This window comes from Halorientalis sp. LT38, from assembly GCF_037031225.1.
GTDB classification, from domain to species: Archaea; Halobacteriota; Halobacteria; order Halobacteriales; family Haloarculaceae; genus Halorientalis; species Halorientalis halophila.
Genome location: NZ_JAYEZN010000001.1, coordinates 437,107 through 493,903, shown reverse-complemented (window position 1 = coordinate 493,903; position 56,797 = coordinate 437,107). Strand labels below are relative to the sequence as shown.

General features: G+C 66.5%; 52 protein-coding genes and 1 tRNA gene (2 of these 53 running past the window's edge). 33 read left to right on the top strand and 20 right to left on the bottom strand.

The features are described 5' to 3' along the window. Positions 1-660, bottom strand: the 5' portion of a protein-coding gene (locus U5918_RS02635) for a mechanosensitive ion channel family protein (RefSeq protein WP_335999269.1). 288 nt of this gene lie to the left of the window's left edge; only the first 660 of its 948 coding nucleotides appear in the window; its start codon is at positions 658-660; its stop codon lies beyond the left edge, outside the window. A gap of 223 nt (positions 661-883) precedes the next feature. On the opposite strand from U5918_RS02635, the gene U5918_RS02630 reads away from it, so the two are divergent. Then, complete coding sequence (locus U5918_RS02630; protein ID WP_335999267.1) at positions 884-1,423, top strand: DoxX family protein; 540 nt, start codon at positions 884-886, stop codon at positions 1,421-1,423. 15 nt (positions 1,424-1,438) lie between these two features. Then, positions 1,439-1,738: a hypothetical protein gene (locus U5918_RS02625; protein WP_335999265.1), complete on the top strand. Its 300-nt coding sequence runs from the start codon at positions 1,439-1,441 to the stop codon at positions 1,736-1,738. Positions 1,739-1,840: 102 nt separating this feature from the next. Here U5918_RS02625 and U5918_RS02620 read toward each other — a convergent pair whose 3' ends face one another. Further along, entirely contained in the window at positions 1,841-2,407 is a 567-nt protein-coding gene (locus U5918_RS02620) for a thioredoxin family protein (protein ID WP_335999263.1), read from the bottom strand. Positions 2,408-2,499: 92 nt separating this feature from the next. On the opposite strand from U5918_RS02620, the gene U5918_RS02615 reads away from it, so the two are divergent. Both U5918_RS02615 and U5918_RS02610 read left to right on the top strand, forming a co-directional pair. Further along, positions 2,500-3,213, top strand: a complete 714-nt coding sequence (locus U5918_RS02615) for a YqjF family protein (protein WP_335999262.1) — start codon at positions 2,500-2,502, stop codon at positions 3,211-3,213. A gap of 67 nt (positions 3,214-3,280) precedes the next feature. Beyond that, on the top strand, positions 3,281-4,939 hold the full coding sequence (locus U5918_RS02610) for an acyl-CoA synthetase (RefSeq protein WP_335999260.1): 1,659 nt from the start codon (positions 3,281-3,283) through the stop codon (positions 4,937-4,939). Here the strand turns inward: U5918_RS02610 and U5918_RS02605 are convergent. Next, positions 4,936-5,244: a hypothetical protein gene (locus U5918_RS02605; RefSeq protein WP_335999258.1), complete on the bottom strand. Its 309-nt coding sequence runs from the start codon at positions 5,242-5,244 to the stop codon at positions 4,936-4,938. The genes U5918_RS02610 and U5918_RS02605 overlap by 4 nt on opposite strands. Positions 5,245-5,385: 141 nt before the next feature. Between U5918_RS02605 and U5918_RS02600 the strand changes: the two genes are divergently transcribed. The 9 genes from U5918_RS02600 to U5918_RS02560 all read left to right on the top strand — a co-directional run bounded on the left by U5918_RS02600 (position 5,386) and on the right by U5918_RS02560 (position 15,238). Further along, a complete protein-coding gene (locus U5918_RS02600; RefSeq protein WP_335999256.1) occupies positions 5,386-5,874 on the top strand; it encodes an Lrp/AsnC family transcriptional regulator in 489 nt (162 codons plus the stop codon). Then, the gene (locus U5918_RS02595) at positions 5,871-7,016 is read left to right on the top strand and encodes a pyridoxal phosphate-dependent aminotransferase (RefSeq protein WP_335999254.1); all 1,146 of its coding nucleotides are present in this window, start codon (positions 5,871-5,873) and stop codon (positions 7,014-7,016) included. The genes U5918_RS02600 and U5918_RS02595 overlap by 4 nt, the downstream gene beginning before the upstream one ends. Before the next feature lie 215 nt (positions 7,017-7,231). Then, positions 7,232-9,778: a type II/IV secretion system ATPase subunit gene (locus U5918_RS02590; RefSeq protein WP_335999252.1), complete on the top strand. Its 2,547-nt coding sequence runs from the start codon at positions 7,232-7,234 to the stop codon at positions 9,776-9,778. 1 nt (position 9,779) lies between these two features. Beyond that, positions 9,780-11,813, top strand: a complete 2,034-nt coding sequence (locus U5918_RS02585; protein ID WP_335999250.1) for a type II secretion system F family protein — start codon at positions 9,780-9,782, stop codon at positions 11,811-11,813. A 55-nt stretch (positions 11,814-11,868) separates the two neighbouring features. Then, positions 11,869-12,390, top strand: coding sequence for a DUF7287 family protein (locus U5918_RS02580; protein ID WP_335999249.1), 522 nt, complete (start codon positions 11,869-11,871; stop codon positions 12,388-12,390). Positions 12,391-12,408: 18 nt separating this feature from the next. Further along, positions 12,409-13,038, top strand: a complete 630-nt coding sequence (locus U5918_RS02575) for a DUF7288 family protein (protein ID WP_335999248.1) — start codon at positions 12,409-12,411, stop codon at positions 13,036-13,038. Continuing rightward, a complete protein-coding gene (locus U5918_RS02570; protein WP_335999247.1) occupies positions 13,032-14,003 on the top strand; it encodes a DUF7261 family protein in 972 nt (323 codons plus the stop codon). The genes U5918_RS02575 and U5918_RS02570 overlap by 7 nt, the downstream gene beginning before the upstream one ends. 3 nt (positions 14,004-14,006) lie before the next feature. Beyond that, a complete protein-coding gene (locus tag U5918_RS02565; protein ID WP_335999245.1) occupies positions 14,007-14,471 on the top strand; it encodes a DUF7266 family protein in 465 nt (154 codons plus the stop codon). Positions 14,472-14,473: 2 nt separating this feature from the next. Then, on the top strand, positions 14,474-15,238 hold the full coding sequence (locus U5918_RS02560) for a DUF7289 family protein (protein WP_335999244.1): 765 nt from the start codon (positions 14,474-14,476) through the stop codon (positions 15,236-15,238). Between the two features lie 264 nt (positions 15,239-15,502). Here the strand turns inward: U5918_RS02560 and U5918_RS02555 are convergent, their stop codons facing one another. Both U5918_RS02555 and U5918_RS02550 read right to left on the bottom strand, forming a co-directional pair. After that, on the bottom strand, positions 15,503-19,393 hold the full coding sequence (locus tag U5918_RS02555) for a DUF7289 family protein (protein ID WP_335999243.1): 3,891 nt from the start codon (positions 19,391-19,393) through the stop codon (positions 15,503-15,505). A gap of 454 nt (positions 19,394-19,847) precedes the next feature. Continuing rightward, a tRNA-Glu gene (locus tag U5918_RS02550) sits at positions 19,848-19,922 on the bottom strand. A gap of 514 nt (positions 19,923-20,436) precedes the next feature. On the opposite strand from U5918_RS02550, the gene U5918_RS02545 reads away from it, so the two are divergent. Beyond that, entirely contained in the window at positions 20,437-21,078 is a 642-nt protein-coding gene (locus U5918_RS02545) for a DUF6230 family protein (protein ID WP_335999242.1), read from the top strand. Positions 21,079-21,126: 48 nt separating this feature from the next. Here U5918_RS02545 and U5918_RS02540 read toward each other — a convergent pair whose 3' ends face one another. Continuing rightward, the gene (locus U5918_RS02540) at positions 21,127-22,347 is read right to left on the bottom strand and encodes a helix-turn-helix transcriptional regulator (protein ID WP_335999241.1); all 1,221 of its coding nucleotides are present in this window, start codon (positions 22,345-22,347) and stop codon (positions 21,127-21,129) included. A gap of 138 nt (positions 22,348-22,485) precedes the next feature. Then, positions 22,486-23,229, bottom strand: a complete 744-nt coding sequence (thyX, locus tag U5918_RS02535; RefSeq protein WP_335999239.1) for an FAD-dependent thymidylate synthase — start codon at positions 23,227-23,229, stop codon at positions 22,486-22,488. A gap of 85 nt (positions 23,230-23,314) precedes the next feature. Between thyX and U5918_RS02530 the strand changes: the two genes are divergently transcribed. Continuing rightward, complete coding sequence (locus tag U5918_RS02530) at positions 23,315-23,653, top strand: cupin domain-containing protein (RefSeq protein ID WP_335999238.1); 339 nt, start codon at positions 23,315-23,317, stop codon at positions 23,651-23,653. Here the strand turns inward: U5918_RS02530 and U5918_RS02525 are convergent. After that, entirely contained in the window at positions 23,650-24,318 is a 669-nt protein-coding gene (locus U5918_RS02525) for an RAD55 family ATPase (RefSeq protein ID WP_335999236.1), read from the bottom strand. The two genes, U5918_RS02530 and U5918_RS02525, sit on opposite strands and share 4 nt — an antisense overlap. Positions 24,319-24,323: 5 nt before the next feature. Further along, complete coding sequence (locus tag U5918_RS02520) at positions 24,324-24,908, bottom strand: HalX domain-containing protein (RefSeq protein WP_335999235.1); 585 nt, start codon at positions 24,906-24,908, stop codon at positions 24,324-24,326. A gap of 161 nt (positions 24,909-25,069) precedes the next feature. Here U5918_RS02520 and U5918_RS02515 point away from each other — a divergent pair, with 161 nt between their 5' ends. Beyond that, on the top strand, positions 25,070-25,648 hold the full coding sequence (locus U5918_RS02515) for an MBL fold metallo-hydrolase (RefSeq protein ID WP_335999233.1): 579 nt from the start codon (positions 25,070-25,072) through the stop codon (positions 25,646-25,648). Between the two features lie 18 nt (positions 25,649-25,666). On the opposite strand, the gene U5918_RS02510 is transcribed toward U5918_RS02515, so the two are convergent. The 3 genes from U5918_RS02510 to U5918_RS02500 are packed head-to-tail and all read right to left on the bottom strand — an operon-like array spanning position 25,667 to position 27,023. Next, positions 25,667-26,467, bottom strand: coding sequence for an ATPase (locus U5918_RS02510; protein WP_335999232.1), 801 nt, complete (start codon positions 26,465-26,467; stop codon positions 25,667-25,669). Next, the gene (locus tag U5918_RS02505; RefSeq protein ID WP_335999231.1) at positions 26,464-26,772 is read right to left on the bottom strand and encodes a DUF5827 family protein; all 309 of its coding nucleotides are present in this window, start codon (positions 26,770-26,772) and stop codon (positions 26,464-26,466) included. Before U5918_RS02505 ends, U5918_RS02510 begins: the two co-directional genes overlap by 4 nt. 56 nt (positions 26,773-26,828) lie before the next feature. Continuing rightward, positions 26,829-27,023: a hypothetical protein gene (locus U5918_RS02500; protein ID WP_335999229.1), complete on the bottom strand. Its 195-nt coding sequence runs from the start codon at positions 27,021-27,023 to the stop codon at positions 26,829-26,831. Between the two features lie 97 nt (positions 27,024-27,120). Between U5918_RS02500 and U5918_RS02495 the strand changes: the two genes are divergently transcribed. Continuing rightward, complete coding sequence (locus U5918_RS02495) at positions 27,121-27,489, top strand: DCC1-like thiol-disulfide oxidoreductase family protein (protein ID WP_335999228.1); 369 nt, start codon at positions 27,121-27,123, stop codon at positions 27,487-27,489. Positions 27,490-27,507: 18 nt separating this feature from the next. On the opposite strand, the gene U5918_RS02490 is transcribed toward U5918_RS02495, so the two are convergent. Both U5918_RS02490 and U5918_RS02485 read right to left on the bottom strand, forming a co-directional pair. Further along, entirely contained in the window at positions 27,508-28,980 is a 1,473-nt protein-coding gene (locus U5918_RS02490) for a lipase maturation factor family protein (RefSeq protein ID WP_335999227.1), read from the bottom strand. Positions 28,981-29,053: 73 nt separating this feature from the next. Continuing rightward, positions 29,054-32,095 (bottom strand): FAD-binding and (Fe-S)-binding domain-containing protein, encoded by a 3,042-nt coding sequence (locus tag U5918_RS02485; protein ID WP_335999226.1) that lies wholly within the window; start codon positions 32,093-32,095, stop codon positions 29,054-29,056. 364 nt (positions 32,096-32,459) lie between these two features. Between U5918_RS02485 and U5918_RS02480 the strand changes: the two genes are divergently transcribed. Then, on the top strand, positions 32,460-34,223 hold the full coding sequence (locus U5918_RS02480) for an L-lactate permease (RefSeq protein WP_335999225.1): 1,764 nt from the start codon (positions 32,460-32,462) through the stop codon (positions 34,221-34,223). Between the two features lie 147 nt (positions 34,224-34,370). Here the strand turns inward: U5918_RS02480 and sod are convergent, their stop codons facing one another. From sod to U5918_RS02465, 3 genes are all read right to left on the bottom strand, one after another. Further along, positions 34,371-34,976 (bottom strand): superoxide dismutase, encoded by a 606-nt coding sequence (gene sod / locus U5918_RS02475; RefSeq protein WP_335999224.1) that lies wholly within the window; start codon positions 34,974-34,976, stop codon positions 34,371-34,373. Positions 34,977-35,131: 155 nt separating this feature from the next. Continuing rightward, positions 35,132-36,556 carry a cryptochrome/photolyase family protein gene (locus U5918_RS02470; RefSeq protein WP_335999223.1) on the bottom strand — a complete coding sequence of 475 codons (1,425 nt, stop codon included), beginning with the start codon at positions 36,554-36,556 and terminating at the stop codon, positions 35,132-35,134. 65 nt (positions 36,557-36,621) lie between these two features. After that, a complete protein-coding gene (locus U5918_RS02465; protein ID WP_335999222.1) occupies positions 36,622-37,230 on the bottom strand; it encodes a hypothetical protein in 609 nt (202 codons plus the stop codon). 182 nt (positions 37,231-37,412) lie between these two features. On the opposite strand from U5918_RS02465, the gene U5918_RS02460 reads away from it, so the two are divergent. The 8 genes from U5918_RS02460 to U5918_RS02425 all read left to right on the top strand — a co-directional run bounded on the left by U5918_RS02460 (position 37,413) and on the right by U5918_RS02425 (position 46,020). Further along, on the top strand, positions 37,413-38,177 hold the full coding sequence (locus U5918_RS02460; protein ID WP_335999221.1) for an SDR family NAD(P)-dependent oxidoreductase: 765 nt from the start codon (positions 37,413-37,415) through the stop codon (positions 38,175-38,177). Positions 38,178-38,307: 130 nt separating this feature from the next. Further along, positions 38,308-39,102: an enoyl-CoA hydratase-related protein gene (locus U5918_RS02455; RefSeq protein WP_335999220.1), complete on the top strand. Its 795-nt coding sequence runs from the start codon at positions 38,308-38,310 to the stop codon at positions 39,100-39,102. Between the two features lie 226 nt (positions 39,103-39,328). After that, positions 39,329-40,723, top strand: a complete 1,395-nt coding sequence (locus U5918_RS02450; RefSeq protein WP_335999219.1) for an ABC transporter substrate-binding protein — start codon at positions 39,329-39,331, stop codon at positions 40,721-40,723. Positions 40,724-40,746: 23 nt separating this feature from the next. Beyond that, positions 40,747-41,610: a branched-chain amino acid ABC transporter permease gene (locus tag U5918_RS02445; protein ID WP_335999218.1), complete on the top strand. Its 864-nt coding sequence runs from the start codon at positions 40,747-40,749 to the stop codon at positions 41,608-41,610. 64 nt (positions 41,611-41,674) lie between these two features. Continuing rightward, complete coding sequence (locus U5918_RS02440; RefSeq protein WP_335999217.1) at positions 41,675-42,793, top strand: branched-chain amino acid ABC transporter permease; 1,119 nt, start codon at positions 41,675-41,677, stop codon at positions 42,791-42,793. Further along, the gene (locus U5918_RS02435) at positions 42,783-43,589 is read left to right on the top strand and encodes an ABC transporter ATP-binding protein (RefSeq protein WP_335999216.1); all 807 of its coding nucleotides are present in this window, start codon (positions 42,783-42,785) and stop codon (positions 43,587-43,589) included. Before U5918_RS02440 ends, U5918_RS02435 begins: the two co-directional genes overlap by 11 nt. Then, complete coding sequence (locus U5918_RS02430) at positions 43,586-44,329, top strand: ABC transporter ATP-binding protein (RefSeq protein ID WP_335999215.1); 744 nt, start codon at positions 43,586-43,588, stop codon at positions 44,327-44,329. The genes U5918_RS02435 and U5918_RS02430 overlap by 4 nt, the downstream gene beginning before the upstream one ends. Before the next feature lie 131 nt (positions 44,330-44,460). Continuing rightward, complete coding sequence (locus U5918_RS02425) at positions 44,461-46,020, top strand: long-chain-fatty-acid--CoA ligase (protein WP_335999214.1); 1,560 nt, start codon at positions 44,461-44,463, stop codon at positions 46,018-46,020. A 23-nt stretch (positions 46,021-46,043) separates the two neighbouring features. Here the strand turns inward: U5918_RS02425 and U5918_RS02420 are convergent, their stop codons facing one another. Together U5918_RS02420 and U5918_RS02415 are read right to left on the bottom strand one after the other, a co-directional pair. After that, entirely contained in the window at positions 46,044-46,322 is a 279-nt protein-coding gene (locus tag U5918_RS02420) for a DUF7553 family protein (protein WP_335999213.1), read from the bottom strand. After that, complete coding sequence (locus U5918_RS02415) at positions 46,319-46,468, bottom strand: DUF7560 family zinc ribbon protein (protein WP_335999212.1); 150 nt, start codon at positions 46,466-46,468, stop codon at positions 46,319-46,321. The genes U5918_RS02420 and U5918_RS02415 overlap by 4 nt, the downstream gene beginning before the upstream one ends. Positions 46,469-46,673: 205 nt before the next feature. Here U5918_RS02415 and U5918_RS02410 point away from each other — a divergent pair, with 205 nt between their 5' ends. Beyond that, positions 46,674-47,972 carry a P-loop NTPase gene (locus tag U5918_RS02410; RefSeq protein WP_335999210.1) on the top strand — a complete coding sequence of 433 codons (1,299 nt, stop codon included), beginning with the start codon at positions 46,674-46,676 and terminating at the stop codon, positions 47,970-47,972. A gap of 19 nt (positions 47,973-47,991) precedes the next feature. Here the strand turns inward: U5918_RS02410 and U5918_RS02405 are convergent, their stop codons facing one another. Continuing rightward, the gene (locus U5918_RS02405) at positions 47,992-48,627 is read right to left on the bottom strand and encodes a helix-turn-helix domain-containing protein (protein WP_335999208.1); all 636 of its coding nucleotides are present in this window, start codon (positions 48,625-48,627) and stop codon (positions 47,992-47,994) included. Positions 48,628-49,258: 631 nt separating this feature from the next. On the opposite strand from U5918_RS02405, the gene U5918_RS02400 reads away from it, so the two are divergent. The 6 genes from U5918_RS02400 to U5918_RS02375 all read left to right on the top strand — a co-directional run. Next, positions 49,259-52,423, top strand: a complete 3,165-nt coding sequence (locus U5918_RS02400; RefSeq protein WP_335999207.1) for a molybdopterin-containing oxidoreductase family protein — start codon at positions 49,259-49,261, stop codon at positions 52,421-52,423. A gap of 97 nt (positions 52,424-52,520) precedes the next feature. Beyond that, on the top strand, positions 52,521-53,693 hold the full coding sequence (locus U5918_RS02395; protein ID WP_335999205.1) for a 4Fe-4S dicluster domain-containing protein: 1,173 nt from the start codon (positions 52,521-52,523) through the stop codon (positions 53,691-53,693). 10 nt (positions 53,694-53,703) lie between these two features. Then, positions 53,704-54,429, top strand: coding sequence for a TorD/DmsD family molecular chaperone (locus tag U5918_RS02390; protein ID WP_335999203.1), 726 nt, complete (start codon positions 53,704-53,706; stop codon positions 54,427-54,429). Beyond that, complete coding sequence (locus U5918_RS02385) at positions 54,426-55,520, top strand: ethylbenzene dehydrogenase-related protein (RefSeq protein WP_335999201.1); 1,095 nt, start codon at positions 54,426-54,428, stop codon at positions 55,518-55,520. The genes U5918_RS02390 and U5918_RS02385 overlap by 4 nt, the downstream gene beginning before the upstream one ends. Then, positions 55,517-56,503: a HEAT repeat domain-containing protein gene (locus U5918_RS02380; RefSeq protein WP_335999199.1), complete on the top strand. Its 987-nt coding sequence runs from the start codon at positions 55,517-55,519 to the stop codon at positions 56,501-56,503. Before U5918_RS02385 ends, U5918_RS02380 begins: the two co-directional genes overlap by 4 nt. 15 nt (positions 56,504-56,518) lie before the next feature. Next, positions 56,519-56,797: the 5' portion of a hypothetical protein gene (locus U5918_RS02375; protein ID WP_335999197.1), read on the top strand. It continues 273 nt past the right edge of the window; the window shows 279 of its 552 coding nt (coding positions 1-279); it begins with the start codon at positions 56,519-56,521; its stop codon lies off the right edge, out of view.

The following is a 56,797-nucleotide window of genomic DNA, read 5'->3' as shown; positions in this document are numbered from 1 at the left end:
GAATTCGAGGTCCGTCTCGTAGGCGACCTGGATGGTCAGTTCGTTCCAGACGTAGGGGAACTCCTCCCGGGTGAAGTTCTTGACGTGCGAGGACAGCACCACGCTGTTGGGCATGGTGATGATCCGGCCGGAGGGCTGATTCGAGGAGACCAGTTCGCCGTTGATCTCCCACAGCGTCGTCACGAGGAAGGAGACCTCGACCACGTCGCCTTTCGACCCCTCGATGGCGACCCGGTCGCCGACCTGGTAGGGCCGTTTGAGCATGATGTACATCCAGCCCAGCAGCGAAAAGAGGGGCTGCTGGAGCGCGAAGGTGACCGCGAACCCGACGATCCCCAGCGAGAAGAGCAGGCCGACCCACTGCTCGGTGACGACGCCGAGGACCGCCACCACCGTCCCGACGCCGAAGGCCAGCCTGAGCACGCCGCGCACGTCGTGGTGGCGGCGCTTGCTCGCCCCGACGGTCGCGACCCAGCCAGCGAAAAGCAGGTAGAACCCGAGGCCCGCCAGCGCGACCGCCAGTGCCGACAGGACCTTCACTGCGACGAGCGCCACTGCGAGCCCCTCGACGCTCCCCAGCCCCAGTTCCCCGACCACGCCGGCGGCCACGCCGCAACCCACGGCGGCGACCAGCGAGAGCAGCCCCAGCGATCGTTTCACTCCCGGGACTGGTCGGGGCGGCGACTAAACGCTTTGGTCGGCGGCCGCGGGAACCGCCCTCGCGTCCTCGCTGGACTCGGCGGTTCCCCGAACGGGTTCGGGAAAGGAACGGCTATCGCGAGGAGGCTACAGTCACGTCTCGAGGAGTTCCCAGGACCTGAAAACGTGCGTGGCAGTTGATGTGCCGATACGACCGAGATACACGTGTAGAGGTGCAAAAACAATGGCAACAACCGTCGACACCCGGAACGCACTCGGCGACGCCGTGTCGCTCGACCTCTCGGGGTCGTGGGCCGGCTACTGGGTCGCACTGTTGCGACTCGTGACCGGCTGGTGGTTCTTCCACGCGGGGATCACCAAGTACGCGAACCTCTGGACTGGCGCCGACCCGTTCACGGCGACGGGCTGGCTGACCGGCGCGACACAGGGCACCGTCATCGCCCCCGTCACCGTCTGGTTCGGGAACAACGCCCCGTGGTTCGTGAACTTCATGATCCCCTTCGGCGAGACCATGATCGGCCTGGCGCTCATGCTGGGCCTGCTGGTCAGGTTCGCGGCCTTCTGGGGCGCCGTCCTGATGGCGTTCTTCTACCTGGGGAACGCCGGCTTCGCCCACGGGTTCGTCAACGGCGACCTCATGGGCCTGCTCCTGTTCGGGACGGTGCTGGTCCTCGGCGCTGGCCGGATCGCCGGCCTGGACCGGTACGTCGAACAGTGGGAGCTGGTCCAGAACCACCCGCGGCTGAAGTACCTGCTCGGCTAACGGAGGCGAGAGACCATGACAGACACACCCACCACGTCCGCGATGGACAGAGCGGCGATGTACGTCGGTGCGGCGCTGATCGCGCTCGGCACGGTCGTGCTCGGGCTGGTCGAGACGTTCGTCGGCCACCCGAGCCCGGTCGCGGTGACGACCGAGGCCGGCGAACTGATCGCGGCGCCGACCGTCCCGCCGAAGCTACGCGCGACGCTGGTCGTCCTCGGACTGCTGGTCTGGGGGCTCTACGGCGTCTACCGGCTCGTCGCAGTCCCGGGGGACGGGCCCGCCGTGACCGGTACCGCCCCGGCGACCGAATGACGGCGGCACCGACCGGGTGTGACGCTCGCGTCACACCCGCGACCGATCGAATTCGTTGCGGCCGCGCTTCGTCTCACGTCCAGTACACCGACTGCGTCGGTCTCACTCGTCCGTCCACTTGATCGAACAGCCCCGGGAGGGTCTGAACTCGTCGTCGATCAACTCGCCGGCCAGCAGCCGGTCGATGATGTCGCGCATCTCCCGCTTTTTCGCCTTCTCGTCGGGGTTCAGGGCGTCGTCGATGCGGCCGTGGTAGACGAGGTCGAACTCGCCGCCGTCGTTGGCGAAGAGGAACGGATCGGGGGTGCAGACGGCGCCGTACTCGCGGGCGACCGACTGGTCCTCGTCGCGCAGGTAGGCGTCGTACTTGATCGTCCCGTCCTCGACGAGTTCCTGCATTCGCTCGAAGGAATCGTCGGGGTACTCCGCGGCGTCGTTGGGGTTGATCCCGACGACGCCGACCGTGTCGTACTCGCCGGCGATGTGGTTCAGTTCCTCGAACTTCGCCTGCGCGTAGGGGCAGTGATTGCAGGTGAACACGACCAGCAGCGCGTCCCTGTCGGCGAAATCCGACAGCGAGCGGGTGCCGCCGCTCGCGGCCGGGAGTTCGAAGTCGGGTGCGGGTTCGCCGCGCTGGATGGCGTCGTCTTCGGAATCGAGTGCGACCATGGCGTGCGGTGATTGGACCGTAGACGACAAAAAGGGTCCAGTCGTCGACGAGCGGCGATAAATCGAAATCCCCGGCGTCCCTTCTCTCGAATATGAACGCGCCGTCGTTGCTGCGGATGCGCTGGGAGGACGTGCTCTTCGCCCACTGGGCCGTCGAACCGTCCGTGGTCGAGGCGCAACTCCCCGCCGGCCTGTCGGCGGACACGTACGACGGCGACGCCTATCTCGGCGTCGTCGGCTTCCGAATGGCGTCGATCCGGCCCCGCGGCGTTCCGTTCGGCAGAACCTTCCCCGAGTTGAACCTCCGGACCTACGTCGAGGGGCCGGACGGGCCCGGGATCTACTTCTTCAACCTCGACGCCGACGATCGGCTGGGCGTCGCCCTGGCCCGGCGCCTGTTCAGGTTGCCCTACTACCGCGCGCAGCAGTCGCTCACGGAGACCGACGACGGGTTCCGGCTCCGGAGCGCGCGGATTCACTCGGGAGCCCCGCCGGCCGGCTTCGACGGGACCTACCGACCGATCGGGCCTGCGTCGGAACCGGAACCCGCATCGCTCGAGGGCTTCCTCGCGGAGCGCTACCGGTTCTACGTTGCCACCGACGCGGGTCGCGTCTACGTCGGCCCCGTCTCACACCCGCCGTGGCCGTTGCAGACGGCTGAACTGGAAATCAGGGAGAACGACCTGTTCGCGGTCAACGGGTTCGACGACCCGGCAGGCGACCCCCTGGTCCACTACAGTCCCGGCGTCGACGTGAAGGCCACTGCCATCCGACCCGTCGACGCGATCATCCCGGGGTCCGGGTAGCGCGGCGACGACGGCCGCCTTTGCAGCAACCGAAAGGGGAAACCGGCACCGCGGTGACGGTTCGGACATGCCCTGGACGGTGATGCCGGACTACGACACTCACAAGGCCGCCCGCGCGGCGTTCGCGTGGGACCTGCCCGAGTCGTTCAACCCGGCCCTCGACTTCCTGCGGAAACACGCGGACACCGACCGCACGGCGCTCGAGTATCTCCCGCGCGACGGCCCGCGCGAGTCGTATTCGTACCGCGACCTGGACGAGCGCTCGGATCGGCTGGCTGCGGGGCTGGCGGACCTGGGGGTCGGCCCCGCCGACCGCGTGGGGGTCGTCGTCCCACAGAAGCCTCAGAACCCGATCACGCACCTGGCGAACTGGAAACTCGGGGCGCTGTCGGTCCCCCTCTCGATCCTCTACGGGCCCGACGCGCTGCAGTACAGATTGAACGACGCCGACGCGACAGCGGTCGTCGTCGATCCCGCAGTCCGCGACGAAGTCGACGAGGCCGCCGCGGACTGTCCCGGCCTGGAACACGTGATCGAGATCGAGACGGAAGCCCCCGCGGGCGACGCACTCGGGTTCGCCGACGTGCTGGCCGACCCTGGAACGTCGGTCGACTCCTACGACGCCACGCCGGACACGGAGAGCGCGATCCTCTACACGAGCGGCTCGACCGGGCCGCCGAAGGGGGTGCTCCACTCCCACGCGCTCTGGCTGGGTCGCGCGGCCGCCTCGTACAACTACTTCGACCGCGGGCTGGGGCCGGACGCGACGGTCTGGACCCCCTCGGACTGGGCCTGGGGTTCGGCGCTCGGCGGGACCCTGTTCGCCACCTGGCACCACGGCGGGACGATGGTCGCCCACCCGCGAGAGAAGTTCGACCCCGAGGCCGCCTTCGAACTGCTGGAGCGGTTCGACGTGACCCAGTCGTTCATGCCGCCGACGGCGCTGCGGCTCCTGATGGACGTCGAGGAACCGGCCGAGCGATACGACCTCTCCCTCGAGACCATCGCGGCGGCGGGCGAGCCGCTGACGCCAGAGATCCTCGAGTGGGCCGACGGTGAACTCGACGGCGTGCCGGTCAACGAGTACTACGGCCAGACCGAACTCAACCTCGTCGTCGCCAACTCCTCCGGCTGGTTCGAGACGAAGCCGGGGAGCATGGGCAAGCCGCTCCCGGGCTACGACGTGGCGATCCTCGACCCCGAGGCCGCCGCGGCCGACGAGGTCGAACGCCTCGACCGGGGCGAGACCGGCGAGATCGCGGTTCGGCCCCACGATCGGTCCGTCTTCTTCGACGAGTACCTGGGGCTGCCGGAGAAGACGGCCGGAAAGCAGGTGGGCGAGTGGTTCCTGACGGGCGATCTGGCCGAGCGCGACGCCGAGGGGTACATCTGGTTCAAATCGCGCAAGGACGACGTGATCATCACGGCGGGTTACCGCGTCGGGCCGATGGAGGTCGAGGAGGCGATCCTCGAACACGACGACGTGGCCCAGGCGGGCGTCGTCGGCGTCCCCGACGACACGCGGGGCGAGATCATCAAGGCGTTCGTCGAGCCGGGCGCCGGGGTCGAGGAGTCGGATCGACTGCGCGGGGAGATCCGCGACCTGGTCCGCGATCGGCTGGCCGAATACGAGTATCCCCGTGAGATCGAGTTCGTCGCGGAACTGCCACAGACGACGACCGGGAAGATCCGGCGGACGGACCTTCGCGATCGCGAGACGGATTAACGCTGCTGGGCGACCGCGCGGTCGAACTCGCGGGCCGCGCCCAGCACGTCGCTGTCGGCGTTGACGGTGTAGTAGACCTCCTCGCCCTCCGGGTCGTGGCGCTCCAGCAGTCCCAGCTCGACGACGCCGTCCACGTCGTCCATGAGGTGGAGGGTCTTGAGCGCGATCCCCGTCTCCGCGGCCAGTTCCGAGCGGGTGTAGGACGTCCCCGGATCGAGGTCGAGCAGCGTGTCGATGATGGTCGCGACCGATTCGTGTTCGGCGACGAACTCCCAGCCGGCCCCCGCTTGCGAGTCGCTCTCCATTGGACGGGTGTGTCTAGATTCGATCTCGACTTAAAGCTAGCAACGGCTTTCCACGGCGAGTTGAGGGCGGTGCCGCCCGTCGAGCCCCGAGCCGACCCGCCGTATAGCAAGTCTTTAGTCCGCCCTCGAACGGTGATAGGTATGAGCAGTCGCGCCGAGATACTGGCCTTGCTCCGGGAGAACGCGCGCTACTCCGCGGCGGACATGGCGCGCCAGACCGACCTCGACCCCGAGGAGGTCGAGCGAGTCATCGCGGAGCTAGAGGACGACGGCGTCGTCGCGGGGTACCAGGCCGTGCTGGACTACGGCGAACTCGACGAGGAACGCGTCCGCGCGCTGGTCGAACTCAACGTCACCCTGGACCGCGAGACCAGTTACGCCGACATCGCGGAGCGGCTGGCGAAGTTCCCGGAAGTCGAGGGCCTGCGGCTGGTGAGCGGCGACTACGACTTCGACATGGAGGTCGAGGGCGACTCCATGAGCGAGGTCTCGCGGTTCATCAGCGAGAAGGTCGCGCCCGTCCCCGAGATCACCCAGACGGTGACCCACTACGTCATGGAGTCCTACAAGGAACGGGGCATCGTCTTCGGCGACGGCGACGACGACGACCGCCTCTCGATCTCACCGTGACCATGGAGGTCTCAGACCGCGTCGACGGCGTGCCGCCCTCGGGCATCCGGCGGTTTTTCGAACTCGCCGAGGAGATGGACGACATCATCTCGCTGGGCGTCGGCGAACCGGACTTCTCGGCCCCCTGGAGCGCGCGCGACGCCGCCATCGCCTCGCTGGAACGAGGCGAGACCTCCTACACCGCGAACCGCGGGAAGAAGGAACTCCGGGAGGCCATCGCCCGTCACCAGCACGACGCCTACGGCCTGGACTACGACCCCGACGAGGAGATCATCGTCACTACCGGCGCGAGCGAGGGGATCGACCTGGCCCTGCGCGCGCTGGTCGACCCCGGTGACACCGTCGCGGTCGCCCAGCCGAGCTACGTCTCGTACGTCCCCGGCGTGCTCTTCGCCGGCGGGGAGCCGCTGCCGGTGCCGACCCGGGCCGAGGACGAGTTCAAACTCACCCGCGAGGTCCTGGAAGACGCCGGTGCGGACGAGGCGGACGCGCTGATATACTGTTACCCCAACAATCCGACCGGGGCGACGATGACCGGCGAGGAACTCGCGGACGTGGCGGCGTTCTGTCGCGAGAACGACCTGCTCGTGCTGGCCGACGAGATCTACGCGGCGCTGACCTACGAGCACGAGCACACCTCGATCGCGACGCTGCCGGAGATGCGCGAGCGCACGGTCGTGTTCAACGGGTTCTCGAAGGCATACGCGATGACGGGACTGCGACTGGGCTACGCGATGGGCCCGGCCGAGGCCATCGCGGGCATGAACCGCGTCCACCAGTACACGATGCTGTCGGCGCCGACGACCGCCCAGCACGCGGCTCTCGACGCCCTCGCGAACTGCGACGACGACGTCGCCGACATGCGCGAGCAGTACGACCGCCGTCGGAACTTCGTCCTCTCCCGGTTCGCCGAGATGGGCATCGACTGCTTCGAGGCCGCGGGCGCGTTCTACGCCTTCCCGAAGTGTCCGACCGGGGACAGCGAGGCGTTCGCCGAGAACCTGCTCCAGGAGGAGCGCGTCGCGGTCGTCCCGGGCGACGTCTTCGGCGCAGGCGGCGAGGGCCACCTCCGGGTGTCGTACGCAACGGGCCTAGAGGACCTGAAGACGGCGATGAACCGCATCGAGTCGTTCATCAGCTAGACGCGCCGCTGGGGTGGGGTTCTCACCGACGTTCGAGTCGAATTCGCCGTCGGGCGCGCCACACCCCGAATCCGGAATCCCGACCGGCCGAACGGAAGAAAGGCGCAGGTAGCCTTACAGGCGCTATCGGGCCAGTTAGGGCGATCCTAACGACGGCTTACGGCTGGTAATGTCGACATAAACTTTTTTCCCTCCTAACAGCACAGTGAGACGCAATGGCAACCGATGACATAGAGGGGGGCGACGCCGACGGCGTCGACGGTGCCGATGAGAGCGCGGATGCGGAGGAGGTACTCGCCCGGGTCGAGCGGGCCTCCGTCGGAGAGTACACCTGGGAGGACTTCCGGCGCGAGTTCCACACCGGCGGGCCGTTCGACCGGACGGAGTTCCTCGGGTTCGATCCCCGGAAGATGGAGGACCGGCTGATCCAGGGCGCGAGCAGCGCCAAGGGGATTCACGAACCGTTCGAGCAGTTCCTCAACCCCGAACGGATACCCGTCGTCAAGGACCACTACAAGTGGGAACACTACAAGCAGGAGTACTACTACACCGACGGGACGCCGCCGACGACGAGCGACGGCGAGAAAAAGGAGTTCGACGCGAGCGACGCGCTCGGCTTCGATCCCGAGGAGATGGCGGGCGTGCTGAGTTTCGGCGAGGGGCTGGCCTCGGAACTGAACGAGGTCGTCGAAGACCGGACCGTCAGCGTCAACGAGGACCTCGACGAGGACCACTTCTTCTCTACGGCCGACGGCAAGACGACGGTCGTCAACCGCTACGACCTCGAGAAATCCGTGCCGCTCTCCAAGAAGAGTCACTTCGAGGAACTCGAACGCTACTGGGTCAACAAACCCTACGCCTGCGTCGTCATCTTCCACTCGAAGAAGGAAAACGAGAAGAAATACTACGTCATCGAGCCCCATCTCAACCCGATCGAGCGGGAACTACAGGACTTCCTCGCCGGCAAGCTCCGGACGGCGATCAAGTACTCGGAGGACGACGTCGTCGTCGAGGGCAGCGAGGAGGACCGCGCGGAGGTCATCCAGCGCGAGTCCCAGCGCCTGCTCGAACGGTACGATCTGCTGGAGAAGGGGGTGTCGGTCCAGCCGGACGTCGGGACGATGGGCAAGTTCAAGCAGATGATGGGCATGGACGTCGAGTTGCCCGACACACCGGAGGGCGATCTCACGGGCATCCCGGCCCGCCCCGAACCGGCCATCCTCGAAGAGGACCCGGACACGCTCAGCGAGTACCAGGTCGAGAAGCTGCTGTACGTCCTGAAACGCAACTTCATCGGGTACGCGCGGATCGACCCAGTCAAACACGACATCAACGTGGAGGACATCTCCTGTGACGGGTACAACTCGCGGGTGTTCGTTTACCACACCGACTACGAGCAGATCATCTCGAACATCGAACACGGCGAGAGCGAACTCGACGACTTCGTGGTCAAGCTCGCCCAGCGGTCGGGGAAGGGCATCTCCAAACGCCAGCCTCAGGTCGACGCCACGTTGCCGGACGGCTCCCGTGCCCAGCTCACCCTGGGCCGGGAAGTCTCAGATCACGGGACCAACTACACCATCCGTCAGTTCAAGGACGTCCCCTTCACCCCGATCGACCTCATCAACTGGAACACCTTCAGCCTCGACGAGATGGCCTTCCTCTGGCTCTGCATCGAGAACAACAAGAGCCTCATCTTCGCGGGCGGTACGGCGTCCGGGAAGACGACCAGCCTGAACGCAGTATCACTCTTCATCCCCTCGAGCGCGAAGATCGTCTCCATCGAGGACACGCGCGAGGTCGAACTCCCCCAGCGGAACTGGGTCGCGAGCGTCACCCGGCCCTCCTTCGGCGAGGACGACACGGGCGACGTGGACGAGTTCGACCTGCTGGAGGCCGCACTGCGTCAGCGTCCCGACTACATCGTGATGGGTGAGATCCGTGGCGAGGAAGGTCGGACCCTCTTCCAGGTCATGTCGACGGGTCACACCACCTACACCACGTTCCACGCCGACTCGGTGGGCGAGGTCATCAAGCGGTTCACGACCGAGCCGATCAACGTCTCGAAGACGCTCTTTACCGCGCTGGACCTGGTCTCGATCCAGACCCAGACCCGGACGGGCGGGCGGAAGGTCCGCCGGAACAAGACGCTGACCGAGATCAACGAGTACTCCGCGGAGAACGACGAGATCAACGTCAGGGACGTCTACCAGTGGCAGGCCGAGACGGACACGTTCATCCAGATGGGCCAGTCCAACACCCTGGAGGAGATCAAGTTCGACCGCGGGTGGGACCAGGAGAAACTCGACGAGGAGCTGTTCAAGCGGAAGGTCGTCCTGGCCTACCTCATCAACAACAACATCAACACCTACCAGCAGGTGGCGGCGACGATCCAGGCCTTCATCAACGATCCGGACACGATCCTGACGCTGATCGCCCACGACGGGCTCGAACAGAGCCTCGAGGACCTCCGCGAGATGGAGTCGGTCAAGATCAACATCGACCCCAAAAAGGAGGAGATGGTCCCGCGGCCGGAGGCGTCGGATCCGATGCTCGAGGACACGAACGAGATCCTCGACAACGCCAAACCCCTGTTCGACCGCTACAAGAGCATGGAGACGCCCCAGATCGTGAAGGCGCTGTCGGGCATCGAACCCGACGAGGACATCGTCCCCGACGAGGACGAGGAGGAGGACGATGCGGAGATCGACTTCGGGCAGTTCGTGACCAAAGCCGGCGCGGAAGCAGAGGAAGGGGACTGACATGAGTCTCGACACGCGCGAGGGGAACACGGTCGGGAGCACCAGCACGCTCGGCGACACGTTCTACCCACTCTACGAGTCCCTGTTCGACGACGAGGGCGACTTCGTCAACGGCGTCGGGAACAAACTCGCCCAGGCGCGGATGCCACAGAACGTCGAGTTGTTCCTCTCCCGGGCGCTGGGCGTCGGCGCCCTCGCCGGCCTGACGCTGTGGATCGTCGGCTCGCTACTGGGCTATCTGATCTTCGCGCTATTCCTCTCGGAAGCGCCGGTGTTGCTCGGCCTCTCCGAGAGCCAGATCCCGCCGATCCTGCTGCAACTCAAGATCCCGTTCCTGGTGTTCGTCACCGGCATCGTCTTCGGCCTGATCGGCTTCGGCATCGGCTTCGGATCGATGGTGTCGATCCCGTACTTCCGGGCGGGCGCGCGCAAACGCGAGATCAACGTCCTCCTATCGGACTCTATCTCCTTCATGTACGCGCTGTCGGTCGGGGGCCTGAACCAACTGGAGATCCTGCAGGCGATGGCCCGGGCCGACGACACCTACGGCGAGGTCTCCAAGGAGTTCCAGTCGATCGTCCTCGAGACCGAGTACTTCGACACGGACTACCGGACGGCGATCCGCAACCAGGCGCTCCAGACGCCCAGCGACGAACTCGCGCAGTTCCTGACGGACATGCTCTCGATCGTCGACTCCGGGGGTGACATGACCGGATTTCTAGAGGACCAGAAGGAGAAACACATGCGGACGGCAAAGCAGGAACAGGAGCAGGTCCTCGAGACGATGGAGCTGTTCGGCGAGATGTACATGACCCTCTCGCTGTTCCCACTGCTGCTCATCATCATCCTCGTCATCATGTCGATGATGGGTGACTCCCAGCAGTTCCTGCTTCTGGGAACCGTTTACGGGCTGATTCCGCTGACGGGGGTCGGCTTCCTGGTGCTGGTCTCGACGGTCACCCAGGACGAGATCGGCGACGGCTACCTCCGGCCGGAGGGTGGCCGGGAAGACGTGGTCGTGCGCGAAGGGCTCGACGTGCTGAACCTCGGCCTCGTCGAGAAGTACACCGGTGACTACGGCGTCTTCGAGAAGATCAAGGGCCGGGAGCGCTCCTACGAGCTGAGCGAGATCGTCCGGAAGCCACACATCTTCTTCCGGGACAACCCGACGGTCGTGCTGGCGCTGACGGTGCCCTTCTCGATCATCGCGCTGGTGCTGGGAGTGCTCTACGGCGTCGCGCCGCTCTCGACCGAGGGGTTCGTCGCCAACCCGGTCGGGAGCACGTTCTTCTGGTTCTACGTCCCGCTGTACATCAACTTCGTCCCGCTGATGATCTTCTACGAGTGGAACGTCCGCGCACGCCGGGGCGTCGTCGGCCACCTCTCGGAGAACCTCCGGAAGCTCTCGAGCGCCAACGACACCGGGATGACGCTGCTCGAATCGATGAGCGTCGTCTCCGAGACCTCCTCGGGGAAACTCGCAGACGAGTTCGAGACGATGTACGCGAAGGTCAACTACGGGACCAACCTCAAGGACGCGCTGCGGGAGTTCAACAACAAGTACCACATCCCACGGCTGGCGCGAACAGTCAAACTTATCAGTAAAGCACAAGAAGCATCGAGTCAGATCGAGGACGTGCTGACGACGGCGGCACAGGCCTCGGAGAATCAGGACGACATCGACCGCGATCGGAAGTCCCGAACTCGGATGCAGGTGGTCATCATCATCATGACCTACCTGACGCTGCTGGGCGTGATGGCGCTGCTGAAGACGCAGTTCCTGGACGTCATGTCCGGCCTGGCGAATCAGGTCGGCAGCGGTGGGGGAAGTTCGGCGGCGGCCGGCGGCGGCCAGTTCGGCTCGAACGTCGACACCGGCCTGCTGTCCGTGCTGTTCTTCCACGCGGTGACGCTGCAGGCGGTCCTGTCGTCGTTCATCGCGGGGTACATCCGCGAAGTCGACCTGATCTCGGGGGTGAAGTTCGCCGTCATACTGCCGACCATCGCGCTGGTCACCTGGATGGCAGTGGGGTAAGCAAGATACGAACGCAGGCGGCCACGAACGCATGAACGTGTGGGGGTAAGAACGCATGAACGGGCGGGGGCAAACGACGCATGACTATCTCGCGGGGGTGAGCATCCTGCTTCTCACCGTGCTCTTCATCTTCGGCTACGTGCCGGGGGTGTTCGGCTCCACGGGGATGGGAGTCGGCGGTGTCGAGCAGTCACAGGCCGATCGCGCGGCCACCTACCTCGTGGACGCCTACGCCGTCGACGGGAGCGAGCAGACGCTCGACTACAACGGCACCGGTGGCATCCACGACGAACTGCGCTCCGACGCGGGGTGGAACCAGTTCCGCGAGCGGACGGGCCTGAACTCCGTGTCGGCCAGCGTCGGCCGCCCGTTCGTGAACGTCGTGCTCGTCAACAGTTCGGAACTGAACGCCACCGGGCCGCCGACGCCCATCGACGACGACGAGGGCCGCCACTCCTACGGATCGGAACCGAACCTGGGCCAGTCGGTCGCGACGTCGACGCGGGTCGTTCGCTTCGACGCGGACGGCGCCCACCACTGTAATCCGACCTGCTGGCTGGTGGTCCGGGTCTGGTGATACTGGAGAGACGAAAGTATGAACGGGGACACGACGGACGGACGGGGCCAGGCGTACACGCTCGAGGGGGTCATCGGTGCCATCCTCGTCGTGAGCGCGCTGCTGTACGGCCTCCAGGTGGTCGACTTCGGCCCCTGGACGAGCGACACGACCCAGCAGTCGGCCGACATGGAGCAACGCGCCGAGGATATGCTCGATCTGGCCGCGCAGAACGGGACGCTCGGTCGCGTCGTCAGGTGCACTTACGGGACCGAGACCGTATTTTCCGGGGCCGAGGTCGACGCGGGGTCGACCACCTTCGAGCGGATGCTGAACCAGACGTTCGACCGGCAGGGCCGCAACTATGACGTCTACTTCACGTATCTGACGCCCGACGGCTCCCGGGAGACCATCTCGATCACGTCGGGCGACAGCGATCCGACCAGCGGCGTCATCGCGCCGACCGATTCGGCGGCGGTGGCGACCCGGACGCTGACCGTCTACGACGACGACCGGACCCGGATCCTCGACCGGACGCAGAGCCCGCCGCGGAAGTGTGGGTCGACCGGCTCGACGGTCGAAGGCGCCGGGTCAGCGTACTTCATGGACGACGTCAACGAGAGTTCGCCGCTGTACAACGTCGTGGAGGTGCGGCTGGTCGTATGGTGACCCCGATCGACGCCGACGACCGCGGGCAGTTGCTCCTGGTCGGCAGCGTCGCCATCGCGCTCGTGATCGTCGGCGTCGTCGTCATGGTCAACGGGATGATGTTCGACGATAGCATCGGGGCGCGCGACAACGACGACGCGCTCGCCGACGCGGAGCGAACGATCGGCATGATCGAGTCGGACCTCAACGCGCTGGCCCGGGAGGTCAGGATGGACACCCGGGACGGTTCCGGCGACTTCGCCCCGGCGCTCCGTCGGAACATTTCGCTTTACAGCCGTCACCACACGAACCTGACCTTCGACAACGGCATCGTCTACACGAACGTCACCTTCGACGGCGCGGAATCGATCAACGGAACGACCATCTGGCAGACTCAGAGCACGAATCAGGGGGCCTGCGACAGGTCCACACCGTACCCCCGGTTCACGCTCGAGACGGGGGGCAGTTGCGAAGCGAACCCGACGATCGTCGAGGACGCGGACGCGGTCACGGATTTCCAGCTCACCGTCGAGAATCCGGGGACAGGTGCCTCTCCGGAGACGAGCATCGTCGTGGACAACGGCGCTGAGACGTGGCGGCTGCGCATGGACACGCAGCCCAACGGGTCCGTCGTCGTCCACGAGGAATCGCCGGGTGGAACCTCGCGCGTCGGCGTGTTCGACCCGAGTTTCGACCTGGAGCTACAGGACAGCGGCCGGCTCACGGTCGGTGGCAGCGAATCGGTCGTCTTCGCCGAGGGCGTCGATCCGCAGTACGACATCGGGTTCGAGAATACGGTCTCCGGCGGTGGCACGGCGCTGACCGGCACGTATACGATCTCGACGGACGGCGATCCGTCGGCGGGCATCGGCTCGCAGCCGGAGACGCTGAACACGGTCGTCAGCCCCGCCATCGAGATCTACTACCAGCGACAGGAGGTCACGTACGACCGAACGATCCTGCTGAACGAGTCGGGGGTGAGGTGAATCATGGGATTCCGAAACGACACCCGCGGCGCGTCGGTGGCGATCACGCACACGCTGACGCTCGGAATCACGGCACTGCTCATCACGGGCCTGCTAGTTGGCGCCGGCGGGATGCTCGAACGACAGCAGCAACGCGTCGCCAGTCAGGGACTCCAGAACGTCGCCGAGAGCGTCACGAACGAACTGAAGAGCGTCGATCGGCTCGCCACGCGAAGCAGGGGCGGCGAAGTCGCCTCGGCCGCGTCGATTCCCAACCACATCGCCGGCCACAGCTACGACGTCGAACTCGTCGATCGGTCGGGTGACCGGGCGGCGCTGTTCGTGAACATGTCGGTGACGGACGTCACCGTTCCCGTCGAGTTCCGGGCAGAGTCAGATATCTGCGAGCGCGAACTCACGAGCGGCCCGCTCCGCGTCGTCTACGACCCGGACGCGGACTGTCTCACCATCGAACCAACCGACCGATAACCATGACAGAACCACGCACGATCTCCGACCGGGCCGTCTCCGACGTCGTCGCCTTCGTGCTGACGTTCGGGATCATCATCTCGGGCGTTACCATCGTCTACATCGGCGGCGTCGGTGCGCTGGGCGACCTGCGGGAGAACGAGCAGGTGAACAGCGGTGAGCGGTCGATGCGCGGGGTCGCCGAGACGATGGAGGACATCCACCGGAAGAACGTCCCGGGCCGGTCTGTCGAGATCGGCGTCGACGGGGGTCAGATCGATCTCGTCGACTCCTCGATGACGTTCACGGTGGAGTTCGCCTCGCGGTCCCCCGAGTCCGATACGATCGACGTCAACGCGCTGGTGTACCAGCCGTCGTCGGGGGATACTCGCCTCGTCTACGAGGGCGGCGCGGTCATCCGGGACGAGCGACAGGGGTTCGTCATGACGCACCCGCCCGTTTTCGACTGTTCCGACGCTGCCGCACTCGTCTCGGTACCGCGACTCGACGGCGACATCAGCGTCTCCACCGGGGGGAACCTCGAACTGTTCGGCGAACGCGATTCGAGCAACACCGGCCTTCACCTCCCGGAAGGGAACCCGTCGAACGTCGAGACGGTGACCGTCGACGTCTCGGACACGGCGGTCCCCGACTCCTGGAGCCGATACTTCGAGCGCGAGGGCTGGACCGACGAGGGCGGCGGTGAGTACTCCTGTGAAGGGGACGGCGGCGGTCTCGAACGCGGGTACGTCCGACGGACGACGATCGAACTCCGGACGCTGCTCTGAGTCGGCGCTCGGTACTCGCGAGGGACTCGATCGAACGCACGGCTGCGTCCGAGTCCGCCTGTCGATGTCCCCTCCGTCTGTCGTCGCGCGACGATCTCGGGCCCGTCGAACGGCGGCCATCAGGAGGGGAAGCAGGTCGGAGCCACTCGCGATCTATACGTCCCCTAGTGACGCAGCGGTGTCGCTGTCCGAAGTGGTCACCGTCCGACGAAAAGCCGGACGGAGTCGAAGCGGGTCCCCGGACTGGTCAGGGGCCGCCCAGGCTCAGCTGAGTTCTATCTGGTTCATGTCGACCGTGATGTAGTCAGGGTCCGTCGAGGTGGTCGAGTCCTCCGGGGTGATGATCTGGATCTCGCCCGACTGGACGTCGTCGGTGCCCGACACGCCGTCCGGGTCCGTCCTGAGTTCGTAGTCGTAGAGCCCCGTCTGGCTGTTGACGTCCGGTCCGAGCGGGGGATTGGCCCCGGTGAGATCCAGTTTCACGAGCGTTCGATTACCGTTCAGGGTCACGTCGCTGGAGGTGTCGATGTGCGTGAACGACGCCCCGCTGTCGCTCTCGCGCATGTACAGCTCCACGTTCCCGGACCGGCTGATCGCCGCGGGGTTCGACACGTCCGCGGTCAGCGACTCGAGGTTCGAGCTGACGATCGTATCGCCCTCGCGGTAGGTCTGGTCGCCGACGATCGCGCGCTCGATCTCGAGCCGTGGGTCCATGACGGTTACGTTGACCCGCGTGGACGCGTTCTCGGTGGCCACCTCGATGGTCATCTGCCCCTCGGCGCTGGACTCGAAGGCGAAGGAGTGGATGTCGTCCGATCCAGAGCCGAGCGTGAGGTCCGACCACTCCTGGTCCGGATCGACGACGTCGCCGATGTCGAGATCGCCCGAAACCCCGACGACGTTCGCGGTCACGTCCTGCGTGCTCTGGTTGTCGCCGACGTTGGTCACGTGCGCTCTGACTTCGGCCAACTCGCCGGGGCGGACGATTTCGTCGTAGTACTCGACGTTCGGCAGGAAGTACGGCCCGGTGGCCTCGCCGACGTAGAGGTTGCGCGTGGCGGTCTCGTTCTCGTCGCTGTCGACGCTGAACTCGATCTCGTGGTTCCCCGAACTGAGGCCGCTCGGAACGTCGACTTCGACCCACTTGCTCTCCCTGCCGTCGAGGGAGACGTCGACGCTGGCCCGCTCGGAGCCGTCGACCGCAAGGTTCACCGCGTCGTCGACCTCGTCACCGCCGCGGTTCCAGACCTCGACCTCGAAGGAGTCGTCGTAAGGGGGATTCACCGTGGCCGGCCCGGTCGTGTCGTTGATCACGACGTCCGATAGGCCCGGGACGCTGGGGGTGTGGTTCTCGGCGACGACTTCGAACAGCACGACTGCGTCGTTGTAGTCCGGGTCGTCGTTCGTGCCCATCGCGTCGTCGGGATCGGCGTTCTCCTGCGAGAGCTCGTAGAACAGTGCGAGCTGGTCGTCCTCGAGTTGCAGGACGCCCTCGTCGGTGATGCGGTCGCCCAGGATCTCCCGGACGTCGCGCTGCTCTGCACCGGCCTGCCCGAACGCGGGGACCGTCTCACCGTCCTCGCGGATGACGAGGTTCGATGGGTTCTCGTCCTGGTTGATGTCGATCCGTGAGTCAGGGTCCGGATCGTCGCACTTCATCCCCTCGAGTTCGCCGTATCCGTCGACCTGGCGGGTGAGGCCCGTCCCGTCGAAGTGATCGCACGTGAACGACTCGGCGAAGACGGAGACGTTCGTGGGGGAGTCCTCGGTCGCCGTCACCGTGATCTCCTTGCTCAGGTAGTCCCCGCCGTCGATCTGATCGCGCCGCGTCTGCGGCGTGTTCAGGTCCTTGTCGCCCCAGACGCGGTGGTAGGTGTCCGGCGCGGTCGCATTGTCGGTGTAGATTGCCATCTCGACCGGGGCGCGGATGATTTCCCCCGGTTCACAGACCTCGTAATATCCGTCCCACCAGTTGCCCCTCGTTTCACAGTGCTCCGCCTCCGCGATCCCGCTCAGTTCGGTTCCCAGGACGGTCAGCCGGGCCGTGATGCTCTGGTTGATCGCGATCGTGGAGTCGCCGCTGTCGAAGTCGCCGTCGAACTCCTCGACCACCAGGATCTGTCCGGACACCGAGGTGTTTTCGCTCTCGATCGTGTACTCGTACGTCCCCGGCGCCGAGCCGGCGAGCGACTTCCTGAACGGTCCGACGTTTGCGGCTTCACCGGGCGTGAGCGTGATCGATTCGGAGCCGATCTCGCTGCCCTCGAACGACACCGTCACCTCTTGGGTCCCGTTCGTGCCGCCCGCGTTCTGGACCGCGCCTGTGATATTGAAGCTGCCATCCTCCTGGACGACCGAGCGGTCGGTCGTGGCCTGCGTCGTCACGAAGAACGGTTCGGCGATCGATCCGACCCTGAACGTCCCGGTCTCCGTGTCACCGTCGGTTTCGACGACGTACTCGTAGAGACCCGGCGCTGCGATGCCGCTGTCGTTGCGGAACGTGATCGTCCGGGTCTCGTGTGGGGTGAGGGTCAGCGGTCGGATGTCGGTGTAGACCGTATCGCCCGGATTCGAGGCGTTCCGGACTTCGATCTCGACTGGACGCGTCCCCTCCGTCGACCCTTCGTTCTCGACGGTCGCGTCGATCTCGTAGGGGGTGTTCTGCGTGACCCGGAACGGTCCGGTAGCGCTCTCGAGTTCGAAGTCCGGGAGGTCGCCGATCGTGATGGTCGTGGTTCGCTCGTGATCGGGTTCGCTGGGGCTCGAGAAGTTCACCTTCAGCGGGATGTCCCCCTCCCGGGTCGTCGGGACGTCGAAGCTGAGGGTTTCCGTGTCACCGTCGTCGAGCCACACGTATGCTTCGTCCTTGAACTCGTCCGCGTAGTAGAACCGCACGGTTTCGCCGGCCGGCGTTCCACCCGTGTTTTCGACGGTCACGCTCAGGTCCCGGTCGTCCCCCAGTTCCGCGTCGGCCGGGGAACTCAGCGATTGGATGCCCAGATCCGCAGGCGAGCCGCTCCCGACGACGAACTCGACCGGCACGTTGTCGTCGGGTGTCTCCACTCTCGTCGTGTAGTTCGCCGCGCCCGCGCTGCCCGAGTTCAAGTCCGCCGCCTCCACGGTGAGCGTCACCGTCTCGCTAGTGCCAGCGACGATACGCTGGCTCGTAGTAGCGAGTTCCACGGGCGCGATTCCCCCGGTCTCGTTGTACAGCGTGATCGGCGCGGTCCCGTTGAAATCACCGACGTTCTCGACGGTCACGTCCATCGTCATGTCGGTCCCCTCGCGGGTCGAGGCGGGCGCGTCGACGTCGGTGATCTGGTACTCGGGATCGCGATGCTCGCCGAGCAGGTACGTGATGTTGATCGGGTCGCCGGCCTCGATCACCGAGCGCTGCTCTACCGTCACCAGTCGGTCGTCGAAGTTCTGCGTGGCGAAATTGTACCACGCGCGTGCGAACTGACTGCCCCGGATGCTGACCGTGACGTTCTCGACGTTGCTGGGCTCGCAGGTCTCCCTAACCGGCCCGACGCCGTTACGCAACTCTTCGGCCGTGCGGTTGACGGACAGCGCCCGGCTGATGTTGTCGCTCTCCCAGGCGGATTCTCGCTCGTCGACCGCCGCCGAGACCTTTCCGTTACCGGACACGAAGCCCTGCATGTCCGAGATCTGGAGCGCCAGTCGTCCGTTCCGGTACTCCACGTCGGGCGAGGAGACCATCCACGTGCTTCCGTCGTCGGTCTGGCGCCAGATCCCCCCTGCCTCGTACCCCACGATCCCCTCCTCGGGATTGTCGTACAGGACCGTCCCCATCGGGACGGGGCCGCTCGAACAGCTCTCGTTCCCGTTCGCGAGGAGCGTCACGGTCGTCGTGTTCACCACCGAGATGTCTCCGCTGGTGTCGTCCGGGAGCGTCAGCGACGCCCGTCCCCCTTCGCCGGTGACCTTCAACTCGTGAAACTGCGACGATACCTCCTGCATCGACTGCTCGGCCACCTGCATTCGACTCTCCTGTTCGGTCTCGTTCAGTGCGGACGCGCCGATAACCGCGACCAGCACCGCCCCCGTGATCGCCATGCCGATCAGCAAAACGACCCCGACGAGGTTCGATATCCCGCGTGGATCCCCCCGAAACTCGACTCCCCTCTCTCTCATATCTGTGTTACTCTACGTTTCAAAAGTATAAATCCACCGTAGAGTTTTCGGGAACGATCCGCCCCGCTGCAGTCGTGCGATTACAAAAGAGATTCTCCCGGACCGGTCGAAGATCACATGTGATAACACGTGTATGAAGCCCCCGCGAACGTGATAATCAGGCAACTGGTTATCGAGGGGTCGAGAGTCGAATCTGGGGCCACTCAGTGACCGACAGAAGTGCTCCGACAGGGATTTGAACCACGCGAAACCGGACCTGCTCGCTACCGCTCGCAGGTTGCGATTTCTCTACTTCAAATCCCGCTGAGTCGCATTTGCTACTCACGAATTGTTCGCAGCAAAATGCTCCGACAGGGATTTGAACCCGATGGCGAGACTCACTCCGTTCGTCTCGCGTGATTCAAATCCCTGACGTGCGCGTTTCGCTCGCGTCACAGTGTGACGCTCGCTGCAATGCTCCGACAGGGATTTGAACCCTGGTCATTGCCGTGAGAGGGCAATATGATTGGCCGGACTACACCATCGGAGCGCCACGCTCCGGGCGTCTGTGACGCCCTCGGCGCGTCTATTCCCTCGTAACCGCGAGATGTGTTTAACAGTTCCGCTTTGGGACCACCGTGGCCCGGCCTACCAATCGACAGACGGCCCGCCGCTTGCCGGATTCCTCCGCCACCGCACACAACGTCATCCGGTCACGTACCACACGGCTGCGGGCTGTCTCCGGTTCGGGGCCTCGACCCGCGACCAATCGCCAGGAACGGGTACGCTGGCGGTAACGGGGTGTAGGCGATCGATGGGTGAGGGCCGACCGTCGGGTCGCTACCCGCCTACTGTTCGGCCGGTTGTCCGCGAAAATACTCTCCCCGGGATCTCTCGTACGGCTACAGGTGGTTGTGACGCGGGACGGTCGACGGCGAGTCGACCGGTAGAGGGATCGTTCGTTCCTGGGGGCGGACCGTCACCGTCGGGACCTGCGGTGCCCGGCGGGACGGTGGCGAGTGCGACGGCGCGTCGCCGGTGAGCCAACCACGAAAGGGAACACCATGTACGACAAAACGTTACTGGCGAAGAGTACCGGCGTTTCGCTCGGTGTGATCGCGGTCATCGGATTGCTCTTTCTGAGTACCGGCACAGCCCTCGCGGTCCCCGTCGCGGGCATCGGCGGCTTCACCATCGAGGCGGACAGGATCGAGGGCGACGACCTCGTGCTCTACCCCGACGTGGTCGAGGAGTCCGGGTCGGACCAGCCCCAGACGGTCATGGAACTGCAGGCCAACCGCATCGAGGGGATGCGACTGGTCAAGCGAATCGACTTCGACGACGTGACGTTCGACCAGATGGACGGCAACATGCGGATCACGATCGAGTCCGGTGGCACCGTCGAGACCGATCAGATCTTCATCCAGTCGCCGGGGCTGAACGCGACCGACAGCACGTTCAACGGCCTCCGAATGAGCGCCAGCGACTCGGAGGACCTTGACGAGACCTTCCTGATCGAGGCCCCCGGCGATCCGATCGAGGGCAAGACCGTCACCATCGACGAGACCGATAACCCCGGCATCGTGATGGACAACGCCGAGATCCACGCGACCTACCTCGCCACGGACCAGATCACGTTGCCGGACCTGGAAGTGCGCGTCCAGTACGACTCCGACGACGACGGCGAGTACGAGTACGAAGGCTAGCGGGATCCGCCCGACGCGTCGACGAACGGCCGCGAGTACGGTGCGGCGTTACTCGTCGTCGAACGGCGACCCGGCCGCGTCCGGCTCGTGGCCTTTCAGGCTGATGATGTTCTCACGACCGACCCGGAGTTTGCTGATGTCCTCGGCCTCGGCCATGTCCGACAGGAGCATACTCACCTTCGACTTCGACCAGCCGGTCTCGTCGACGATGGTCGCCTGTTTCATCCGCCCGCCGTTCTCCTCCAGCAGCGAGATGACGCGGTCTTCGTCGCTCAGCAACTCCTCTTCCGCCACGGCTGCGCCCTCACCCGAGTCGCTCTCCGCGTCGCCGACCGTCCCCGCGCCGGCAGCGACGCCGGACTCGCCGCCCGCTCCGGGGTCGTCGTCCCGCTGACTCGTCGACCCGAACATTCCGGTCCGCCAGGCGATGCCCGCCCCGGCCCCGATGGCGACGATCACGATTCCAAACAGGACGAGCGGCAGCAAGCCAATCCCCTCGGTCGACGCCTGCTGGGGACCGCCGTCCGTCTCGGTCGTCCCCGTTCCGTCCCCGCCCGCTTGCCCGTCCGCGGGGTCGCCGCCGGTCGCAAACGCGGCCGTCAGTCCGCTGGGGAACGACTCCGGGCCGAACCAGATCAGCGAGTCGCGCCCGTCGAGGGTTGCTGTCTGGTCCGGGTCGGTCGAGTCGGACTCGACGACCGACAGCGAGGGCCCGGCGACCACGCTGAGTTCCTGGTCCTCGTTGATGTACGGGCCGCCGCCCTCGAAGATATCGCCCACGACGACCTCGTCGCCGCTGGTCTCGGCGAAGTTCGACCACAGGAACGACATCTCGACGACGCCGTTACCGACGCTGTTCAGTCCCGCCGTCCGGTTGAAGTTCCGGGCCGTCATGTTCCGACCGGTCGCGTCCGCCCCCGCCGCTGTCAGCTCGGACGCCCGCACCTGAAAGTCCGTCCACGCGTCCGTCTCGGTGGTTCGGAACCGGTCCGCGTACTCGCGGAACGACTCGCGTTCCGTGTCGTTCGCCAGCCCCTGAAAGTGTCGCTCGGTCCAGCGTGCGGACCCGTTCTCGTAGACGGTGAAGACGAACCGGGTCCGGTCGAACTCCTGGAGCGTCGCGAACGCCCGATCGCGGTCCGCCTGCGCGACCGACGCGGGATCGTCGGCGGGGTCCCCGGCTGCCACCGATCCGGCGGCGACACCCTGTCCGAGGACCGTCCCGACGAGGAGGACACAGACGAACGCCAGCGAGAGCGGACGAGACATACGGTGGAACAAAGATCCCTCGGACCGCATAAAAACACTGTGTCTGGCCCCGAACTGCGAGGGTCTGACAGGGTACGACCGGCCCGCAGTCGGTCGGTTAGGTCGCGCCTTCCGCCCCTAAACGACCACCGGTCGCTGTCAGGGCGCCAGCCGGTTCTTCCGATTCTTCATGTGCTCCTCGTAGTACTCGAAGGTGATCGGGCACCACTCGGCCGCCAGATCGAGGATCTCCTCGGTCAACTCCCTGATCTCCCACTGGGCGTCCGCGGCGGCCCGCATGTCGGCCACGTGCATCAGCATCCGGACGTTCATCGACATGACCATGTTCACTTCGGTCCCGATGGGCAGGACGAACCGGGCGTCCTCCGGCGGCATCCCCAGGTCGAGGAGTTCCTGGTAGGACTCGACGGCGTCCCCGACGGCCTCCCGGAACACCTCCTCGCGCTTGCGCGCGGTCTCCTCGCCGACCGGACCGGTGTTCTGGTTGCGGCCCACCCAGTCGGGGTCGGTGGCCGAGGGCGGCGTGACGACCATCTCACCGGCCCGGACGTCGGCGGGGTCGACGTCGTCGAAGGAGACGTAGCGCATCGACTGGATATCGAATGATACGTGCCTGTGCCGGGTGATCTGGGCCATACACGAGCGGCTGATCCCCTTCACCGCGAACGTGGCCTGGGGATGTTCGAAGGGCCCGTAATGGCCGTGATCGAGGAGGTGGCCGATCAGGGTCTCCATCTTCTCCTCAGTGGTCTCCCCGTCGACGGTCTCCATGATTTCGGCAAAGGAGAGATCTCCCACGAACTCCTCCATGTAGTCGTTTCGCGCTGCTTTGCAGGCGAGGCGCTCGGGGTCGTCTGTGGCTTCCAGCAGACGGACTTCCATACCCTCACGCCGAAGCGGAGGGTGATAAATTCACCCGCTCGGCCACCGGCGGGGCATTGAAATCGATCGCCCCCGAACGCCCGGTATGGGTTACCAGACGGCTTCGACGGACGACGTGGACTCGGTCATCGACGGCGAGTACGGCGGGATGTGGTTCCTGAAGGAAGCGCTGGACACCGAGGAACTGGGACTGACCGTGATGCAGCTCGAACCGGGTGCGAAGGGCAAGCCACACGATCACAGCGAGGACGGCCAGGAGGAGATCTACTGCGTGGTCGACGGCGAAGTGGTCGTCGAGTTCGACGACGAGACGATCACACTGGGCGAGAACGAGGCGGTCCGGATCGACGCCGGCCAGCGACGGCAGATCAGAAACGAGAGCGACGCCCTGGCGCGATTGGTGCTGGTCGGTGCGCCGATCTAGAGGGCCTGCCACGGGGTGGGCCCGTCGCCCAGTCCCATGACGCGGACTTCGCGGCCGTCGTCGGCCTCGCGGACCTCGATCATCCCGTCGAAGGCCTGTTTGATGACCTGGATGGTCTGATCGTCGTGGGCGCCGGTGTCGATGGTGAACACGCCGACGTAGTCCGCGGCGTCGAGCCGCGAGGAGAGGACGTGACAGAACTTGAACACCGTCTCCCGGTTGGTGTAGGTGAGCATCGTCGACAGGGAGACGAGCGCCATGCGGCCCCGTTCGGCGCCCGCCTTGTGCAGCGATTCGAGGCACTTCGTGATCCCGATCCCGATGCCCGTGAGGTCGCCGGGCGAGGAGACCTTGTGGACGTACAGTCCGGGCGGGGTCTCGCCGTCGGCGAAGCCGCTGCCGGAGCTCTCGGCGCGGCAGTCGACGACGCCGAGTTGCAGGTTCGAGACGCCAGAGACGCGGTCGCGATAGTCTTCCACGACGGTCTCGGCGCTGTCGCCGGTCGAGACGATCAGCGCGCCGTCCCCGTTCCGTGAGCCGTCGGCGAGGATCTGCATCGCGATGTTCTCCTTGCCTGTCATCGCGGGCCCGGCGACGAGGAGGCTGGTCCCCGGACGAACCGCAGACACTGCGTCAGTATCCAGAACGCCTGATAAGTCGTACATTGTTGCTACGGATCCTCACTCCCGCCGATCCGCTGGATCGCGGCGACGAAGTCGGCGTCGTCCTCGACGCCGCCCATCGTCTTGGAGAGTTGCTCCTGAAGATCGGCGATGCGGTTCTGTAACTGTTCGTATTCGTCGCTCGCTGCGAGTTCCGCGCCGCTCTTTGCCGTCTCGAGCGTGGCCTGCTTTTCGACCAGTGCGTAGTATCGCTGGAGCAAGCGGTCGTAGGTCGACCGTTCCAGGAGCGTCTCGACGGTCTCTAAGAGTTCCTCGCTCCTGATCGGTTTGCTGAGATAGGCATCGAACCCCATCTCCAGAATGTCGAAGTCGGGTTCGACGGCGGTCACCATCGCCACCCGACAGTCCAACTCCCGCTCCCGAATCCGTTCCAGCACCTCGTCGCCCGACAGCCCGGGCATCATCCGGTCGAGCAGAACCACGTCTACCGCATCGTCGAGGCGCTCGAGGCCCTCGTCGCCGTCCGCGGCGATCCGCACCTCGTAATCGTCCGCGAGCCAGAGGTTGTACGTCTCGGCGACGTCCGGCTCGTCCTCGACGATGAGTACGACAGGTGCTGCTGAATCAGTCATCTGCGCTCCTGTACGCTTTTACCATTCCTCATACATAGCCCTGTGGGTCGACGGCCGACCCCGATACCGGTCAGGGCCGCCGTTCGCGGCCTTGCACACCGTCCGACCGAGGGCCGGCCGGAAGCGACACGCAAAAGCCGCCGGTCGCTGTAGCCGATGGCATGATCACCAACCTCGCGCGCGGGGTCCGCGCGTTCACGAGCAACGTCTTCCTCGTCGAGGGCGACCGCACCGTTCTGGTCGACGCCGGCAACGAGTTCGACGTCGTCGGTGCCGCCCGCGAGCGCGTCGACGACCTCGACGCCCTGATATTGACCCACACCCACCCCGATCACGTCGGCAACCTGCCGGACGTCGTCACCGAGTTCGACGTCGATGTCTGGGGCTTCGACCCCGACCAGCAGGGCGTCGACCACGCCATCGCCGACGAAGAGACGGTCAGACTGGGCGACCACGAGTACACGGCCGTCCACACGCCCGGCCACAAGGAGGACCACCTCTGCTTCTACTCGCGATCCGCGAGCACGCTGTTCGCCGGCGATCTGGTCTTCGCGAACGGCGGCTTCGGCCGGACGGATCTCGCGGAGGGGAATCGCGAGGTGCTGATCGACAGCATCGACCGGCTCCTGTCGGTCATCGACGAGGACCTCGGCGTCATGCACACGGGACACGGCCCCAGCGTCGACGCGAACCCCTACCAGGACGTCGAACTCGCGGGGCAGGCCGCCCGGATGGGATAGGTTGGAGCGAACCGCTCCTCACGCCACTGCCGCGAGCAGTTCGTCGTAGGCCTGATCGTACGCCCTCGCGACCGCAGCGGGATCCTTCCGATCTTCGCTCGAGAGTGCCGGTAGCGACACGGACGCGATGGGGTCGAGCAGGTCGACGACCGCCGGAACCCGCTGTTCGAGCTGGCCTTCCTCGTGGCCACCGCTGGCGACGGCGCAGGCCTTGGCGTATCGTTGGCCATCGTAGACCCGCACCCGAGTCGGTTCCACGACGGCCACGGCGTCTGGCTCGAACTCGCGGAGCGGGAGGGCCACGTCACTGTACGACTCGACAACCGCAGGCTCCCGCTCGGCGATCCGACGGCCGATGCCGTCCAGGGCGACGAGATGCAGGTTCGCCATGACCTCGTTCAGTTCGGCGAGCGACGAGACCCGGACGGCTTCTTCGACCGGGAGGTGCTCGCGGACCTCCGGGGGAAGCTCGACGGTGTCGTTGACGACGTAGGTCTCGGCGACGCGATCGACGACGAACTCGCGGTCGGTCTTGCCGAGCAGCCCCGCGCCGGGGCCCGGTGACGGACGCCAGAGCCGGTGGATCGGGTTCACGTCCTCGGGGTCGAGCGGTTCCGGTGCGGCTCCCACCAGTCGGCGCGCGTCTTTGCCGAACAGGCGGCCCTGCTCGACGGCGTGGCGGTGGTCGTCGTGGTCGAACCAGCGGTCGTTGCCGGCGCGCGGCTTGAACCCGACGGCGTCGAGGCGGTCGAGGAGGCCGACGGTGAAGGTGGTCTTGCCGGCGTCGACGCGGTCCGACCCCGCGACGAGCAGCGTCATTCGTCGGCCGTGGATCCGGACTCGTCGCCGCCAGCGTCGCCGGTCGCGAGGCCGTAGTGGCCGGGTTCGGCGTCGTCGGCGGGTTCGGCGAAGACGAACGACTCGGCGTTGTCGAGCACCCACGGGATCGTCCAGTCGAGCAGGATGTTCTCGGTGGTCGGGTCGAGGTCCTGCCCCGGGTCGAGCCCCTGGAAGAGGCGGGCGATCTCGTAGACTGTGTACATTTCGTCGGGGTCGAGCACTTCCTCGGGATCGCGGAACGTGAGCGGCCGCAGATCTTCGAATTCGGATTTCGGCACGGGCATGGCTCCCGGTTGCTCCCGCGCAGGCAAAACCCTCCCGTCTCGATCCGGGGCCGCGCTCAGGTGTCGAGTTCGCTCCGGATACCCCAGCCGAGACCGAGCAGGCCGCAAAGCACCAGCACCAGGCCGAGGAGCCAGACGGTCGTCCCGCGCGCGAACAGGGCGGTCAGCCACAGTCCCGCGACGAGGGCCAGACCGCCGGCGACGACGGCCCGGACGAACCGCTCGATGGTGACGGGCGCGAACCGCTCCATGACCGAATCTCCACTCCGGTCCCAGATGTGCGTGACGGTCGCCGCCCCCGCCAGTCGAGGGCGGTAACGTTAGTGGCTGGAGGGCCAAATGAGAAATATGGCCGACGCGACGCTCGTCTACGACGACGACTGCGGGTTCTGCACCGACAGTGCGGAGTTCGTCGCCGCGCGGTCGGACCTCGAAATCGTGGGCTTCTCCGAACTGGACGACGACCTCCGCGAGCGCCTCCCCGCCGACTACGAGGAGTGCTCGCACCTCGTCACCGACGACCGGGTCTACTCCTGTGGGGCGTCCATCGAGCAGGCGCTCGTCCGCTCGGACGTGGGCCGACCGGCCCGCCCCGTCGTCGAGCGACTCGACGGGGTCGGCCCGTACGAGTCCGCCCGGGAGTGGGGGTACCGCCGGATCGCGAACAACCGGCCGCTCGTCAGTCGGGCCGTCTCCGCGGTCCGGCGGGTCGTCTGAACCGCCGTTCCCGGCGGCTCACCGCATCCGCCGGCGACCGATGCCGCCTCGTAGATCCGACCGCGAGACGGGCTGGACGTAGGTCCCGACGAGTTCCCTGGTCCACCAGTCGCCGGTCTCGGCGCGCTCCCCCGGTGTCGTGAACTCGTACCGGAATCGCCGCACTCTGATCCGTTCCGGGGGCGCATCCGGGAACGGGTTGCACCGAATCAGCGAGAGCGTGCCCGGATCGTTTTCGAGGAGTCCCGCCAGGAAGGCCGTGAACCACCGCTGGCGCGGGCCGGGGCGCGGTCGCATCGCCGCGAACCACAGCTGCCAGTCCAGCCTGAGGTGATAGGGCGCCCACTGGGGCGGGCGCTCGTCGGTCCGGACCGGCTGGCCGTAGAACTCGTAGGGCTGCCAGTCGTCTTCGGTGGGGTCGCTGGCTCGTGTGCCTTCAACGATCAATTGGTAGCGGTTCTTCGTGATCGAGCCGAAGGCGCCGTAGGTGTTGACCAGGTGGAGCGGGTCGAAGGACGTGTTCATCACCTGTGAGGTGGAAAGCACGTTCACGACCGGCCGGACGCTCATGGCGAGGACGAGCAGGGTGAGCCCGGCCGCCGCGACCGAGAGCGGCAGCGGCGTCGGCGCGGGCGCGGATTCGGGAAGCGGGAGCAGTCTCGTCAGCACCCCGTCGCTGAACGTCGCGACCCCCTGGACGATCGTCAGGGCGTTCAGCCAGGAGAAGTTCCCGGTCAGCATGAGCCAGAGCTGGAAGCCGATGGTGGCGACGCCGCCGACCGCGGCGTAGGGCTGGGGTGCGAAGTAGAGGAAGGGGACCGCGAGTTCGACGACGTGGTTCCCGAGCACTTCGACCCGGTGGAACCGGTCGGGGAGGTGGTGGGCGAACCGACTCAGCGGGTTGGGCATCGGCTGGGTCTCGTAGTGATGATCGAGACAGGTCAGGTCGCGCCAGCAGTCGTCGCCGCGGATCTTGATGAGCCCCGCGCCGAACATGTTGCGAAAGAGGACCCACTTGACGAGCCAGATCACGAGCACCGGCGGTCCCGTCGATCCCGCGCCGAGGAAGATCGCGAGAAAGCCGGTCTCGAGCAGCATCGACTCCCAGCCGAAGCCGTAGAATATCCGGCCGGCGTTGACGAACGACTGGTAGAGCGCCCACATCGCCGCCCAGAGGCCCACCGAGGCGACGATCGGCCAGGGCTCGGGAAGGAGGTAGGGGACGCCGAACAGGGCCAACAGTGCGAGGCCGACGCCGGCCCACGCCGCGACGCCGATCACCCGATCCGAGGGAACGACGTAGAACATGCTCGGCCGCTCCCGGAACGTGGCGTGTTCGACGTACTCCTCGATCGGGAGCAGGCCGTCCTCGCCCGCCAGCGGCCGGAACTGGCGGGCCGCGACGAGGAAGGCAGCGAGGTAGATAATGGCGAGGCCCCGCTGGAGCAGGAACCGGACGTACCAGTAGTCCTGGGCGCCCAGGAGTTCCATAGGAAAGCTTCGATCCGGGGAGGCTCAAAGGTTTGACGCCCCGCGGCGGGGCGTCAGTGGCGAAAAAGCGCCCTCAGGCCAGCGCGTCGCGGACCTTCTCGACGGGGTGGGGCGGGTGCTCGCCCTCGAAGTCCTCGTCCGAGAGCTGCGAGCGGCAGGACGCACCGGGCGCGACGACGGTGTCGCCGTCGCTCGACTCGATCTGGTCGTAGAGGATCTCGCCGATGGCCTTCGAGAGCTCGTAGTGTTCGGCCTCGTAGCCGAAGGAGCCGGCCATGCCACAGCACGAGGAATCGAGGTGGTCGACCTCGTAGCCGGCCTCGCGGAGCGCGGCCGCGGCGTGGAAGTCGCGGTTCAGCGCCTTCTGGTTACAGTGGCCGTGGTAGACGAGGTGGTCGCTCGCTCCGTCGAAGGTCATCCGGTCGTAGACGGCGAAGGTGTGCAGGTACTCGGAGACGCCGTAGGCCGAGACCGCCAGGTCCTCGACGCGGTCGTCGTCGAGCAGGTCCAGGTACTCGTCCTGGAACATGACGGCGTCCGAGGGCTCGATGAACAGGACGGACCAGCCGTCCTCGACCATCGGCCCGAGCGCCTCCAGGTTGGTCCGCGCCCGGTCGTGGGCCTCGTCGAGCAGGCCCATCGAGAAGGCCGCGCGACCGCTCGGTGCGATCTCGTCGCTGTCGAGCACCTGGACGTGGACGTCCGCGGCCTCCAGCACCTCGATGGCGGCCTTCCCGGGTTCGGTGTAGCTGTAGTTGGTGAACGTGTCCGGGAAGAGCAGCACGGTGTCCTCGGCCTCGTCCATGGGCACCTGTGCGCCGCCCCGTGCGGCGAACCAGTCTTCGAGCGTCTCACCGCTGAACTTCGGCAGGTCGCGCTCGGGCGCGATGCCCATGACCTTCTCGGCGACCAGACCCGAGCCGGGGAGGTTCTGCGCGGCGTTCGAGAGGGGTGCGAGCTTGCTCCCGATGGCCGACACGGTGTCGATGTTGCCGAACAGCCGCGAGCGGATGCTCGTGCCCTTCTCCTGGTGGTAGTCGTGTTTGACCTCGGCTTTGAGCTTCGCCAGGTCGACGCCGGTCGGGCAGTCGGACTTACAGCCCTTGCAGCCGACACAGAGGTCGAGCACCTCCGACTGGAAGCGGTCGCTGTATATCTCTTCCTCGGGGAGTTCGCCGCTGATCGCGGCTCGCAACATGTTCGCGCGGCCGCGGGTGGCCTGGATCTCCTCGCGGGAGGCCCGGAAGGTGGGACACATCACGTCGGAGCCGGTCTCGCGACAGGTGCCACAGCCGTTACAGAGTTCGACGAGGTGGGAGAACCCGCCCTCGTCGTCGAAGTCGAGTTTCGTCTGCGGTTCCAGCGACTGGTACTGCGCGCCGTAGCGGAGGTTCTCGCGCATGTCCGCACCGACGCCCCGGTCGCTGTCCGGGCCGGGGTCCGAGGGACTTTTCCGGTAGACGACGTTGCCCGGGTGCATGTACCAGTCGGGGTCGAAGGCGGTCTTGACCTCCTTGAAGGCCGTCCAGAGGTCCTCTCCGTACATCTTCGGGTTGAACTCCGTCCGGGCCATCCCGTCGCCGTGTTCGCCGGAGAAGGCGCCGTGGTGGTCGAGGACGAGGTCCGTCACGTCCTCGGTGATGGAGTGCATCTTCTCGATGTCGTTCTCGGTCTTCAGGTTGAGGATGGGCCGGATGTGGAGCGTCCCGCTCCCGGCGTGGGCGAAGTAGGCCGCGGAGGTGTCGTGGTCCTCAAGCACCTCCTCGAACTCGACGACGTACTCGGCCAGTTCCTCCGGCGGGACGGTCGCGTCCTCGATGAACGGGTAGGGCTTGGGGTCGCCCTGCAGGCTCATCAGCAGCGGGATCGCCGCCTTCCGGAGCTTCCAGATGTCGGCCTGGTCCTCGTCCGTGTAGGCCTCGATGACGTCGAAGGCGTCCCCGTTGTCGACGAAGTAGTCGTTGGTCTCGGCGATGGCGCCTTCGAAGTCGTCGACGAGTTCGGAGTCGAACTCGAGCATGAGCGCCGCCGCCGTCCCCTCGGGGATCGGTTCGACGTACTCGCTGTAGCCGTCGGACTCGGCGGCGAGGCGGAACACCTCGTCGTCCATCAACTCGACGGCGCTGACCTCGAATTCGAGCGCCTCGGGGACGGCCGACATCGCGTCGACGAGGTCCTCGAAGCAGTAGAGGGCGAGGGCGGTCTCCTCGGGAACGGTGACGAGGCCGACCTTGGCCTCGACGATGACGCCGAGGGTCCCTTCGCTGCCGACGTAGAGTTTCGCGAGGTTGATGACCTCCTGGCCGTCCTCGTTCTCGTAGATCAGCCGGTCGAGGTTGTACCCGGAGACGCGGCGCTTGAGTTCGGGATAGCGGGAGTCGATCTCCTCCTGGTTGTCCTCGACGGCCGCCCGCACGGTACGATAGATCTCGGCTTCGCGGTCGTCGCGGGAGACGATCTGTTCGTACTCCTCGCTGTCGAGAACGATCTCGCGTGCGTGGAGCATCGATCCGTCGGGCAGGACCGCCTTGACCTCCTCGGTGTAGGCGTCGGTGATGCCGTACCGGACGGAGTGGGCGCCGGTCGAGTTGTTCCCGATCCCGCCGCCGACCGTCGCGCGCCCGGAGGAGGCCGGGTCTGGCGCGAACTTCAGGCCGTGTTCGGTGAGTTCGTCTTCGAGGTCGTCCTGGACGATGCCGGGCTGGATGCGCGCCCACTGCTCGTCGGGGTCCACCTCGAGCAGTCCGTCCATGTGCCGGGACATGTCGAGGACGACACAGCCCGGTCCGACCGTCTGGCCGGCGAGCGAGGACCCGGCACCGCGGGGAAGGATCGGGACCTCGTGCTCGACTGCCGTCTGGACCGCGGCACGGACGTCGGCGATGTCGCGCGGGTAGACGACGCCGGCGGGACGGGCCTGATAGATGCTCCCGTCGGTCGCGTACAGAACCTGTGCGTACTCGTCGAAGCGAACGTCGCCAGACAGGGCCTCGTCGAGCGCTTCGGCCAGCTCGACGTACTCGTCCTCGGCCACGTCTGGCTCCCTGGCGAGGTCCGACGGATCCCCCGGCGGATCGGCCGGGCGTTCTATCGGATTCTGGTGATTCGTACCCATAGGCTCGGGTCGGAGCCGACCGCCAATAAACGCTATTGTCTGCAAAGATCAGTTTTTCAAGATCAATAATCTGAACTGTCGCGTCGCCTCCGGCTGAGACCGAACCGCATCGCTCAGCCCGGCCGCACCGGGCAACCGTGTAAGAAAATAAATAGTATGGCTGGTGACAAACCTTCGCCGTGATTTCGACAGCCGCCGATGGGGCCGCATTCCCGCCGAAACCGTCGGTTCGTTGAATCGTATATAATATGATCACCATACTTTATATTCGATAGGTTTCATGGGTTTGGTGGGCTATGGGACTGTCACACCTACACACGGGTTTCGGGACGGACGAACCGCCGAGACGACGAGGTGGTAGCGCATGGTAACCACCGTAGAGACGCTGATCGCGGCACTTCCGCTGGTGATCGCCGGCGTGTTGCTGGTCGGGTTCCTCTGGCCGGCGACGCGAGCGATGCCGATCGCCTGGATATCAGCGTTGATCGTCGGCTTCTTCGTCTGGAACATGCCGCCGGACTGGCTGGCGGCGGCGTCGATCGTCGGCGCCATGACTGCGATCGAGATCCTCTGGATCGTCTTCGGCGCGCTCTTGCTCCTGTACACGCTGATGGAGGCGGGCGCGTTCGAACGCATCAACCGGGGGTTCGCGACGGTGAGCGACGACCGCCGCGTCCAGATCGTCCTGATCGGCTTCTTCCTCGCGACGTTCATCGAGGGTGCGGCCGGGTTCGGGACGCCCGCGGCCGTCGTCGCACCGCTGATGCTCGGCCTCGGCTTCCCGGCCCTGGCCGCGGTCGTGGCCGCCATCATCGGGCACATCATCGCCGTCACCTACGGCGCGGTCGGGACGCCGATCGTCGTCGGGATCCGGGACCCGCTCTCCTCCGCGGGCTTCGGCGAGGCCATCGGGGCCGGCGGCTACACGGTGACCGAGTACTCCAACCAGGTCGCGGCGTGGGCGGCGACCTACCACTCCCTGGTCGGCTTCGTGATGCCGCTGTTCGCCGTCGGGATGGTCGTCTACTTCTTCGGCGGTGAGGACCGCTCGCTGAAACCGGCCTGGGAAGTCGCGCCCCTCTGTCTGTTCGCGGGGATCGCCTTCGCAGTGCCCTACTGGCTCTCGGCCTGGTTCATCACCGCCGAGTTCCCGAGTCTCATCGGTTCGATGGTCGGCGGCGCGATCACCGTCACCGCCCTCCGCATGGGCTACCTGGTCCCGGATTCGGAGTGGGACTTCCCGCCACGCGAGGAGTGGCCCGACCACTGGGTCGGGACCATCGAACCCGGGCAGCGCGGCGTCTCCGGCAACTCGGCCGTCACCGACGGCGGCAGGAGCGCCCGATCCGAGATGTCGCTGCTGAAAGCGTGGTCGCCGTACGTCCTGCTCGTCGTACTGCTGGTCGTCACGCGCGCGATCCCGCAGATCAGTAGCGCGATCTCGAACCCGGCCTTCGGCGTGGATCTGGGCAACGTGACCCTGGGCATCGTCGTCGGCTGGCAGGAGATCCTCGGCACGTCGCTCGGCAACACCATCGGCTGGGTGAGTGTGCCCGGCTTCTGGCTGATGATCAGCGCCATCCTCGCCATCCCCATCTTCGGGATGTCCGGGAATCAGGTCAAGGCCGCTTGGGCCGAGACCTTCCGGAAGATCGTCGCGCCCTTTATCGCACTGGTCTTCGTCATCGCGATGGTGCAGGTCATGCTCAACTCCGGGCTCTCACCCGGCGCACCCGAGGCGGGGAGCATGATCGTCGTGCTCGCGACGGCCACGGCCGACCTGCTCGGCCCGGCCTACCCGTTCGTCGCGTCGCTCATCGGCGCGCTCGGTGCCGCGATGGCTGGCTCGAACACCGTCTCGAACATCACCTTCAGCGGCTTCCAGTTCGAGGCCGCTCAGCAACTGGGCCTCCCGACCCAGATCATCGTCGGCGCACAGGCCGTCGGTGGCGCCATCGGGAACCTCGTGGCCGTCCACAACGTCGTCGCCGCCGTGGCGACGGTCGGCCTCGTCGGCCAGGAGGGCCGGGTGATGCGGCTGAACCTCATCCCGTTGGCCTACTACGCGTTCATGGTCGGCATCCTGACCATGCTGTTCAGCTACGTTCTCTTCCCGGGTCTGTTCTGACCTCGCACTCGGGAACCGCTTTTTCGGGCTCGATCCGATACAGTGGCGACGCACGGCGTGGTCGTCGCCGTCCCTCCTTTACACGGCAGCGCGGCCGCTCGGGGGCGCGACGGTCGGTGAAAAAACGAGTCGGTTTCGACTACGGCGCTACTGCGAGATGGCCTTCTCGTACTGCTGTGCGACGTTGTCCCAGTCGACGACGTCGAAGAAGCCGTCGATGAAGCTGCCGCGGTCGGGACCGTAGTCGTAGTAGTAGGAGTGCTCCCAGACGTCCAGCGCCAGGATCGGATGGCTCCCCCAGAGCGCACCCTGGTCGTGCTTGTCGACGACGAGGTTGCGCAACTGGTCGGCGACCGGGTCGTAGACCAGCAGGGCCCAGCCACCGGCGGCGCCGGCAGCGGCCTCGAACTCGCCCTTCCAGCCCTCGTAGGAGCCGAAGTCTTCTTCGATTCGGTCGGCGAGGTCGCCGGACGGCTCGCCGCCGCCGTTTTCGTCCATGTTCTCCCAGAACAGCGTGTGGAGATAGTGGCCACAGCCGTTGTGGGTGACGTTGCGGATGGCACCGCCGGAGCTGCCGAAGTCACCGCTCTCGCGGTTCTCGGCGAGGGTCTCCTCGGCGCTCTCGAGGCCGTTCACGTAGCCCTGGTGGTGGGTGTCGTGATGCCATTCGAGCACCTGCTCGCTGATCGAGGGCTCGAGCGCGTCGTAGTCGTACGGTAGCGGTGGCAGTTCGGGGTTAGATCTCTCGGGCATAGTAATCTCCTCCAGTTCGGTAGTCGGCTGGGCTCCTGTTAAAGGTTTAGAAGGCGGTGGGTATCGTGCAAGAACCCGAGTTTTCGTAACCGTTTGTGGCTAGGTGGCGCCGTCCTCGTCGCACAGAGTTGCGCAGCGGCTGACGCCCCGAGTGGCTAGGCGTCGCCGCGCGCTCGCTCGAACATCTCGATGGCCCGTTCGCGTCGCTCGCCGTGGTCGACGATGGGGTCGGGGTACGCCGGGGCCGCTCGCTCGCGCTCGGCGGGCGAGAGGTCCGGCCAGTCGTGGATCACGGCTGGGTCGACGTCCCGGAGTTCGGGGACGTAATGCTGGATGTACTCGGCCTCTGGATCGTAGCGTTCCCCCTGCGTCGTCGGGTTGAAGATCCGGAAGTACGGCTGGGCGTCGGTCCCCGTGGAGGCCGCCCACTGCCAGCCGCCGTTGTCGTTTCCCGTGTCGTGGTCGACCAGTTTCTCCCGGAACCAGGCGTACCCCTCGCGCCAGTCGAGCAGGAGGTCCTTCGTCAGGAAGGCGGCGACGAGCATCCGGACGCGATTGTGCATGTACGCCTCTTCCCGGAGCTGGCGCATCCCGGCGTCGACGATGGGATACCCCGTCTCGCCGTCCTTCCAGGCCTGCAGGGCCTCCGGATCGTCACGCCACTCGATCGGTCGCTCGTAGGATTTGTAGTTCTCGGTCACCGCCCCGGGATTGTAGAACAGCACCTGCGTGTAGAACTCCCGCCAGGCCAGTTGATCCTGGAACTCCCGGACCGATTCGGCCTCCGGGCTCCCGTCCTGGACGGCGAACTTCGCCGCCTCTGTCTCCTCGTAGACCTCCCGGATCCCGATGGTGCCCCACTTGAGGTGGGCAGAGAGCCGGGACGTACACTCGTCGGCGGGGTAGTCCCGACGCTCGCCGTAGCGGTAGACGTCCTCGTCGCAGAACTCCGTGAGGCGGTCCCGCGCGGCTTCCGGACTCGCTGGCGGCACGTCGGCCTCCGGCGGGTCGAACCCCAGATCCGCCAGCGACGGGAGCGGTTCGTCGTCGCGGAATTCGACCAGTTCCGCTGCCTGCGGGGCCTCGTAGGGCTCGGACTTCGGCCGATCGTGCCACTTCTTCGAGAAGTAGGTGAACACCTTGTAGGGGTCCCCGTCGTTGGTCGTGATCGACCCGGGTTCGTGGAACACGGCGTCGTGAACGGACTGCCGGGCGACGCCGTCGTCGGCGAGGGCCCGCCGGACTGCGGCGTCCCGTTCGGCCGACAGCCCGGAGTAGTCGGCGTTCCAGATCACGCCGTCGGCGTCGAACTCGTCGGCCAGGGCCGGAATCACCTCCCGGGGATCACCGTGGCGGACGAGCAGGTCGCTCCCGCGCTCGCGGTACCACGTCCTGAGAGAGGACAGGGCGTCGAGCATGAACGCGACCCGCGGCGGTCCGGCGTGGGTCAGCACGTCGGGATCGAAGACGAACACCGGGCGAACGCCGCCGGTCTCGTCCTCGGCAGCGGCCGCGGCGGCGGCGCGGAGCCCGCGATTGTCGGCCCCGCGCAGGTCCCGCCGGTGCCAGTGGATGCGCATAGGTCCGCAAGGACGGCCGGCCTCGAAAAGGCCCCGCCAAACCAGTGAGGCAACGGCGTGCGTGGTTACTCGGTGGCCGTGTCGGTGGACGTCTCTGTCTGGACTTCGTCATCCGCCGTCCCGGTGGGTTCGGTCGTCGCGGTCCCGTCGGGCTCCGCCGTGGGTGCGGGGGTCTGTCCGTCGGTCTGCTCGGCCCGGCTCTGCAGGGACTCGAACTCGCTTTCGGCTCGGATCGACCCGACTTCCTCGAGTTCGAGCGTGTCGAGCACGGCGTCGGCGTCGCCCGAGACGAGGAGCACCCCGAACGCGGGCAGGGAGTCCTCGACGGTGACGTCCTCGCCTTCGATCTTCGATTCGAAGGAGTCGATGACCTGGCCGTACTGCTCGGCCGCCAGGTCCTGGAGTTCGCTCTGTGCTTCCGCCCGACTCAGTTCCCCGCTCTGGATCTGTGACTGGAGCTGGCGCTGTTGCTGCTGGAGCTGAAGTTGTGCCTCCTGGCCGAGTTGCACCTGCAGCGTCACGGTGTTGCTGCCGGACGTCGAGCCGTCGTCCGTCGTGTCCTCGCCGTCCGTCGGCGTCCCGTCCGACTCGAGGGCGTTACAGCCGGCGACCGAGAGGGCCGCTGCCGCGCCGGCGAGCTGGATGAACCGTCGGCGGTTCGTGTTCGAGGGCATCGCGTCGTACGTCCCCTATCACGTGAATAAGCGTTGTTCTTCGAGTATGTGCTCGAATCGTGATACGAGTCGGTTTCGGACGACTGGGCCGCGGCGCTTTGCCGAGACGGGCTTCGAGGGCCGTCCACGCCGCGGGATTCGTGACGCAAACGCTTATTCGGCCGGTGTGGCAACGCCAGGGTATGCAGGACGAATTCGACCTCTCTGGGCGCGTCGCGGTCGTCACTGGCGGGAGCCGCGGCATCGGACGGGCGATCGCCGAGGGCCTGGCCGGGGCCGGTGCGGCGGTGGTCCCGGCCTCTCGGACGGCTGCTGACGTCGAAGCCGTCGCCGAGACCATCAGGGAGGCCGGCGGCGAAGCGCATCCGGCGACGGTCGACGTGACCGACACCGACAGCGTGTCGGCGCTGATCGACGAGGCCGTCGAGGCCTTCGGCGGCGTCGACGTGGTCGTCAACAACGCGGGCGTCAACTCCGAGGCCGCGCTTGGACGGCCCGAGGACGTGGCGGTCGAGGAGGGCTTCGACTTCACGGTGGACGTGAACCTCCGGGGCGCCTTCGCGTGCGCGCAGGCGAGCGCGCCACATCTCTCCGATGGCGGGAGTCTGATCAACGTCGCCAGCGTCGGCGGGCTGGTGGGCCTGCCGCGACAGCACCCCTACGTCGCCTCGAAGCACGGGCTGGTCGGGCTGACCAAGAGCATGGCCATCGACTGGGCTCCCGACGTCCGGGTGAACGCCATCGCACCCGGCTACGTCGCGACCGACCTCACCGAGGAAGCCATGGAGAACGAGGGACTCCGCCAGTCGCTACTGGACCGGACCCCGCTCTCCCGGTTCGCCGAACCCGAGGAGATCGCCGGCCCGGCCGTGTTCCTCGCCAGCGACGCCGCCTCCTACGTCACCGGGTCGGTGCTCTCCGTCGACGGCGGCTGGACGAGCCGTTGACGAGAACCGCTCGCTGCGCCCCGGTTCGGCCCCGCTCGCGAATTACATTGTAAATCTCAACGGCCATTCGAAAAGCAGTGGTAGCGGATGGGGAATATTTTTGAACGGGTGGCCCGACGTGTGTCGTAGCATGGCGGACGAATCAGTCCTTCTATCGGTCGACGACGGCATCGCCACGATAACCCTCAACGAACCGGACTCCCGGAACGCGCTGACGAGTCCCATCAAGGACGGGATCGTCGACGCGCTCGACGAGATCGAGGGCGACGAGTCGGTCCGCTGCGTCGTCCTCGAGGGGGCGGGCGGTGCGTTCTGCGCCGGCGGTGACATCAACTCGATGCTCGAGGGGCTCCAGGGCGAGGTCGCGCCCCACGAGAAAGTGCAGAGTATCAACCGGACCTCGACGGCGCTGCAACGCGTCCACGAGTTCGAACTGCCGGTGATCGCGAAGATCGACGGCGCCGCCTTCGGCGCCGGCGCGAACCTGGCGATCGCCTGCGACGTCCAGATCGCGAGCGAGCGGAGTCGGATCAGCTTCGGGTTCCGCCAGGTCGGTCTCGCGGTCGACACCGGGACCTCCTACTTCCTCCCCCGGATCGTCGGCCAGAACAAGGCCCAGGAACTCGTCCTGACCGGTGAGATGCTCGACGCCGAGGACGCCCACGACGAGGGCCTGTTCACGCAGGTCTACCCCGACGACGAGTTCGAGGAGCGGGCCACCGAGTACGTCGACCGGATCGCCACCGGCCCGACCGTCGCGCTGAAGACCTCGAAACGGCTCATCCGCCAGGGGCTCAACAGCGACCTCGACCAGGCGATGGCCAACGAGGCCGCCGGGCAGGCGCAGGTGTTCGAGACCCACGACCACGAGGAGGGCGCGACGGCGTTCATGGAGAGCCGCGAACCGGAGTTCGAGGGACGGTAACACCTACCACAATCCAGCCGGCGGTAGTGGTGGCCGGTTCGGGTCGAGGGTGGTCTGTCGCGCGACGCGCGCTGGCCCGATAGTTTCGGGCCGACCCCCCCAATTTTGGGGGTACTTCAAGTGCCGTTGATACGTCGCTTTTTAAACCCTATCCCGCCCGATAATCGATTTCGATAGAACGCCATGAACATTTATTAACCTCGGTTACAACGTGCAGACAGACACCATGGTTAACGATGGTAACAGGGACTGGTCGTCTAGTAGCAACGGAAATAAGAACGGGAAGTCGGAAAACGTTGGAAATAAACGGCGGTTCGGCCGTCGTCCATTTATCAAGGCAGCGGGGATCGGTGCGGCCGCGACGGGCCTGGCCGGCTGTCTCGGCGGTGGCGGTGAGGAGGCGGCGGTTCCGCTCGCGGACCGCGACGAGATCAGGATCGGCGTCCTCGCACCGCACCCCTCGGAGGACCCGATCGGCGGCTCGATCGCGAACGGAGCGAAACTGGCGGCCAAGCAGATCAACGACGACGGCGGTCTCGACGGGACCGAACTCAACGTCATGGTCAAAGACACGGCCGAGGACCCCCAGACCGGCCGCGAACGCTACGGGGAGTTCATCAGGGAGGAAGACGTCGACCTGACCACGGGCGTGTTCACGAGCGAGGTCCTGCTAGCCATCCTCGAGGACATCGCGGAGGCACAGACGCCGCACATGACCGCCGGGGCGGCGACCCCCGACGCCAGTGCGCAGGTCAACGAGAACTACGAGCAGTACAAGTACCACTTCCGGACCGGCCCGATCAACGCCCACCACCTGGGCGTGAACCTGGTCGACTTCATGGACGCGAAGGCCAGCGACCTGGGCTGGGAAACGGTCGCCGTGCTGGTCGAGGACTTCACCTGGACCGAGCCGGTCTCGGCGGTCCTGAACGAGCGGCTCGAAGACACCGGCGTAGACGTCGTCATGAACCGGCGGTACTCCTCCGGGACGAGCGACTTCAACCCGGTCTACAACGACGTGGAGGACTCCGGCGCGGACGCCGCGTTCGTCGCGATGGCCCACACCGGGTCGGCTGCGATCACCCAGTGGGCCCAGCAGCAGCGGCCCTTCGAGTTCGGCGGAATCCACGTCCCGATGCAGCTCCCCGCCTACTACGACCTGGTCAAGGGGGCCAGCGCGTACGGCGTGACCCAGAACTCCGCGACGCCCCAGTCCGAGGTGACGACGCCCGACGAGGTCGACCGGGGCGACGCGACCGTCCCGTTCGCGGAGAACTTCATGGCTGAGTACGACAGCTATCCGGTCTACACCGGTTACATCGCCTACGACGCGGTGAACCAGTTCGCGACCGTCGTCGAGGAGCAGGGCGACCTCGGCGCGGACCCGGTCGTCACCGGCCTCGAAGAGAGTTCCTACACCGGCACCGCCGGAACGATCGAGTACTACGGACAGGACAGCGACTACACGCACGACGTCGTCTACGCCGAGGACAAGGTCTGGCCGGTCTTCATGCAGTGGCAGCCCGAGGACCCGCAGAACCCGCAGGCAGGCGGGACGCAGGAGGTCATCTTCCCCGATAATCTGGCGACCGCCGACTACCAGACGCCGCCCTGGATCTGAGCGCGGAGACTTTCTTTCAAACTATGATAGAGACGATCCTACAGTACGTCATTCAGTCGACGATACGGAGTGGACTGTACGCACTGGTCGCCATCGGCTTCACCCTCATCTTCGGAGTCGGTGGCGTACTGAACCTCGCACACGGAGCCAGCATCGTCCTCGGTGCTTACGGGGCCTACTTCGCCGCGACGCAGGGCCTGGGCATTCCCGGTGCCGTCGCCGCGGCGGTCGTAATCCCCGCAGTGTTCGGCGCGGTGATGTACCTGACCATCATCAGGCGGTTCGAGCACGAACCGATCATGGTGATGATTCTGACGCTGGTTGTGTCGGTGGCCATCGAGCAAGTGGTGCTCAAGACCTTCGGCGCACAACCCGTCGCAGTCCCGCAGTTCTTCTCCGGGAACTTCTCGCTGGGCGCGACCAACGTCCAGGCGAACCAAGCGGCGATTTTCGTCCTCTCGTGGGCGCTCATCATCACCCTGTTCCTGTTCATCAATTACACGAAGCAGGGCAAGGCCATCCTGGCGACGAGCATGTCCGCCAAGGGGGCGTCGCTGATGGGCATCAAGAGCAGCCGGATCAACCTCACGACCTGGATCATCGCCGGGGCGCTCGCGGGCGTCGCGGGGATGGCGCTCGGGTCACAGCTGACGGCGAACTACCACCTCGGGCGGAACCCGCTGGTGCTATCGTTCTCGATCGTCGTCCTCGGCGGGATCGGGTCCATCCGGGGCAGCGTCCTCGGGGCCTACCTGATCGGCTTCCTCGAGGTCGGTGTGGTCGAGTTCGTCAGCTCCGACCTGACCGGGATCGCCCCGCTGGTCGTGCTCGTGCTCGTCCTGCTCGTGAAGCCCGAAGGCCTCTACGGCCGGGAGCTCGCGGAGTGATATCATGAGTGACAAAAACACCAGTCGACGACGGCAGATTCTCGGGCGACTCGACCCGCGTACGATGTCCAACCGGCACCGGGCCGGACTGGTCGGACTCGTCCTGCTCGCCGGGCTCCCGGCGGTGCTCGAACCGACGATGGCGCTGACCTTCGCGGGCGCGTACTTCTTCGGCGTCTACGCGATGAGCTGGGACGTCGTCTCCGGGTACACCGGGCAGATCAGCTTCGGTCACGGCCTCTTCTTCGGCGTCGGCGGCTACACGTCGGCGCTGTTGAACGCCGGGTACGGGCTCGATCCCGTGCTGTCGATCCCGGTCGGCGTCCTGCTGGCCGCCGTGGCCGGAATCATCATCGGCGTCCCGGCGCTGCGGCTCCGGGGGCCGTACCTCTCGCTCGTGACCCTCGTGGCGCCCCTGATCCTCGTCCAGCTGTTCATCTACAGGAGCGACATCTTCAACGGGGAACAGGGCATCTCGCCGGCGAAAGTGGACGCGTTGCTCGGTCTGTCCACGTTCGGCGACGAGTACATGTTCTACTACATCGCCCTCGCGCTGTTCGTGTTCGTCCTCGCGCTGCTGTGGACGATCACGCGCTCGGACGCGGGCGCGGTGTTCACGGCGATCCGCGAGGACGAGGACACCGTCTCGGCGTCGGGCCTCAACCCGGCGAAGTTCAAGATCATGGCGTTCGTGCTGAGCGCGGCCGTCGGTGGCCTCGCCGGCGCGATGATCGTCCACACGCCGAGCGGGAACGCCAGTCCGTCGACGCTGCTCGCGATCACCGTCAACGTCGAAGTCATCATCGCCGCCATCCTCGGCGGCATGGGGACCATCGTGGGCGCGGCCATCGGCGGCGTCCTGTTGATCCTGCTGCAGAACCAGTTGCTCAACGTCGACCTGGTCGTGCCGCTGCTCGACACGCCAATCTCCGAGATGGACTTCCTCGTCTTCGCGATCATCACGCTGATCCTGCTGTTCGCGTTCCCGGGCGGTCTCATCCGCTGGGCCTTCGGGCTCACGGGGATGTTCAAGGAACGCGTCTTCGGCGGCGAGGGCGGCGGTCCGGAGGTCGCCACCGACGGCGGGGCGGAGAGCGAGGCGAACACGCCGCTCGAGCAGGTCTACGAGAACTACACGGACGATCTCCGGGCCATGTTCGGAGGTGACGACGATGAGCGCTGAGACAGGCCAACACGCGGACGACGGCGCGGTACCGGACGATCGAACGGACCTGGGTCCCGACGACGGGATCCTCGTGCTCGACCACATCGTGAAGAAGTTCGGCGGCCTCACCGCCGTCGACGACCTCTCCTTCGCCGTGGAGGAGCAGGAGATCCTCGGGTTCATCGGCCCGAACGGCGCCGGGAAGTCCACGACGTTCAACTGCGTCACCGGCCGCTTCCCGCCGACCTCGGGCACGGTCTACTACAAGGGAGAGGACGTCACCGGCAGCGCCTCGCACGTCATGGTCGAGAAGGGGCTGGCTCGCACCTTCCAGGAGTTCCGACCCCTGGAGGATCGGACGGTTCTCCAGAACGTCTCGCTGGCGCTGACGCCGAACAAGATGTTCTCCATGCAGGGACTGAGTGGCGAGACCAAGCGAAAGGCGGCCCGGATCTGCGAGCGCGTCGGCCTCGGCGACCGGAAGGACATGCTCCCGGACGAGTTGCCCCACGCGGGGTTGCTCCGGCTGGAACTCGGGCGCGCGCTGGCGACCGATCCCGAGCTCCTGCTGGTCGACGAACCGTTCGCGGGCCTCTCCGGCCCCGAAGTCGAGAGCGTCTCGGACCTCCTGCTCGAACTCCGCGACGAGGGGCTGACGCTCGTCGTGGTCGACCACAACATGCGGGGGCTCCTCTCGCTGATCGACCGCGCCATCGTCATCCAGTTCGGATCGATGATCGCCGCGGGCGAACCCGAGGCCATCAAGGAGAATCCGAAAGTCCAGGAGGCGTATCTCGGAGGTGGTGACCTGTGAGTTCCGAAGCTACCGTGTCTGACACGACCGAGACCTCGGGCGAGGACGTCCTCTCGATCTCCGGACTGAACGTCTCCTACGGCAAGGTCCAGGCCCTCCGGAGCGTCGATCTGACGGTCGGCGAGGGCGAGATCGTCTCCGTCATCGGCCCGAACGGTGCCGGGAAGTCGACGCTCGCGAACACGGTCACCGGGTTCATCGACTACGACGGGACCGTCGAGTACCGCGGCCAGTCCGTCGCGAACCGGACCCCCGAGTCGCTGGTCGAAGACGGCCTGATCCACTGCACCGAGTCGCGCGACCTCTTCGGGTTCATGTCCGTCGAGGACAATCTCGACCTGGGCACGTACGTCCGGGGCGACTACGACGAGCGACTGGCGTTCGTCTACGATCTGTTCCCGACCCTCGAGGAACGCAAAGACCAGCACGCCCAGACGATGAGCGGCGGGGAGCAGCAGATGCTCGCGATCGGGCGGGCGCTGATGAGCGACCCGGACGTGCTCGTGCTGGACGAACCGACGCTGGGACTCGCACCGGTGATCCTCGAAGACATCAGCGAGGGCATCGACCGCATCCAGGAGGAGGGCGTGACGATCCTGCTCTGTGAGCAGAACGTCACCTTCGCGATGAACCACGCCGACCGCATTCACCTGCTGGAAAACGGCGAGATCGTCCGCGAGGGCTCGCCCGACGAACTCCGGGACGACGACTACATCCGCGAGTCGTACCTGGGCGGGTAACGGACCCACTGCTTCCGCTGTTAGCTCTTTCGGACTTCCTCGAACCGATGTAAGCGACCGGCCGACGTTCCGGAAACGTTGGTCGAACAGAAGACAACTATTTTACTTCCGTCAGTCGTTGCTTGTGAGTGATGACGAACCTCGTCACAGACGTGGCCGAGACGGTCGCAGCGTACCCGGAGCAACCTGCCATCTCCTTCCGGGAAACGGAGGTCCCCTACGAGGCGTTCTGGCACCGCACCGGCCAGCTCGCGGCGGCGCTCGCCGACGCCGGCGTCGAACCGGGCGACCGCGTGGGGGTCTACCTGCCCAACCTCCCGCAGTTCGTGACCTCCTACTACGGCGTCCTCCGGGCCGGCGGGGCCGTCGTACCGATGAACCCCCAGTACAAGGCACGCGAGATCAGTCACATGCTGGAAGACAGCGAGGCCACCGCCGTGATCGCGCTCGCGGACCTCGTTCCCTTCGTCCGCGAAGTGCAGGACGACACCGACGTCGAGCAGATCGTCAGCGTCGGCGGTGACGCCGACGGCGCGACCGAATTCGACGCCTTCCTCGCCGACGAGCCGATGGAGACCGTCGAGCGCGCCGACGACGACGTGGCCGCCCAGCCCTACACCAGTGGCACCACCGGTACGCCGAAGGGCGTGCTCCTGACCCACAGGAACCTCGGGTGGATGAGCCGCCACGCCGACGACATCATGGAAGAGAAGATGGGACCCGAAGACAAACTGCTCGGCGTCCTGCCGCTGTTCCACATCTACGGCATGACCGTCGTGATGAACGCCGGGCTCTACAACGGGTCGACGTACTACCCGCTGCCGGAGTGGGACGCCCAGGAGGCGCTTTCGCTCATCGAGGACGAGCGGCTGACGATCATGCACGGCGTCCCGGCGATGTACAACGACGTCATCAACCAGCCCAACGCCGGCGACTACGACCTCTCGAGCCTCCGCTTCGTCAACTCCGGCGGCAGTAGCTGCCCGATCGAGGTCATCGACCGCTTCGAGGAGATCTACGGCGTCCCGCTCAACGAGGGGTACGGCCTCACCGAGACCAGCCCCATCACCCACGCCAACCGGCCGGGCGCACGCCGGAAGGGCTCGATCGGCCAGCCCATCCCCGGCGTCGACGCGAAGATCGTGAACGGGGACTTCGAGGAGATGCCCCGCGTCGAGTCGGGGCCCATCGAGGAGGACGAGTACGACCTGGACGAGATCGTCGGCGAGGTCGTCGTCTCCGGCCCCAACGTGATGAAGGGGTACCACGGTCGCCCCGGGGCCAACGAGGAGGCCTTCACCGAGGTCGACGGGAAGACCTGGTTCCACACCGAGGACCTCGGCTATTGGGACGAGGAGAACTTCTTCTACGTCATCGACCGCGAGAAACACATGATCGTCACCGGCGGGTACAACGTCTACCCGCGCGAGATCGAGGAGTTGCTCTTCGAGCACGAGGCCGTCGCCGACGCCGCCGTCGTCGGGATCCCGGACGAACGCCGGGGCGAGACGGTGAAGGCCTTCGTCGTTCCCAAACCCGACGCCGACGTGACGCCCGAGGAGATCAAGCAGTACTGCCTCGAGTACCTGGCCGAGTACAAACACCCCCGCGAAGTCGAGTTCGTCGAGGAACTACCCCGGACGACCACGGGCAAGGTCCAGAAGTTCGAACTGCGCGGCGACGCGAACTGAACGGCCACACGGCGAGTGCCCGCTCAGACCACGGTCTTTTCCTTCTCGCGACAGGCGCAGACGTGTTCGACGGCCCGCGTGACGAGCCGCTTCCGCCGCCCGTGGACCCGCTCGCGGAGAACGGTGAGCCGGTACTGGAGTCGCTCCAGCCGGCCCTGGTCGGGCGGTCGCTCCTTCTCCGCCGCCAGATACCACAGTCGCTCGGCCAGTCGGTCAAGTTCACCCTCCATGCCGGTCTCGGGCGGCGTCTCGATGGCGTCGAGCAGCGCCCGGTTGGCCGCCCGGAGGTGATCGCGTGTCACGCCTGTTTCGCCGCCTCGACGACGGCTTCCCGCGTCACCTGATCGCCGCACGCGACGCACCCGTCGGCGATGAGCAGTTCGAGGGCGCCGTCGTCGACGACGAACCGCTCGCCACAGTGTGGACACTCGAACTCGAAGTCGGTCATCACACCGGGGTTGGGTGACTGGCCGGCTAAAACGACGACCACAATACTTCGGGACTGGTTACCCCGGGCACCCGGCCACACCGTCACCGTCGACCGTTCGTCGATCCCCGGCCGGACTTCAAAGCCCGCGATCCTTTGGGCGGGAAGCTACCGGCACGGGCCGCCGACAGGGACGTAGACGCGACTTCGCGTCGGAGACACCAGCATGTCCACGACGAACGAACTGGAATCGGCCGTCGAGTCGGCGTTACAGCAGGTCCGGAATCCGTCGCTCGGGGCCGACGTGTACGAGGTCGGACTGGTCCACGACGTCACCGTCGAGTCGGGCGGGGTGACGGTCGAACTGGATACGACGGCGGTCGACCCCTCGATGGGACAGGGGGTCGCCGACGCCGTCGTCAGCGCCGTCGGCGGCATCGACGGCGTCGACGAGGTCCGAGTCGAGCGAGTGACGCCGGAGCCCCACACCCACCACCACGGCCACGAGGGCGGATTAGAACACGGCGAAGCCGGTGCGGACGGTGATACCGAGGCCTTCGCCGACGTGGACCTCGTGATTGCGGTGGCCAGCGCGAAAGGTGGCGTCGGGAAGTCGACAGTTGCGGTCCAGTTGGCCTGCGCACTGGCGGCCGATCGGGACGTGGGGCTCTTCGACGCCGACCTCTACGGGCCGAACGTCCCGACCCTGCTGGACGTGGACGGTCCAGTCAGGGCCGACGAGGACGACCGCCCGATGCCCGTAGAGCGGGACGGACTGGAGGTGATGAGCACCGGCCTGATGAACGACAGCCAGCCGCTGGCCTGGCGCGGGTCGGTGGCCCACGACGCCCTGACCGACCTGGCCGAGAACACGGCCTGGAGCGACCGGGACGTGCTGGTCCTCGATCTGCCGCCGGGGACGGGCGACGTGGTGCTCTCGGTGCTCCAGGAGACGCCCGTCGACGGCGTCCTGTTCGTGACGACCCCCTTCCAGGCGAGCGTGGCCGACACCCGCCGGAGCGTCGAACTGTTCGCCGACGAGGGCGTCCCCGTCCTCGGGACGGTCCTGAACATGGCCAGCCACACCTGTCCGGAGTGCGGCGACGAACACCCGCTGTTCGACGGGGCGACCGTCGCGGACCTCGACGCGCCGGTCCTGGCCGAACTCCCCTTTACCGACGACGCGCAGACGACCGCGACGCCCGGAGATGCGCCGGCCCCGTTCGCTGCCCTGGCCGACAGCGTTCGGGATCGTCTGGACGACGTCGGACGGATGACGGTGCCCGACGACGCGGTCGACCTCCGCGGCCTCGCGCCCGAGGAACGCTACGACGCCGTCGAGGAAGGGTTCGCGTCGGTCGATCCAGGTGAGCCGTTCTACCTCCTGAGCGACCGCGATCCCACGCCGGTCCGGGAGTTCCTCGGCGAACTGGCGGCGGTCGAAGATCCCGAACTCGCCTTCCAGCCGTTCGAGGTCGAGAAACAGGGGCCCGAGACGTGGGCGCTGCGGACGGTGCGACCCTGAGCCGGCTCGTCGGATTCGATCAGTCGGTTTCGACGACCGCGTCCAGCACTTTCGACTGGGCGATGGCGAGGTGTTCGGTGAACGTCGACAGCGAGACGTCGAGGGTATCGGCCACGTCGCTGGCGTTCGACTCGCGCGGGTGTTCGAAATAGCCCATCTCGTAGGCCGTCTCCAGTACCTCCCGCTGGCGGTCGGTCAGCCGGTTCCGGTCGACGAGGACGAGATTCTGCTCTTCGACCTCGCCGGACTGGCTGAGGTGTTTCAGCCGGACGCCGCCGTACCGCTCGCGGAGGTCGGCCACGATCTCGCGGACCCGGTCGACGTCGGGCGCGTAGAAACGCAGGTGGAGCCGGCCGTCCTCGGCGCGGACCTCTTCGAGGGGGCAGCCCTCGAGTTCGACCATCTCGCAGGCGCAGGCCTCGTCCCAGTCGCGTTCGAACCGGTAGCGGGTCCGGCCATCGGTCTCGAAGACGGGCTCGACGCCGTCCCGATCGAGATCGGCGTCGGCGGTGAACTCCTCGGTCACGGGGCCGTCGGTCGCGGCGTTCCAGGTCACCGACTCGACGGCGGTGCCGGTCGCCGTCGATGCCTCTCCAGCCGGACAGCCCGCCGGGGCGTCGATCGCCATCGAGATCTGGAGCCCGGGGTCGCTCATGGGGGTACTAGGGTCGCCCACAGTATCGTGGTGTCCCCGGACACGTTCGGGTCGGCCCGACGGCGCGGGTCGTCACGGCGAGCGATCGACCGGCGGCGACTCGCAAAAAACCCCACGGAGTTTTGGTCACACACTCTTCCTCGGACGGACCCTTCGTCGAAACGCAACCGAGACAGACGCGGTTTCGGTTGCCGGGCAGTTCGGTCGGTTCGGGCCGCGCGAACGGACCACGTACGACGCGGCGTCGGCCACACCGGACGGGGGCACCGACCGTCCGTCACCGTGGCCGGAACGTGCTGGTGTCTCTCACCCCGCGCCGGGCCGATCCCCGACGCGGGGACCCCACGGATCGGACGTCCGAACTCATCCGCTCCGTGACTATTTCACACTCAAGGGTCGGCCTTGAGTAAGATATCTGGTATATAATAGAGAGAAGGCGTCGCTATCCGTCCAATTTTTAAGCTCACCTAAACTACCATTTGTGGAGGCACTTAAAACCAGTCCCGAACGTTTTCCCGTTCGTTCCAGTCGTCTGAGAACAGTCTCGCCACGTCAAGTGGAGACGCGCGTATCCTCCGATGTATGCCAGTAGCGAATCGTGAACGGACGGTCGGGGAAGCGGAGGTGAGCAATGTCGCTCTCGCGGCGTGAGTTCCTCGCGGCGGCGGGGACCGGCACCGTGGGGGCGCTCGTGGGCGACGCCTGGTCGGCGACCCAGACCGTCGAACCGGTGACCGACGTGGACAACCCGCTCAGGTCCTACCCGAACCGTGACTGGGAGCAGGTGTACCACGACATCTACCAGTACGACAGCGTGGACTGGACGGTCTGTCACCCCAACTGCACGCAGTCGTGTGCGCTGAACTTCTACATGAAAAACGGGGTGCCGATCCGGGCCGAACAGATCTACCACGAGGAGGAGGGCAGCCCGGGTCCTGGTGGACCGGGCGGCTACGAGAACGCGGACGTGAGCCGCCACTGGAACCCCCGCGGCTGCATGAAGGGGCTGACCCTCCACCGGCGGACGTTCGAGCCGAGCCGGATCAAGTACCCGATGGTCCGGAAGGGCTGGGACCCCGAGGACCCGAATCCCGAGGGTCGCGGCGAGGACGAGTTCGAGCGCGTCTCCTGGGACGAGGCGATCGACCTGATCGCCGAGAAGATGGCGAACCTGGAGGACAACAAGCGCTTCCACGTCTTCAACGCGATCAAGTCCGACGGGCTGATCACCCGTCACGGGTCGGCGCGCCGGCTGGCCTCTATCTTCGGCGGCTGTGAGTGGACGGAGTACGACTGGTACGCCGACCTGCCGCCGGGCCACGTCATCACGACGGGCTACCAGACCAGCGACGCCGACGCGTCGGCCTGGCGGAAGGCCGACTTCACGATCATGCAGGGGAAGAACCTGATCCACAACAAACTCGCGGACAACCACTGGCTGCAGGAGACCCGCGAGCGCGGCGGCGAGATGGTGGGGGTCTACCCCGACTACTCGCCGACGGTCCAGAAGTGCGACCGCTGGCTCCCCATCCGGCCCGGGAGCGACCCCGCCTTCGCGCTGGGCATCGCGAACGTCATCATCACCGAAAAGCTGTACGACGAGGAGTTCATGCGGCAGTTCACGACGCTGCCGCTCCTGATCCGCCAGGACGACGGCAAGTACCTGCGCGCACACGAGGTGTTCGAAGACCACGCGCCGCCGGCCGAGACCCTCGACGAGCAACACGAGACCAACGACTGGGGTGACTTCGTCGCGCTCTCCCAGAACGGCGACCTCGTCCCGATCACGCGGGAGGAAGTCGGCGAGGAGACCCCGGCGACGCCACAGCTGGAGGTCGACACCGAGATCACCCTCGCCGAGGGCGGCGCGGTCCCGGTCCACACCGACTTCGTCCGACAGAAGGAGAACATCCTGGCGAACTACGATCCCGAGACGGTCGAGGAGATCACGACGATTCCCGCCGACGGCATCCGGCAGACCGCCCGGGACCTGGCGGCCGCGGAGAAAGCCCAGTGGTTCACCGGCGAGGGGATCAACCACTGGTTCCACAGCAACGACTCGCTCCAGCGGACGATCTTCTTCGTCCAGTCGATGCTGGGCAACATCGGCGAACCCGGCGCCGGCTACTACAACTACTCCGGCCAGTACAAGATCGAACTGCTGGACGGCTACCCGTCCTACGTCAACCCGGACGGGCACGCGGCCCACGGGATGTATCCGGGGTACGCCTTCGCCTTCTTCGGCGGCGAGCAACTGGATCCCCACCAGATTCGCGGGGACTTCGACGGCGACCTCGATCTCGTTCCGCAGGGCGACGCCGACGAGCCGGTGATGCCGGAGAACGCCGACTCCTACACCATGTCCCGGCCGGCGGTCCTGTGGACGATGAACTGCAACCTGCTGAACCAGACCAAACACCAGCAACACGTCGTCGAGAACTTCGTCAAACATCCGGACACGGGCAACGAACTGTTCGTCGTCTCGGACATGCACATGACGTACTCGGCCCGCCACGCCGACATCGTCCTCCCCGTCCACTCCTGGCTGGAGTGTGAGTACCCCGACATCACCGTCGGGCCGGAGAACCCCTTCCTGCACATGGACCACGGGATCATGGACCCCATCTACGACACCAAGCAGGACGGGGAGATCGTCGCGCTGGTCGCGGAGAAACTCGACGAGAAGCTCCCGCCAGAAGAGCGCAACGTCGACTCCTACCGGTCGTACTTCGACAAGTTCCTCGACGACGACGAGGACGTCCGCGAGTACATCCAGCAGACCCTCGACGCGGGCATGACCACCCGGGACATCGACGTCGAGGACATCGAGGACGGCCCGGAACGGCTCCAGCTGAAGACCTATCCCCGGATTCCCTTCTGGTCGCAGATCAACGAGGACCGGCCGTTCTACACCAAGACCGGCCGGATGGAGTTCCACAAGGAGGAGGACCGCTTCCTCGAACTCGGTCGGGCCGACCTGGACCACATCGAGAGCCCCGAAGGCACGCCCTACGGGCGAAACGAGAAGTGGGAGACGGCCAAGGATCAGGAGAATCCGATCTACCACGACCAGGAGTACCAGTTCTACTACAACACGCCCCATCCCAAGTACCGGACCCACTCCTCGTGGGGGATGACCGACTGGAACCTGATCTGGTCGGCCAGGGACTTCGGGTCGACCAGCGCCGATCCGGGCGGGACCGAACGCCTGGTCGAGGACTTCTCGTTTCCGGAGGGCGAGGGCGAGACCAACGACACGCCGCCGCTCGGCGAGGCGTTCGTCGAGATCCACCCCGAGGACGCCGCGGACATCGACGTGGAGACCGGCGACTACGTGCGCATCAGCGGGCTCCGGGGCGACCTGGTCGTCCGCGCGATGGTGAGCGAACGGATGCGCCCGCGGTCGGCGGGCGACATGGGTCAACTCACCATCTGGCACGGCTGGTGGCCCCAGCACTTCCCGGACGACGAGGCGAACCCCGACAGCGAGAAGGGGTACAACGTCACCACGAACATCTGGCTCGACCCGGCCCAGGAGACCGACGACCTCGTCCACAAGGCGGTGTTCGGCGACCCCAACATCTCCGAGCACGTCGAGGACGACATCGTCTGGAAGGGGGCCGAACTGGAACACGGCTACGAGGAGACCGTCTGGGCGCCGACCGGCACGAACCGCGACGACCTCGTCGAGGTCGAGAAGTACGAGGAGGCCGACTGGCGCCCGGGCGACGCGCGCAAAGACGATCTGATGCAGGACTACATCGGCGGCTCACTCCAAGGGGGTGAGCGCCGATGACGGATTACATCGGTGTCCGGCTGAGCAGCGCGAAGCCGGGCTCGGTAGTCGAGCGAAGCGAGTCTACCGGTGGCTCACTGCAGGGAGGCGATAGCTAATGCCGGACGTCTACAACCCCCAGCTCGGCCGCGAGCACTCCTATCCCTACGAACACCGGGAGGAGGACCGCGACTGGCACTGGGGCATGGTCATCAACACGAACCGCTGTATCAACTGCAACACCTGCTCCTTCGCCTGCAAGTCCACCTGGACCTCGGGGAAGGGTCAGGAGTACATGTGGTGGATGAACGTCGAGACGGAGCCCTACGGCGGCTATCCGATGGGCTGGGACATGCGCCTGCTGGACGACCTCGAGGCGGGCCAGACCATCTTCGAGGCCGCCGACCGCGACGAGGAGGTCGCGGGCTACATCGCCCAGAAGGAAGACTGGGAGTACCCGGCGCTGGGCGACGACTCCGTCCACGGCGAGTACCCGGAGAACGACGTCGTCGAGAGCGACGTCGAGCAAGGCGAGTACCACGACATCTGGCAGTTCTACCTGCCCCGCCTCTGCAACCACTGCAAGAACCCGGCCTGTCTCGCGGCCTGTCCGCGCCAGGCGGTCTACAAGCGCGACGACGGCGTCGTCCTGATCGACCAGGAGCGCTGTCGTGGCTACCGCCGCTGCGTCAAGGCCTGTCCGTACCACAAGCCCATGTTCAACGCGGAGACGGGCGTCACGGAGAAACCCATCGGCTGTTACCCGAGGATCGAGGACGGCAACGTCCCCCGCTGTGTCTCCTCGTGTATCGGGAAGACCCGGCTCCACGGCAACATCAACCGCGGCCCGGACGCCCCGTCACCGGGCGGGGACGCGCCGGGCGGACGTAGTCCGATCAACTACCTCGTCAAGTCCGACGAGAAGATCGCGCTGCCGCTCTATCCCCAGTTCGGGACGCAGCCGCAGGTGTTCTACATGCCGCCCTATCACGTCCCGCCGGAATTCCTGACGCAGATGTTCACGCCCAACACCGAGGAGAAGCGCAACGACTGGCCGGGCAGCACCTACCGCGAGAGCATCGAGATCGTTCAGCAGCGGGTCCGGAACCCGAGCCACGAGGTGCTGGGCATCCTTCAGTTGTTCGGCGCGACGACCCGGCTCATCGAGACCTACACCGTCAAGGAAACGCACGTGAAGGGGTACGACCCCAGCGGCGAGAAGGTGGTCGACATCCCCATCGAGGAGTCCCTCGAGATCCGCGAGGGCGAACAGTGGACCAACCAGCCATAGGGTGACCAGAATGACAGACGACACCTTTCCCGACGACGGACCCGAACCGGACCGCCACGCGGCCCGGAGCGCACTCTACGGCGCGCTAGCGGCCGTCTTCGTCTATCCGGACGAGGAGACGGTGGCGGACCTGACGGCCGCCGACGCCGCCGAGGGCGTGCTGGAAGCCGCCGAGACGCTCGGCTGTCGCGACGAGGCGTCCCAGTTCCTCGACGCGCTCGCAGGAACGGACGTGGCCGACCTCGAATCGAGTTACAACGACCTGTTCGGCATCCCGGGCGGCGACGGCTCCTACGCCGTCGTCCCCTACGAGGCCGAGTACACGGTCGGCGACGACGTGAGTCTGGCCCAGCGCCGGATCGCGACGGTCGCCGGCCTGCTCGACGCGTTCGACCTGGAGCGCTCGCCCGACTTCGCCGAGCGCCACGACCACCTCGCGCTGGAACTGGAGCTGATGCAACTGCTCTCTGCCCAGCGCGCCGCGTCGCTGGCGGCCGACGCCGATGACAGGGCGGGCGACCTCGAACGGATCGAGGCCACCCTGCTGGAGCACCACCTCGGCGACTTCCTGCCGTCGCTGGCCCACGACCTCCGCGAGACGACCGAGGACGAGGTCTACCTGGCGGCCGCCGATCTCGGTGAGAAACTCGTCACCGCGGACCTCGCCGCGCATCCGCCGAGCGACGTGGCCGTGGACGGCGAACTCACCGCCCCACCGGGGGTGAGCGCGCGATGAGCGGCTCGCGTCGAGACCGGTTGCGGGCGATCCTGACCGGGCCCGCTCGCGTCGCCGACCGACTGGACGACTACCCACCTGCAGTCGCCGCGCTGGGCGTGGCGGTGACGGTCGGCGTGCTCGCGGTCGGACTCGTCGTCGCCGCACAGGCCGGGATCGCGATGGCGTTTACGGGCGGTGCCCAGCCCGTCGCGCAGGTCGACAGCGTCCCGACGAGCGTCGACGCGGCCGCCTGGCAGGACGCGCCGGGTCGGACGGTCTCGCTGAGCGAACAGAACATGGCCGTCCCCTTCGGCGGCGGGAGCGTCGACGAGGTCGAGGTGAAAGCGACGACCAACGACACCCACGTCGGCTTCCGGCTGACCTGGGAGGACCCGACCCGGGACCTCGGACTGGACCGCCCGGAGAACTACAGCGACGCCGCGGCGGTCATGCTCCGGACCGGCGAGCAACCGCCGGTGACGATGGGCGGCACCGGCACACCGGTGAACATCTGGTACTGGCGGGCCAGCTGGCAGTACTCCAACCACACCGCCGACGGGGCGGGGGACATGTACAGCTACCCGCACCCCGACAACCGCACCCGGCCGGGAACCGCCGCCGGCAACATCCTCTCCCGTGAGGATTACGAGGAGTACGGCCAGAACTACTACGCCCGCGGGTTCGGCTCGCTGAGCGACGCCCAGCGCCAGAACGTCTACGCGAACGGCCAGCGGACCGCCGACGGCTGGCAGGTGGTCTTCCTCCGCGAGCGGACCACCGACGGGCAGTACGACGCCGCGTTCAACGGCTCGGCGCCGGTCTATCTGGCGTGGGGGGTCTGGAACGGCAGCGCCGACGAGGTCAACGGGAAGAAGTCCATCTCGCTGCAGTTCACGAAGCTCTCGGCGGACGGGTCGCAACTCGTCGCCGCGAACCAGGGCCCCGGCGACGGGGGCGCGACGGAGACCGCGGGCCCCAACCAGACGACGAGCAGCGGCAGCGGTGCGGGGCTGCTCGGCGGCCACGCCGGGAGCTACCTGGCGATGCTGGTGGTCGCCACCGTGCTCGCGTGGCTCTACAGCTACCGGAAGCTCGGAGGTGACGGATGACCGACTTCGCGATGGAGAGCGCCCGCGGTCGGGCGCCCGAGGAGGACGCCGATCCACTCACCGAAACGCGAATCCGCGACCGGCTCTCGGTCGACGATCCGCGAACCCGCCGGGACGCGGTCCTCGCGCTGGTCGATCGCGCGTCGGAAGCGGGACTCGCCCCCGAGACGCGAGAGCGGTTGGTCGAAGTCGCGCGCGGTGACGACGATCCGGACGTGCGCCAGTTCGCCGTCGAGGCGCTGGGTGCGGCCGGCGGCTCGGCGTCGGCGGTCGTGACCGCGCTGGACGACGCGGACGAGTGGGTCCGCGCTGAAGCGGTCGTCGCGCTCTCGCGTGTCGACGGGGACGTCGCCGGGCCGCTACGCGCGGCCGTCGAGGACGACAGCGGCTGGGTTCGGCGCAACGCGGTGATCGCCCTGGGCAAGCGCGAGGCCGCCTCCTGGGACCTGCTGGTCGACCGGCTGAAGAACGACCCCCACTCACCGAGTCGGGAGTACGCGGCGACGTTCCTGCCGGACTACGTCGACGAGGCGGGCGAGGACCTGGAAGGGGGCGACGCGGAGGGAGCCGGCGACGTCGCCGAGGCTGTGCGGTTGCTGGCCGCCGTGCTCGCCCGCGATCCGGACGCCTTCGTCCGTGCGAAAGCCGCCGTTTCCCTCGGCGACCTCGGCACCGGACGGGCCCGTGAGGCGCTCGAGGAACAGGGGCTGGGCGATCGCTCCGACGACGTCCAGCGGGCCGCGAAGCGCGCGCTGGCCCGCGCTCGTGGCGAAGATCCGGAGGAGGTCGACGTCTCGGACTGCGGCCCCGACGTGCCTGGCGGGGAACTCGCACCCAGCGGCGCGGGGTCCCACCCGGACGCGCCTGGCGGCGGTCGGGGCAATCATCAACCGAGCGGTCCCGGCCCCTCGCCCTCGCGCGAAGGGTTCGGGGGTTCGAAGAGGCCCCGCCCCGGCGACGGACCGGGCGGTCCCGGCTACTGATCGATTCCACTACCTATGACTGACACTGACACCGGAACCGTCGAATCGCTCGCACTGTCGATCCCGGACGAACACGTCGGCGCGTTCGTCGCCGAGGTGTTCGAGGACGCCGAGCGCTCGACGACGTGGACGGAGGTCGTCGATGCGATGGTCGCGCCCGCGGCCCGGGACGCCTGGGAGGCGCTCTCGGCGACGGAACAGGTGATCGAAGTGCTCGAGAAGGCCGGGGAGTACGACGGGCGCGCGGTCGACACGCTCGAAGACGTCCCGCTCCGGGGCGAGGAGGCGTCGCTG

What these genes read in the sequence shown, in the direction of transcription:
- U5918_RS02630 (WP_335999267.1), top strand. Translation starts at nt 884, where the DNA reads ATGGCAACAACCGTCGACACCCGGAACGCACTCGGCGACGCCGTGTCG.
- U5918_RS02625 (WP_335999265.1), top strand. Translation starts at nt 1,439, where the DNA reads ATGACAGACACACCCACCACGTCCGCGATGGACAGAGCGGCGATGTAC.
- U5918_RS02620 (WP_335999263.1), bottom strand. Translation starts at nt 2,407, where the DNA reads ATGGTCGCACTCGATTCCGAAGACGACGCCATCCAGCGCGGCGAACCC.
- U5918_RS02615 (WP_335999262.1), top strand. Translation starts at nt 2,500, where the DNA reads ATGAACGCGCCGTCGTTGCTGCGGATGCGCTGGGAGGACGTGCTCTTC.
- U5918_RS02610 (WP_335999260.1), top strand. Translation starts at nt 3,281, where the DNA reads ATGCCCTGGACGGTGATGCCGGACTACGACACTCACAAGGCCGCCCGC.
- U5918_RS02605 (WP_335999258.1), bottom strand. Translation starts at nt 5,244, where the DNA reads ATGGAGAGCGACTCGCAAGCGGGGGCCGGCTGGGAGTTCGTCGCCGAA.
- U5918_RS02600 (WP_335999256.1), top strand. Translation starts at nt 5,386, where the DNA reads ATGAGCAGTCGCGCCGAGATACTGGCCTTGCTCCGGGAGAACGCGCGC.
- U5918_RS02590 (WP_335999252.1), top strand. Translation starts at nt 7,232, where the DNA reads ATGGCAACCGATGACATAGAGGGGGGCGACGCCGACGGCGTCGACGGT.
- U5918_RS02585 (WP_335999250.1), top strand. Translation starts at nt 9,780, where the DNA reads ATGAGTCTCGACACGCGCGAGGGGAACACGGTCGGGAGCACCAGCACG.
- U5918_RS02580 (WP_335999249.1), top strand. Translation starts at nt 11,869, where the DNA reads ATGAACGGGCGGGGGCAAACGACGCATGACTATCTCGCGGGGGTGAGC.
- U5918_RS02575 (WP_335999248.1), top strand. Translation starts at nt 12,409, where the DNA reads ATGAACGGGGACACGACGGACGGACGGGGCCAGGCGTACACGCTCGAG.
- U5918_RS02570 (WP_335999247.1), top strand. Translation starts at nt 13,032, where the DNA reads ATGGTGACCCCGATCGACGCCGACGACCGCGGGCAGTTGCTCCTGGTC.
- U5918_RS02565 (WP_335999245.1), top strand. Translation starts at nt 14,007, where the DNA reads ATGGGATTCCGAAACGACACCCGCGGCGCGTCGGTGGCGATCACGCAC.
- U5918_RS02560 (WP_335999244.1), top strand. Translation starts at nt 14,474, where the DNA reads ATGACAGAACCACGCACGATCTCCGACCGGGCCGTCTCCGACGTCGTC.
- U5918_RS02555 (WP_335999243.1), bottom strand. Translation starts at nt 19,393, where the DNA reads ATGAGAGAGAGGGGAGTCGAGTTTCGGGGGGATCCACGCGGGATATCG.
- U5918_RS02545 (WP_335999242.1), top strand. Translation starts at nt 20,437, where the DNA reads ATGTACGACAAAACGTTACTGGCGAAGAGTACCGGCGTTTCGCTCGGT.
- U5918_RS02540 (WP_335999241.1), bottom strand. Translation starts at nt 22,347, where the DNA reads ATGTCTCGTCCGCTCTCGCTGGCGTTCGTCTGTGTCCTCCTCGTCGGG.
- thyX (WP_335999239.1), bottom strand. Translation starts at nt 23,229, where the DNA reads ATGGAAGTCCGTCTGCTGGAAGCCACAGACGACCCCGAGCGCCTCGCC.
- U5918_RS02530 (WP_335999238.1), top strand. Translation starts at nt 23,315, where the DNA reads ATGGGTTACCAGACGGCTTCGACGGACGACGTGGACTCGGTCATCGAC.
- U5918_RS02525 (WP_335999236.1), bottom strand. Translation starts at nt 24,318, where the DNA reads ATGTACGACTTATCAGGCGTTCTGGATACTGACGCAGTGTCTGCGGTT.
- U5918_RS02520 (WP_335999235.1), bottom strand. Translation starts at nt 24,908, where the DNA reads ATGACTGATTCAGCAGCACCTGTCGTACTCATCGTCGAGGACGAGCCG.
- U5918_RS02515 (WP_335999233.1), top strand. Translation starts at nt 25,070, where the DNA reads ATGATCACCAACCTCGCGCGCGGGGTCCGCGCGTTCACGAGCAACGTC.
- U5918_RS02510 (WP_335999232.1), bottom strand. Translation starts at nt 26,467, where the DNA reads ATGACGCTGCTCGTCGCGGGGTCGGACCGCGTCGACGCCGGCAAGACC.
- U5918_RS02505 (WP_335999231.1), bottom strand. Translation starts at nt 26,772, where the DNA reads ATGCCCGTGCCGAAATCCGAATTCGAAGATCTGCGGCCGCTCACGTTC.
- U5918_RS02500 (WP_335999229.1), bottom strand. Translation starts at nt 27,023, where the DNA reads ATGGAGCGGTTCGCGCCCGTCACCATCGAGCGGTTCGTCCGGGCCGTC.
- U5918_RS02495 (WP_335999228.1), top strand. Translation starts at nt 27,121, where the DNA reads ATGGCCGACGCGACGCTCGTCTACGACGACGACTGCGGGTTCTGCACC.
- U5918_RS02490 (WP_335999227.1), bottom strand. Translation starts at nt 28,980, where the DNA reads ATGGAACTCCTGGGCGCCCAGGACTACTGGTACGTCCGGTTCCTGCTC.
- U5918_RS02485 (WP_335999226.1), bottom strand. Translation starts at nt 32,095, where the DNA reads ATGGGTACGAATCACCAGAATCCGATAGAACGCCCGGCCGATCCGCCG.
- U5918_RS02480 (WP_335999225.1), top strand. Translation starts at nt 32,460, where the DNA reads ATGGTAACCACCGTAGAGACGCTGATCGCGGCACTTCCGCTGGTGATC.
- sod (WP_335999224.1), bottom strand. Translation starts at nt 34,976, where the DNA reads ATGCCCGAGAGATCTAACCCCGAACTGCCACCGCTACCGTACGACTAC.
- U5918_RS02470 (WP_335999223.1), bottom strand. Translation starts at nt 36,556, where the DNA reads ATGCGCATCCACTGGCACCGGCGGGACCTGCGCGGGGCCGACAATCGC.
- U5918_RS02465 (WP_335999222.1), bottom strand. Translation starts at nt 37,230, where the DNA reads ATGCCCTCGAACACGAACCGCCGACGGTTCATCCAGCTCGCCGGCGCG.
- U5918_RS02460 (WP_335999221.1), top strand. Translation starts at nt 37,413, where the DNA reads ATGCAGGACGAATTCGACCTCTCTGGGCGCGTCGCGGTCGTCACTGGC.
- U5918_RS02455 (WP_335999220.1), top strand. Translation starts at nt 38,308, where the DNA reads ATGGCGGACGAATCAGTCCTTCTATCGGTCGACGACGGCATCGCCACG.
- U5918_RS02450 (WP_335999219.1), top strand. Translation starts at nt 39,329, where the DNA reads ATGGTTAACGATGGTAACAGGGACTGGTCGTCTAGTAGCAACGGAAAT.
- U5918_RS02445 (WP_335999218.1), top strand. Translation starts at nt 40,747, where the DNA reads ATGATAGAGACGATCCTACAGTACGTCATTCAGTCGACGATACGGAGT.
- U5918_RS02440 (WP_335999217.1), top strand. Translation starts at nt 41,675, where the DNA reads ATGTCCAACCGGCACCGGGCCGGACTGGTCGGACTCGTCCTGCTCGCC.
- U5918_RS02435 (WP_335999216.1), top strand. Translation starts at nt 42,783, where the DNA reads ATGAGCGCTGAGACAGGCCAACACGCGGACGACGGCGCGGTACCGGAC.
- U5918_RS02425 (WP_335999214.1), top strand. Translation starts at nt 44,461, where the DNA reads ATGACGAACCTCGTCACAGACGTGGCCGAGACGGTCGCAGCGTACCCG.
- U5918_RS02415 (WP_335999212.1), bottom strand. Translation starts at nt 46,468, where the DNA reads ATGACCGACTTCGAGTTCGAGTGTCCACACTGTGGCGAGCGGTTCGTC.
- U5918_RS02410 (WP_335999210.1), top strand. Translation starts at nt 46,674, where the DNA reads ATGTCCACGACGAACGAACTGGAATCGGCCGTCGAGTCGGCGTTACAG.
- U5918_RS02405 (WP_335999208.1), bottom strand. Translation starts at nt 48,627, where the DNA reads ATGAGCGACCCCGGGCTCCAGATCTCGATGGCGATCGACGCCCCGGCG.
- U5918_RS02400 (WP_335999207.1), top strand. Translation starts at nt 49,259, where the DNA reads ATGTCGCTCTCGCGGCGTGAGTTCCTCGCGGCGGCGGGGACCGGCACC.
- U5918_RS02395 (WP_335999205.1), top strand. Translation starts at nt 52,521, where the DNA reads ATGCCGGACGTCTACAACCCCCAGCTCGGCCGCGAGCACTCCTATCCC.
- U5918_RS02390 (WP_335999203.1), top strand. Translation starts at nt 53,704, where the DNA reads ATGACAGACGACACCTTTCCCGACGACGGACCCGAACCGGACCGCCAC.
- U5918_RS02385 (WP_335999201.1), top strand. Translation starts at nt 54,426, where the DNA reads ATGAGCGGCTCGCGTCGAGACCGGTTGCGGGCGATCCTGACCGGGCCC.
- U5918_RS02380 (WP_335999199.1), top strand. Translation starts at nt 55,517, where the DNA reads ATGACCGACTTCGCGATGGAGAGCGCCCGCGGTCGGGCGCCCGAGGAG.